Origin of the sequence: Aeromonas sp. 601039, from assembly GCF_049174415.1 — a bacterium.
In the GTDB taxonomy this organism is placed as follows: Bacteria; Pseudomonadota; Gammaproteobacteria; order Enterobacterales; family Aeromonadaceae; genus Aeromonas; species Aeromonas veronii_A.
This window is the reverse complement of sequence record NZ_JAAKTL010000015.1, coordinates 1-55,120: the sequence shown is the minus strand read 5'-3', so window position 1 is coordinate 55,120 and position 55,120 is coordinate 1. Positions and strand designations below refer to the sequence as shown.

Here is a 55,120-nt window from a genome sequence, read left to right as displayed (position 1 = left end):
ATAGCAGTTTCACTTTGTATTTTAATAATACCATTTACATCAAACGGCAACACATTGTAACCAAGTGTAACGGCGTGACTTTTATTTATTACAGTCTACCGATTAAAAAGGCCTCCAACAAGGGAGGCCTCAATAAATATATCTGACCAGTAAATGGTCGTATTATTCTATTTTTGCGAGCGCTTGACCGCATCAATAAACACGCTTTTTGCTTTGGTTGAACCAGCCCGTTCAGCCTCGTTCACCAGCTTCATCGCCTTGTCGATATCCCCCGCCTTGACCGCTTTTTCGATCTGGCTCTGATAGAAGGCTTCTGTTTCACTCAGCATGGCAGGAGCAGGTTTGGCTGCGACCGCAGCTGTTGCAGTTGTGGTAACGGCTGCAGTCGTCGCTATCGCGGCAACCTGCTGACCCTGGCTCATGGCCACCTTATCGGCATATTCGGGTTTGAATACCGCTTCAAGACCACTTCCACGGGCCATATCTTTGACTTTGATCTGCACCAAACCCCAAGGAGAGTGCGGGATCACCGGATCCTTGATATCAGGCTCAACGGTACCATTAGCACGAGCAAACGCTTTTGATGGATGAAGGATTGTTGTGCTGCCAGAGAGTTGGTCCGCAGGCGCATAGACGATCATGTATGTTTCGCTGGCCGGGTTGCCAGGCATGCTGCGGTCAACAAAGAGACGCCCTTCGATACGGTCGTTATCGAGCAGGTGAGCAGGCTGATAACTGAATACAGACTCACCCAGTACGCGAGTCACCTTGAACTCGGCATCCAGCATAATGACTTTGGGCACCATCACGGTTTTGCTCACCTGTGATGCCAGGCTGATCGCCAGATTACCGGTGTTGGCCGGCAGGCGATAAGCCGCAAAGTAACTCATCCCCTCATCAAACTGAAAAGTGGGTTGCTTGCCATCGATGGCCAGCAAGGTCTCACCTTCAGGCAAGGGGGCATAACTGAAATCTTTAAACGCCACACAGCAGCTGGAGGCTTTGGCCAACGCTTGCTTGGCTTGATCTGCATCGCTCAAGATAGAGCCATGTTCTTGCAGAGGAACAACCATGTTGCCGGCACAACCGGTTAATAGCGCAGTGATTACGGCTGCAATAGACATCTTTACCCGTTTCATTTTTCTTATCTCCATAATCCGGTGGCCGTGATCCGGCGAAACAAAACTGCCCCCATAAGGGGGCAGTCACTAACTTAACTTAAACTTTTGCTTACCACCAAGCTTCTGCTTGCACACCAAACTGGTAGGTGTCTTTGGAGGTATTGCCTTCGAAGACTTTCTTGTCTTCGTCGTTAGCCAGGTAGGAGGCGAACACACGGATTTCCGGACGGGCCCAGAAGCTGGAACCAGCAGACCAGGCTTGAGCCAGGGTCAGCTTGTAGCCGGCATCTTTGTCTTCGCTGCCATTGGTGGACTTGTTGTTGTCCTTGAAGTAACCGCCTTCAAAGATGGTCTTGTTGAAGTCATCCCACTTGTACATCGGGCGAACAACAACAGACATGGTTTCCCACTTGTCGTTGCCGTCCCACATTTCGTTGCCTACACCGTAAACCAGCTGGTGACCCATCTCCCAGGAGTTGCCCATCGGAACAACGCCCCAGTTGATGATACGGAAACCGTCAGCACCGTCTTTGGCTTCAGCGCCGTACCAGGAACCATCGCCATAGAAAGCCATGGTCTTGGAGTAACCTTCGGTACCGTATTGCAGCACGGTTTTGTTGAAACCACCGAGGATGCCAGCGGTCAGTTCAGCAGTCAGCATCACGCCATCTTGCGGATTCTTTTTCAGTGCTTTCTGATCGTTGGTCTCATTGACCAGAGCATAGTCAACGCCCAGTTCCAAGGACGCATCGGTCCACAGCGGGATGCCGGCATAACGCAGATCCAAGGTGTTAACGTTCAGATCTTCATTCTTCTGATAGGTCGGGTTACCGTTGCCATCCACTCCGGTTTGGGTGTACTGGCCAAACACATCGGCAGCGCTGCGATCGTTGCGTACCCATGCGAAAGATACTTTACCCGGACCAGCCTGGATGCCTTCGATACCAGCACCGGCACCGGAGATGTTCCAGTAGTAGAAGTCGGAGATGTGGATGTCATGGCGTTGATAGTAACGCTTACCAGCCCACAGGGTTGCTTCAGGAGCAAAGTTCAGCAAGCCTTTGGCTTGTACGTTGAACTGACGCAGAGCGAAGTCGGAATCACCATTGCACTGCTTGGCATCGAAGTTACAAACCGTACCGGTACCTTCCCAGTCGTTTGAACCGTTGGAAGCCATGGCAAACATGGAATCAACATAGAAAGTCTTGCCATCTTTGTTGAATACTTCCTGACCCAGTTGCACTTCACCGTAGGTATCATTTTCGTTACCAAGACGGCCAACTTTATTGACGTTGTATTTAACCATGTCGCCGTCGCCGGAAACACCGACGCCGGAACGGAAATAACCGTGGAAATCTACGGCAAAGGCGGCTTGGGAAGCCAGGGCGGCAGTAACAGCTGCTGCAATCGGGAGCCACTTCATTTTCATTGTCATATTCCTTATTTCCCGCAGTGAGGAGTGTGATCCTGAATATTCAACTTCTTATCACCATGTAATCCTGTTGGTGATAACCGAGGTTGATTATAGGGAGCGTATTTCACGACAAATATGAAGCGACTCACAAAATGGCGACAAATCGCTCGGCAAACGATCCCCACAACAACAACAAGTAAAAAAGCCATCAACCGCGCAATTAAAATCCGAAAAACAAGAAAAACTCACAACAACAACAACCCTGAAAGCGTTATCATTAATTAATTCGCGATAGAACTAAAGTCATTATTTTACGTTCGAATGACAAAAACATGACTGAGATCGCTTTCAAGATGGAACTTTTATTTGGATGACGGGTCTGCGGTACGCGTGAAACCATTACGGCAATGGAATGCTAAAAGGGGAAAATACCCCTCCGCCATCAGGGGAAATATGCGTTGCAGAGTGAAATGGTTCTTGTGCAAATAACAATCCCCTGCTACTTAAGGCTCAGGGGATTGATATGGCTCTATTCAAGAGAATATTCAGGGCTGAATATCCCACTTTTTCAGCCAGCTGAGTGCCACCTGTTCGGGTTCATCGTGCACGGTGGCATCCAGCTCCAGCGGGGAAATCACTCGCGTGGCCCCCAACTCTTGCAGCAATCCGTCCAGCCGACGGCCCGCGCCACAAAAATGGTCATAGCTGCTGTCCCCCATGGCAATCAGGGCATAACGCAATCCCTTGAGCCAAGGTGCCTTGTCGGCCAGCTCGCTGGCAAAAGGCTGCAGATTGGGTGGAATGTCCCCCTGCCCGGTGGTGGCACTGACCAGCAATAAAAAACGGCCGGGGTCTATGTCCGCCAGCCGTGCTTCTTCGTGCAGGGTACAGTGATGCCCCTTGCGTTCCAGCTCATCTGCCAAGGTCTCGGCCACCAGCATGGCTGCGCCGTAGACAGTTCCTACCACGATATCGATCTGCGCCATTCTCCTCTCCCTGCTTGAGTCACTCTTTTGAGCAACTCTATCAGCAAGCTGGCGTCAGATGCCACCGATTCAAGGCTGAGGATCAGGCGCTTAGTAGTCGCTCTCGCTGGCGGGCCAGCCCAGCTCGGCAAACAGGCGCAGCACATCCTGACCGAGTGGCGCCTGGATCCGCATCGGCACCTTGAGCACAGGATGGGTAAAGCTCAGGGTGCGGGCCACCAGCAGCAGTCGCTCGCAACCGAAGTGCTCGCGAAAGAAACGGTTGTGACGACCATCCCCGTGGGTGGTATCCCCGACGATGGGGTGGAACAGGTGATCCATATGGCGGCGCAGCTGATGCTTGCGGCCGGTCTTCGGGAACAATCTGACCAGACTGTAGCGACTGGTAGGGTGCTTCTTGGAGACCGCGTGGGGCAGCTCGACCTGATGCAGGCGCCGGAAGGTGGTGACGGCATCCTGTGCCGGACGATCCGGGTTGCTCATGGCATCGGCAATCTTGTCCAACTGCTCCTTGAGGGGATAGTCGATCACCCCCTGCTCGGGCGCCCAGCCGCGCACCAATGCCAGATACTCCTTGTGTACCTGACGTTGGGTGAAGGCTTCGGTCAGCGCGCGGGCAATCACCGGATCGAGCGCAAACAGCAGCACGCCTGAGGTGGGCCGATCGAGGCGATGCACCGGATAGACATGGCGACCGCCGATGAGATCCCGGGTCATCTGCATGGCAAAACGGGTCTCGCCCTTGTCGAGCCAACTGCGATGCACCAGCAGACCGGACGGCTTGTTGACCGCCACCAGCCACTCATCCTGATAGAGCAGAGTCAGCTTCAGGTCACTCTCTTCTCGAGTTTGCGCAGGCATCATTGTTCGATCACTTTGCCGGAAAGCAGCAGATCGAAGCGGGCGATCAGGCGCAGCAGCGCTTCTGCCTCGGCCAGATCCTCTTTGTAGACTTCGCTGGCCATGGGATAGAGGGAGACGCTGGTGGGCAGCGGCGCCTGCAACATCACCAGCTGCTCCATCCGCGGGATCAGCACGAACTGCAGCCACTGATCAAAGCTCAGGGTATCGACACAAAAAGGCAGGGTGCTTGCCAGGGCTTCGTCACCGGGATGGTCAGCTTGCCAGCGCTCAAGGCGCTGCAACTCGGCGGTGAGTTCCCCCAACAGGCCAGCTACCAGCAAATATTGATTCATCTCGCTCTCTTCCTCATAACCACAGATTGATCCGCTGACCCGACAGGGCCAGCCAGGATGCAAATAAATTCCGGCACGCAGCACCGGCGATTCAGCCGGCTCGTCGACATACACGGCAATCAGCGCGGCCTGCCGCCGTTAAAAAAGGGCGATACTATACACCTCCCCCTGCATGGCTGCCATGTTGATATCTGCCGCAGCGCACGTCTGCTGCCACTGGCTATCCTCGGCAAGGGCCTTATAATCGGCCCGCATCACCATTAGCCGGATCTCACCATGTCTGCGACGCCTACTGCCATCAATACCTTGACCGAATTTCTGACTCAGGCTGGCACCCAGTTCCAGCTGTTTGACATGGGCCGCCAGGTGCGGCCACTGGCAAGCGACACCTTTGTGCGCATCGAACAGCAGCAGGAACCCTACCCCTGGCCGCTGCAACAGCACGCCTGGCTCGGTGTGCACTTCTTCCAGCCGAGCGAGTCTCGCCACTACCTCTGGTTCCTCAAGTTTGCCCTCGATGAGCGCGGCCTGCTGATGTCAAACGGCCCCAAGCTGTTCATGGATCAGGTGGTGGAGACCCTGGGCTACAAGCTCACCGGCGATCTGGACGAGGAAAAAGCCCAGCGCTTGGCCGACAATCCCTACACCTTCCGCCCGGCGGAGGCAAAAATGGCCAGTCTGCATGCCAAGCTGGCGCGACAACTGGAGCAGGCCCCTTCCGCCTATTACGATGCCCTCTGCCACTATCTGGCCGCCCCCAACGACACCGGTTGGCAGACTCTGGGGCTGCAGGGCTTTGCCGATCTGGCCGAGCGGCTGCATGATGAGCGCAATCTGGCGCTGATCTGTAAGGCGCTGCCCAAACTGCCGCAAGAGCCGCTCTATGCCCTCTGCCAGAGCCTTGAAAACGCCCCGCTGCCACCGGCAGTACAAGGGGCCCTGCTCGAGCGGATCGGCAAGGAGCAGGAGTGCGCCGCCCCCAACCCGGAGACCCTGGCCTACCTCTGCCGCGCCATGGCCTCCTGCCCCGGCAGCACGCTGCGCACCAACAAGCTGCTGACCCTGCTGCAAACCCAGCCGAGCCCGGCGCTGCTGCTCGCCATTGCGGGCCGGCTCTGGCCCGACCTGAAAGATGCCAATCTGCTCAGCCACTATCTGGAACAACTGGCACTGCAACCGACCCAGTTCTTCAATCAGGTTTTTGCCGAGTTGGTCACTTTACCGGCCCTGCGCAATGATATGCTGGCCAGACTGCGTGACCCCGAGCGCAGCGATGCGCTGGGCAAGGCCATCGGCCGTCTGTTTGCCTCGGCCTGATCCCTCGCCTCCCCTCACGCCACGAGGCAATACGGCGGGAATATAGAAAAGGAGATCGGGAGTGCCGAGCAGGACTCCCGGTTATCGTCATCACGATAAGGAAGCCCGCCTATGGGAGAGATGCTCGGAATTTTGTTGCTGATTGCGATTGCCGGCCTATTCTGGCTGCAACGCCAACAGGCAGAAGTGGCCTGGCAATACATGCGCCGCTACTGCCAGCACCATGATCTGCAACTGCTGTCGCTGGCCCGCCATCGGCGGGAGCTGGCGCATAATCCCCTGCGGCTACTGACCCACTATCAGTTTGAATTCTCCAGCGATGGCGAGAGCCACTATCAGGGAACCCTCAAGATGCAGGGGCTACACGTCGTGGGCGTTGATCTGCCACCCCATCGCATACCCTCTGCCTGATCCCCAATCTCGTCTCTGCGCCCGATGGCTGTGCCTGTCTATAATCTCAGGGATTAAACAAAGGGAGAGACGAGATGGAACCCCTTGTCCACGATCTGCCAGCCCTGTTTGCCCAGCTAGGGATGGCAAACGACGAGCTGAGCCTGCACCGTTTTGTGCACGACCATCACCTCGACAATGAGACCCTGCTGCCGGAGGCCGGTTTCTGGAACGCCGCCCAGGCCAGCTTTCTGCGCGACGCCCTGTGGAACGACTCCGACTGGTGTGAAGCGATCGACCAGCTCGATGTGATGTTGCGCCAGCCCCGCTAGCCGCCCGCCCCTTTCCTCCCCTGCCGGCTTTGGTTAAGATCCCGCCCCGATATCGATCCCTCCTTCTCACCCAGAGCATGCTTATGTCCGCCCACGAGATCATCCGAATTGCCAACGAGCTGGCCACCAAGGGCCTGACGCCCACCACTGCCATGATCAAGGCCCGCCTAACCCAGCCTGTGCCGATGGCCGAGCTGCTGAAAGTGCTGAGCCAGTGGAAGCAGCAGCCCGTCGCGACCGCCGAGAGCGAGCTCCTGCAAGAGGCAGCCCCTCAGCCAGCACCGGAGCTCACCCTGCAGCAACTCGCCGAACAGCTCGCGCGCATCGAACAGAAGGTGGATCGCCTGACCGACCTGCTCCTCCAGCAGGGGCAGGGCTGAACCATGTATATCGTCGAACTCTGCTTTGAGTGTTACCGCGATACCTCCCTTGGCGACGCCGAGCGGGCCATCGTCAACTACCTCGACATGCTGCGTTATCAGGGCCAGATCCTCGGGCGGGAGTTCCCCACCAGCATGCACGACGGTTATTTCGTCAGTCGGGTAGTCTGCCCGGAGCAGGATAGCCTGCACCCCGACAACCAGAGCGAGCAGGTCAAACTGGCCGAACAGCAGCTCAATCAGGCCGGGTTGCTGGCGCCCAAACTCCAGCTGCAGGGGGCGGATCTGCTCTCCGACAGCACAGATCCTTGCGGCACACAGGGCGAGCGCCCCAGCTGGATGATGCTCTACACCAGCTTCCTGCACACCTGCTCGCCGCTGCGCTGTGGCGACCACTTCGCCCCCATTCCGCTCTACCAACTGCCCGCGGTCGCCAACGGCGATCAGAAACAGATCATCAAGTGGCAGGAGGATTGGGAGGCGTGTGATCAGTTACAGATGAACGGCTCCATCGCCGAACACGCAGCGCTGCACGAAATCGGCGAAGTGGGCAGCCGCCTCTACCGGCGCGGCAGCGATCTGGCCAAGCGGCTGGAAGTGCTGAGCGGCATACCCACCTACTACTACCTCTATCGGGTGGGCGGGCTGAGCGCTGCCGAGGAGAAGGCGCGCCCCTGCCCCAGCTGTGGCGGTGAGTGGGCACTGGCAGAGCCACTGCACGAGATCTTCGACTTCAAGTGCGACAGCTGCCGTCTGGTCTCCAACCTCTCCTGGGATTTCAAGGATTAAGCACGCTCCCTGTACGCGATGCCATAAAAATGAGCCTTGCAGCATGGCAAGGCGCTTTTCGTTCCGATGAATAACCTTGGCTCGAACAGGTGCTATTGCGGCAACGTCTCCAGCCGCTCCAGAAACGCCGGCAAAGAGGGAGCCAGCGTCAGACGGCGACCAGAATCGAGCCACTCCAGCCACACCTGACCACTCTCGTTATCAAGGGAGATGAGCGTCATCTCGTTGCGGGTGGTGGCAATGAAGATGGAGGGGGTTCGTTTTAGCTTGCGCAGCATCAGCAGGTGGCCGATGAGGTTCTCCTTGAGCAGGTCGAGATCCGCGTCGTTCCACGGCAGGATCAATTCAAGGCGCAGCCCCTTGAAAAGGCAGGGGATGGGGCGGCTGAACCAGTGCCCGAACAGGGCGATGGCGCTGGGATGAATCGTCAGCTCAAGGGCGTCGGCCATGGCTGTAAAATCGGCCGGCTCGGAGCGATGGTGAGGACGCCAGGCCACCCGACCATCGGCGGGCTCACCAAGCTGGCAGGGGGAACGCCAGTCCGCCTCCCACTCGCACAGGGGCAAGCCTCGTCTGGCCTCGCCATCCCGTTGCCAGCGGGCAAAAAAGTGCTCCAGGGCAGACAAAACTTGATCCGACATCGAAAATCCCCACAATTGCTGGCAAAGTCCGCTATTGCACCACCAAACCCGGTAACAGACAAGGTTGCCAGCCGACCTTGCGACCCGAGCAACAGAACCCGGGATACAGAGAGGCCGACACCCAAGCCAAACGGCTGCAACCATCCGGCCCAGCAATGGCCCGTTTCATTCCACTCATCATGAGCACATTACGTGAGCAAACAAGATAGATACGCCGGGGCCAGCGCCCTGACCGGCCTGAGCCTGGGCCAGCAATCCGATTACATCAGCCAGTACACCCCCTCCCTGCTACAGCCGGTTCCACGTAGCCTGAACCGGGATGATCTGAAACTCGGTGACGACCTCCCCTTTACCGGTTGCGATGTCTGGACCCTCTATGAGCTCTCCTGGCTCAATGCCAAGGGCAAGCCGATGGTGGCGGTGGGGGAAGTGACCATTCCTGCCACCAGTGCGAACCTGATCGAATCCAAATCCTTCAAGCTCTACCTCAACTCCTTCAACCAGACCCGTTGCGACTCTATCGAGGCAGTCGCCGCCATGCTGACCAAGGATCTGAGCGCCTGTGCCGGGGAGACCGTCAAGGTGACCCTGTTCCCCCTCGACAAGGCGCCGCACCAGATTGCCCAGCTGCCCGGCGAGTGCATCGACGAGCAGGATATCGAGGTAGACAATTACGAGTTTGATGCGTCCCTGCTGCAAGGGGCGGCAGGCAGCGAGCTGGTCGAGGAGACCCTGCACAGCCACCTGCTCAAATCCAACTGTCTGGTCACCAGCCAGCCCGACTGGGGCTCTGTGGTGATCCGCTACAAGGGGCCGAAACTCGATCGGGAGAAGCTGCTGCGCTATCTCATCTCGTTCCGCCAGCACAACGAATTCCACGAGCAGTGCATCGAGCGCATCTTCATCGACCTCAAGCACTATTGCCAGCCTGAGCAGTTGACCGTCTATGCCCGCTATACCCGTCGCGGCGGCCTCGACATCAACCCGTTCCGCTCCGATTTCGAAGCCGTGCCCGCCAACTTGCGTCTGATCCGCCAATAAGAGCAGAGGTTGATAAAGGGCTGCCCGGTATCACACCCGAGCGCCCTGCTATCTCAACCCTGCTGGCGCCTTGATGCATCCGGCTACAAAGGAGCCTGAGCACACCATCAGTAAACGCTGGACTCGCAGGGGTGGGCTTGGATAACATGCCAACACCTCTGCGCCGTCCTTAATCCAATGAATCAACTGTTTTTTCTGGCTATGATGATGTCTTCTCTGTCCGCTCCGAATCTGGATCTGGACAAGGAGCAACTATCCCTGGATCTGCAACAGGCCCAATCACTGGTGCTGACCGACCCTGCCAGATGTGTTCAGATCACCTCCGCCTTTCTGACGCGTGCGGCCAATAATCCCCAGCAAATCATCAGTAATCGTCAGGAGTTCGGCTATCGCGAGCCTCTGCTCAGCTACAGCACCGTTTCGCAAACCATCGGAGCACACCTGCTTGAAGGGGAGTGCCGAATCCAGCTTGGCCAATATCAAGCTACCCAGCAAACCCTCGACAAAGCGATGGAGCTGGCGGAGAGAGAACGCCAACCCGAACTCAAGGCCCACGCCCTCTATCTCAAAATCCGTAGCCAGGGGCTAAGGCAAGATGGCCAGAACAACAGCCGTATCCTGCTGGAACAATTGGACGAACAGCTGGCCCGTCCCGACCTCAAACAGAGCCAGTTACAGATCTATAGCCGCCTGCAACGCACCAGCTACGAGATTGAAAATCAGCATCTTGAAGACGCCAAGACCCATCTGGCGGATGCAAGGATCTGGGCTGCCAAAGCCACCAATCCTCTTGCCAGCGCCTGGGTCAGCGCCATCAGCGGCGACCTTTATCGTGTGCTGCAACAACCCCAGCTGGCACTGGGTGAATATATCGATGCCCAGCAGCAGGCCAAGAATCTCAACGACCCGCTCTTTCTCGGCTTGCTCTCCAACCAGATAGTCAAACTCTATCAGCAAGAGCAGGAGCCCCAGAAAGCACTGCAATATGCTAATGAAGCGGCCAACTATTTTCACTCCATCGGCAATCCGTCACTGCTATGCGACTCACTTATCGTGCTGGCCCGACTCAACCGCGATCAGGGCGACCTCAATATGGCGCTGGTCTACTTCTTCAATGCGCTGGATTTGCTTGATGAGGGAAGCAGTCGGCCGCAGGCCTCTCTGCTCAAGTACGAGATAGGCAAGACCTATCTGCAAAGCGGTAACCTCTCGCTGGCCGGCAACTACCTCAATGCATCCCGGCAGTCCCACGAGTTGGGCGATGCCAAAGAGCCGCTGATCGATACCCTGCTGTTGCTCGGCGAGCTCTATCTGAAGAAGCATGAGGCGGCCATCGCCATCCTGCAGCTGGAAAATGCCCGGGCACTGGCCAATCAGGTAGGCGACACTCGCCGCCAGTACGAAGTATTCCGCCTGTTGTCACTTGCGTATGAACAGAAGGGATACCTGCACCAGGCCCTCGACAGTTACAAGCGCTTCCATCGTTTGGGAGAAGAGGTTCGCCAGCAGGAAATTGATCAGGAGCAGGCTGCGATCCGCGACAACTATGTCCAGGTTGAACGGGTACAACACATCAAGGAGCTGGAGCAGCAGCTTAACAACAGCCAGCACCAGCAGGAGCGCTATCTCTGGTCGAGCATTACCACCAGCCTGCTGCTGGCGCTCTTTATCTACCTCTTCTTCACCCTCTGGCTAAAATTGCGTACCGCCCGTCTGCAACTGAAACGCACTGGCGAGGCCCTGCTGATCGAACCCCGCTCCGGACTTGCCAACTGGCAGCGGCTGATGAATCGCTGGCCGCGGGAGATGGCAAAACGCCAGCTGAAATCGGAGCGCTGGTATCTGAGCGAAGAGCACAGTGAATTCGATGACAAGCTGCACTATCTGCTGTTCCGGGTACCCTTCCTGGTCAATACGCTGGAGCGCCACGGCTATCAGGCCAGCCGTGAAATCGAGCAGGCGTTCGGCATCTATATGGATACCCTGACCCCGCAAGATGGCCGTATCTATGACTTGCGGGAAGGGCACATGCTGTACGTTGTGCCGCAGCGCCACGTGACCAACCTGCATCAACTTGCGGGAGACCTGCTAACCGCCATCGCCGCCTTCCCTTGCCAATACGAGCTTGATCGCCAGATAAGCCTGGGGATTGTCAGCCACCCCTTCCTGCCCAAGGCGGCGACCGCGCTCGATCACAATGGCCTGTTCGACCTCTGCTATCTCGCCCTGTCGGGAGCCATTCAGCTCAGTGAAAAATACCGGCAAAACGCCTGGTTGGAGCTCGCCGCCATCGATTGCCAGCAGGCTGCATTTTTTAATGGGGATGTGTGGCAATGCGGCTTGATGGCAATTGACAAGGGGCTGGTAAAAGTCAATTCTTCTCATGAAAAGCAATGGGTTAACTGGCCCAGCCTCGCAAGGATGCAAGCGGCTGAAGGCCAGCCGGCAAATAATAGATAACAGACGACACTCAACCTCGGGTTCGGCCACTGTTGCTATCCAACACCAAAAACAATAATGACAACAGGGCGACCTGATAATGAATGACATCGCTGCCGTAGCAGGACAATTGGCCAGGCTCAGGGAATCCCTCCAGCAAAAACAGCTGGAGCTCGACGGCGTTCTCTCCTTTTCCGATGCAGAGCGAGCTCGTGGCATCCAGTTTATCAACAAGCTGATGCTCTCTTGCCGCGGCTTCGATCGTGAGCTGGACAATCGCTTCGCCAAGCTCAAGCAGAGACTGGATAGCAATCCCGCATTCACCTCGCTGGATGCAGAGCTACTTGCCATCGAGAAGTTGCTGCAGCAGCACAGCAATGCACTGGAAGAGTCGCTCACCCTGACCCAGGCAGCCATTGATCTTGGCTCAAAACAGCTAAAAACCATCAAGGGCTTCCCGGAAGAGACCCGAAAATCCCTCAAGGAATTTCTGAAAAGCCCCGCCGGCTATGGTATTGCCGATCATCAAAAGAAGGTGATCCGCCTGCTTGAATTCTATCAGCAGGCGATCAAGATCCAGCTGCTGCCAAGCCAGCCACTGTCCGGCTCTTCAGCGCCCCAACAGCAAGAGAGCGAGCCCGGTTGTGAACCCCAACCTGATGTTGAGCCGTTTGACCTCAAAGATCATGCGCGTATCGCAGACGAACTGCAGCGGCTGATCACCGAACTTGATTTCGCCGGTTCAATTGGCGAGAGCCTCGGGGATATCCGCCGTCAACTGCTGATCGGCATCAATCCTGCCATGCTGGCAGAGACCTGTATGCAGGTCATCGAACTTATCATCGAAGGCACCCGCGAGGAGCGCAAAGCCTCCCGCGCCTTTCTCAGCTCCCTCAACGAGAGCCTGTCAGCAGTGCATGTCGGCTTTACCGAATCCCTCGATGAGGGGCGTGCGCTACAAAATGAAACCCGTGAAACCCGCGAAGCTCTGGTCTGCGAACTGCAGGCGATCGACCACTCCCTGGCCAGCCATAACTCCATCGATGCGCTCAAGCGTGCCATCTCCGGCCATATGGGCGCCATCAATCTGCTGCTGCAAGAACGGGAAAGTACCGCAGCACGGGAACGTCACCTGCTCACCCGCCTCTCCACCATGGAGTCCAAGCTGCGCTTGATGAAGGATGAGACCGCCGAATACAAGAAGCGGCTGACCATTCAGAAGCACAAGCTGTTCCTCGACAGCCTGACTCAGGTACACAACCGGGCCGCCCTCGACGAGCGGCTGGAGCAGGAGTTCAAGCGCTGGCTTCGCTACCGCACTCCGCTCTGCATGGCGATCATCGACATCGATCACTTCAAGAACATCAATGACAATTATGGCCACATGGCCGGCGACAAGGCGTTGAAGGTTGTTGCCAAAGCGCTGCAGAGCGCCCTGCGTGACACTGACTTCATCGCCCGTTTCGGCGGCGAAGAGTTCGTGGTGCTGCTGCCCAATATCAACCCGGACAAGTTCCAGAAGCCGCTGGAAACCCTGCGCCAGACCATCAAGAGCATCCCGTTCCGTTTTCGCGATGCCAAGGTGGAGATCACCATCTCCATCGGCGCAACCCTGTTCAAGGATGGTGACAACCCCTCCGATGTGTTCGAACGGGCGGACAGAGCGCTCTACCACTCCAAGAACGCAGGTCGGGATCAAGTGACACTGGCCTGAGTTGTGACTAAAAAAACAGCGAACAGTCGTCGCCCTATTTCCCTCCCCCCTCCGTTGCCACTACTATCAAACTCAGGGGATGCAACATGGCATCCCTTTTCTCCCCAGGGAAAAAACACAACGATAACAAGTGAGTAAAGGGGAACCTATGATTACGCACATCAATCCCGTTGGCAGCATGGATTTGCTGTCACAGCTCGAGGTGGATCGCCTCAAGCAGACTGCCTCCAGCGATATCTATCAACTGTTTCGCAACTGCTCGCTGGCGGTGCTCAATTCCGGCAGCCATACCGACAGCTCCAAGGAGATCCTGGAGCGCTTCAAATCATTCGACATTCATGTGATCCGGCGCGAGCGCGGGGTCAAGCTGGAACTGTTCAACGCCCCCGAGCACGCGTTCGTCGATGGAGAGATCATTCGTGGTATTCAGGAGCACCTCTTCTCGGTGCTGCGCGACATTCTCTATGTCTCCAACCAGCTTGAATCGAACCGGCTGGTCAACCTCACCAATTCGACTCATATCTCCAACGTGGTGTTCGCCATCCTGCGCAACGCCAAGGTGATCCTGCCTGGCGCCGATCCCAACCTGATCGTCTGCTGGGGTGGCCACTCCATCAACGAGATCGAGTACCAGTACACCCGCGCCGTGGGCAGCGAGCTGGGCTTGCGTGAGCTGAACATCTGTACCGGTTGCGGCCCGGGAGCCATGGAGGGCCCGATGAAGGGGGCCGCCGTCGGCCATGCCAAACAGCGGGTGCGCAACGGGCGCTACATCGGCCTCACAGAGCCCTCCATTATCGCGGCCGAGCCGCCCAACCCCATCGTCAACGAGCTGGTGATCCTGCCGGATATCGAGAAACGGCTGGAAGCATTCGTGCGTCTGGGCCATGGCATCATCATCTTCCCGGGCGGGGTCGGCACCGCCGAAGAGCTGCTCTATCTGCTCGGCATCATGATGCATCCGGCCAACGAACGACAACCCATGCCCATCATCCTGACCGGCCCGAAAGAGAGTGCCGACTACTTCCGAGCCATCGATGACTTCATCAAGGCGACCCTCGGTGAACCGGCGACCAAGCTCTACCGGATCATTGTTGGCGATGCACCGGAAGTGGCCCGAGTGATGAAGGAGGCGATGCCGAAAATCCGCGAATACCGCAAATCGGTCGGTGATGCCTACTCCTTCAACTGGTCCCTCAAGATTGAGCCGGAGTTCCAGCTCCCCTTCGAACCGGATCACGCCAGCATGGCCAGTCTGGATCTGCACCGCAACCAGCCGCCCCAGTTGCTGGCCGCCAACCTGCGTCGTGCCTTCTCCGGCATCGTCGCCGGCAACGTCAAGGAAGGGGGCATTCGCGCCATCGAGAAGAAGGGCCCCTTCAAGCTGCACGGCGACAAGGAGCTGATGCACCTGATGGACAAGCTGCTGGAGAGCTTCGTCAAGCAGCAGCGGATGAAGCTGCCGGGCAGTCAGTATGTGCCTTGCTACGAAATCGTCCGCTAGGGTACAGATACATCATCGACAGAGGGGCGCATCGGCGCCCCTCTTTATTGGCGCTATGCCTTCCCGACCGCCATCAATCCCCCATAAGGCGAGTGGTTTGTTACAATGGGGCGTCCCGACCGCCAAGAGTGCCCCATGTCAACTATCCGGCCACACCTGCTCATCATCGATGCCCTCAACCTCATTCGCCGTCTGCACGCGGTACAGGCCCAGCAGGCACTGACCCCTGCCCAGGCGCTGGTTGCAACCCGCGCCAACCTTATCAATACCTGCCGCAAGCTGCTGGCCAATAGCGAGCCGACCCATGTCATTGCCGTGTTTGATGGCGAGGTGCATAGCTGGCGCAAGGAGGTCTATCCGGCCTACAAGGAGGGGCGAACTCCCATGCCCCCCGAACTGCGTGAGGGGTTGGCGACCCTGCAGGATGCCTTCTGGGAGTGCGGTGTCGATGCCCTGCTCTCCGAGACCGATGAAGCGGATGACCTTATCGCCACCCTCGCCAGCGGCATCGCCAGCCATGGCCATCAGGCGACCATCATCTCCACCGACAAGGGCTTCTGCCAACTGATCTGCCCGCAGATCCGGGTGCGCGACTACTTCAACAAGCGCTGGCTGGATGCGGCCTTCGTCCAGCAGCAATATGGGGTAGCCCCTGCTCAGCTGGTCGACTTCTGGGCCCTGACCGGTATCAGCGGTTCCAATATCAAGGGGGTTCCGGGGATCGGCCCCAAGACCGCCACCCAGCTGTTGCAACAATATGGCAATCTGGCAGCCATGCTCGAAGCCTGCCAGCAAGAGGACGCTGCCAAGCCACTGATCAAACTGCGCCAACATCAGGATGAGGCCCTGCTGGCCCAGCGACTGGTGCGCTTGCAGCGGGATATTCCGCTGGGATTCAACCTGCGGGACATCCGCTACCCGCCCCAGCCAGACTAAAGTGCCGAACAAAAATGCAGGCAAGGGCGTGAACCATGACGAGACTCACCCTCGCTGTTGATAAAAGTGAGTAGAATGTAAAGGAATGTGGTTGGTTTGCTGAGTAAATGCTATAAAGCAGCCCCATCCTCCCCTATACCCTGGAAGTGGAACCCTCTCATGTCCAAAAGAAAAATTACCGTGATCCCCGGCGACGGCATCGGCCCCAGCATTATTGAATCAGCCATCCAGATCCTGACCCATGCGGGCTGTGATTTTGAGTACGAATACGCTGATGCAGGTCTGGTTGCCCTCGAGAAGCATGGCGAGCTGCTGCCCCAGGCTACCCTGGATCTGATTGAGAAGAACAAGGTGAGCCTGAAAGGGCCATTGACCACACCGGTCGGCGGCGGTTTTACCTCCATCAACGTCTCCCTGCGCAAGAAGTTCAACCTCTACGCCAACGTGCGCCCGGTCATCTCCTTCAAGGGCACCAGAAGCCGTTACGACAACATCGACATCATCACGGTGCGTGAAAACACCGAAGGGATGTACTCGGGTGCAGGTCAGAAGCGCAGTGATGACAACAAGAGTGCCGAGGCGATGAGCATCATCACCCGCGAAGGGGCCGAGCGCATCGTCAAGTTTGCCTTCGAGCTGGCTCGTCAGGAAGGGCGCAAGAAGGTCACCATCATCCACAAGGCGAACATCCTCAAGTCGACCTCCGGCCTGTTCCTCGAAGTAGCCCGTGAAATCGCCAGCCACTACCCGGATATCCAGAGCGAAGAGATGATCGTCGATGCCGCCTGCATGAATCTGGTGATGTACCCGGAGCGTTTCGATGTCATGGTCACCACCAACCTGTTCGGCGACATCCTCTCGGATCTCTGCGCCGGTCTGGTTGGCGGTCTCGGCATGGCGCCCGGCGCCAACATCGGCGATGGCGCTGCCATCTTCGAAGCGGTCCACGGTTCTGCGCCGGACATAGCTGGCAAGAATATCGCCAACCCGACCTCGGTGATCCTCGCCTCCATTCAGATGCTGGAGTACCTCGGCATGCAGGATAAGGCAGAGCGGATCCGCGAGGCGGTACGAGCCACCATCGAATCCGGTGATCGGGTCACCCGCGATCTGGGTGGCACGGCTTCCACCAGCGAATTCACCCAAGCCATCATCGATCGCCTGTAAGCTAACCAATTGATTTTAAAAGGGAGCCTAGGCTCCCTTTTTTATATTTCCGAATCCTTTGCCACTCCCCAAACAGCAACTATGTTCAATAGAGAAGAAGAACAGGGAGTGTTTTTCATGAAGGGATACGGGTGCTATCTGGTTTCGGGTTTGATGCTGGTGTGTGGTGCAGCAAGTGCTTTCGAGCAGGATCAACAGACCCAAACCGCCAAACTGCCACAGCAGGAAAAACGGACTGCCACAGAGGTATGGCGCTCGAGCCTGAATACCAACGACCTACTCAAGGCACCCAAACCCCTGTCGTTTGGTATTGAAGTCTCCACCGACAACTTTGGTAATCAAAAGATCACCTCCTACCCGCAGCTCAATCTGACCCCGGAAAAGAGCGTCAGTCTGTCAGTTGAACGCTTTAGACCCAAGGTCAAGTTCAAGGCTGGCGGAATGAACACCGCCCTCAGGCTGAGAGGAGACGGGATAAAGATGCAATTCAATCCGGTCGACAAAACCATCCCGCTGCAGATAGAGATCAAGGTGACCGACGACGAATCCTCCCTGCGCCTCGATTACCGTTTCTGATATTTTCCGGCAGCCGAATAGCAAAAGGCCGACAGGTTTCCCTGTCGGCCTTGGTATTTATCGTACGGGCAGAACCGCTACATCACGCCTTGGGCTCGAGTTTGGAGACCCAGTACTTGTTGTAAACATGCACGGTGATCTCTTCCCGATCGTGATAGAGCTGCTTGGCCTGGATCACGAACGCGTTGTCGATCTCCTTGAGCATCTCGCGCAGCACTTCGATATTGTGTACCGATTCAGCATAACGCTTCTTCATCGGCAGCTTGAGGTTGAACATCGCCTCCTGGCAGTCGCCCTCACGGAACCAGTCCGCAATCATGTGAACGACCCGCGCCGGTTTATCGACCATGTCGCACACCAGCCAGTAGGTGTTCTTCTTGCTCGGACGCCAGACGAAACCGTCATCCCGGATATGCTTGACCTGGCCGGTATCCATCAAGGATTGGGCCATCATGCCATTGTCGACCGCCGTCACCATCATGCCACGGCGTACCAGCTGATAGGTCCAGCCACCCGGGCAAGCCCCCAGATCCACCGCCTTCATGCCTGAACAGAGACGCACATCCCACTCTTCCCGCGGCACGAAAACGTAAAACGCCTCCTCCAGCTTGAGGCTGGAGCGGCTCGGTGCATCGGCCGGGAAGCGCAAGCGCGGGATCCCCATGTGGAATCCGGAGTTGTTGAACGAATAGGAGTAGCCCAGCAACACATGATCATTGGCCATGAAGAAGGCGTGGAACACCGGACGGTTCGGCGTCTCCTTCTTGGTCAGGATCTCGTTGCTGCGCAGCGCCTGACGCAGCGGCACGGTGAACTTGCGGCAGAAGGCCGACAGTTCTTTCGCTTCGTTGGTATCCGCGGTTTCGACCCGCAGATCACCGCAAATGGTGTAGTCACTCACCGCCTCAAGGATCGGGGAGATCCTGTCCGCGACATCCAGATCCTTCAACTCATGGGTGACCACTAGCATCTGGCGGATGAAGATGAGCTCCCGGAACGGCAGCTTGCGAGCCAGCAGGTCCGCCTGCTCCTCGTCATACAGTTCGAAGATCACATAACCGCTGTCGTCCTTGACCCGGGCGAAACCGTAGCACTGCATGTTACCGGCACGCTCGGTGATCTCTGCAGCCGCCTCTTTCTCAAAACCGGGGCGGCAATAAAGCAGCAGATTATTCATTTTTTCCTCCAAGACGACAGCCAGCCCAGATCAGGGCCGTCCATCCCAACATAAAACAGAGGCCACCGGCCGGGGTAATCAACCCCAGCCCCTTGCTGCCAAGCAGCACCATGGCGTAAATACTGCCGGAGAATCCGATGATCCCCAGCACAAAGGCGGTGCCAGCCAGCTGGATCACCCTGCTGCGCACACCACACCAGCCCAGAACCAGCAGGGCCAATGCGTGAAAAAACTGATATTGCACGGCGGTATTGAACGCCGCCAGACGCTCGGGCGTAATGCCGGTCGCAGCCAATCCATGGGCGCCATAAGCCCCCAGCATGGTGGCCGTCAACCCGAAGAGACCAGCCAGTATCAGCCAATGTCGATGGATCTGCATCCTCACTCTCCCTCTCTCATCGAGGCTGGCAATAAAGCCAACCCTCTCGTGCTATCCATGCCGGGCCACAAAATGGCTGATGGCCGCCGCTGCATGCTGCATATTCTCCTGCTCACTCACGCCACTGGCTTTACGCGGTTTGAAACCATGATCACCATCGGTCAACCAATGGACCGATACGGCGGGTGAGAAGGGGAAATCGGCCAGTTCGGCGCGACTACCGAAGGTATCGCGCTCCCCCTGCAACAGCAGGGTTGGTACTGCAATATGCTTGAGTACCTCGCCTCGCCAGCTGTCGGGCTTGGCCGGAGGGTGGAAAGGATACCCGAGAATGAGCAATCCTGCAGCATTCATCTCACCCTCGCCTTCGCTATACAGTTCCGCCGCCATCCGCCCGCCCATCGACTTGCCCGCCAGAAACAGCCGTGGATGGGCAAACTCACGGATCATGTCGCGCCAATGAGCGAGCAGCACTGGCGCCCTGTCAGGCGGGCGGCGCTTGCCATCCTGTGCACGCTTTGTCATGTAGGGAAAGTTGAAGCGCACCACTTCGATATCCGGCCCGGCCAGCAGGCGTGACAACTCGGCAAGAAAGGGGTGATCCATCCCTGCACCTGCCCCGTGGGCCAGCAAAATGCGAACGGGGGCATCAACTGCCCCCTCGCGGATCACCTCATGCATCGGCGAGCCTTGCCCTGCGACGCGCCTCTTCCTGCTCCACCAGCTCCAGCATCCAGTCGCGGAAGGCAACGATCTTGCCCTGATCCGACTGCTGCTCCTGGCACACCAGATAGAAAGCATTCTTACTCACCAACACCTGCTCGAACGGACAGATGAGGCGACCAGCCTCAATCTCGGGCTGAGCCAGCACGCTGTGACCAAGTGCCACTCCCTGACCGTGGATCGCCGCCTGGATCACCATGGTGGAGTGGCTGAAGATGGGGCCCTGATTGACGTTGGGCGCATCGATGTCGAGCTGGCGGAACCACGCCTTCCAGTCGCGGCGGGAGGTATCGTGCAGCAGGGTATGAAGAGTCAAATCTTGCGGCGTACGCAGCGGTTTGGGCCCGGTCAGCAGCAAGGGGGAACAGACCGGGATCAGGTATTCGGTATGCAGCTTGTCCGAGCGCAGACCCGGCCAGTTTCCGCGCCCGTAGTAGATGGCCACATCCACATCGTCGGTGAGCGACCCTTCGTCGAGATCGACCGCCTTGATCCGCACGTCGATATCGGGGTGGCGCTCGCTGAACTTGACCAACCGCGGCACCAGCCACTGGATGGCGAAACTCGGCTGCAAACTGACAGTCAAGGCCCCCTTGGCACTGCGGGCCAGCAGCTTGTCGGTCGCTTCCGAGATGGAGGCAAAGATGTCCTTGATATCCAGAAAATAGCCCTGCCCCTCTTCGGTCAGCAACAAGGAGCGGTTTTTGCGGCGGAACAACTTGATGCCAAGATACTCCTCCAGCGCCTTGATCTGGTGACTGATGGCAGCCTGAGTCACAAACAACTCTTCTGCTGCGCGGGTAAAGCTTAAGTGACGAGCCGCAGCTTCAAAGGCCTTGAGGGCATTGAGCGGGGGTAAACGACGAGACATGACACCAGCCGACGATGAGTTTTTCTAATGGGGCGCATTATAATTTGTCGGTTGCGGGTCGACCAGTGAATAAACATAATTCGCCCAGCAATCAGTCGCCATATGGCTCACATTTTCTACTACGTGTTGGTTTACATGTGTTTTTAGTGAGCCTTTCGACTGTGATTGTGGTGTTGTGTTTCTTCCTCTGCGGGAAGAGGGGCTCAAATCTCACCGGTTTGACCCAGTCTGTCATCTGAATGTGTTTGGCGCCTCCAGCTGGATGGCGCCTTTTTTCATCCCTTCTATACCTTGAACTGCCCCACCAGCTGCAGCTGTTTATCCGCCAGCGCAGAGAGCTCGCGACCATTTTCGGCGGAGGTCGCCGCCTCGACCCGAATGGTGTGGCTCACATCGCGAATGTTGCTGACGTTGCGGTTTATCTCGTCCGCCACCCGGCTCTGCTCCTGCGCCGCCCGGGCAATCTGCTCGTTCATCTGATGGATGGTGGAGACCGACTGGATAATCTGCTCCAGCACCTGCACCGAGAGATCCACCTTGGCGAGCGTCTGGTCAGCCTGACCATGACCATCGCGGATAGCCTTGACCACTGCGCCGGTACCGGATTGCAGTTGGCTGATCAGGGTCTGGATCTCGACGATGGCATTCTGGGTACGACCCGCCAGATTGCGCACCTCATCGGCCACCACGGCAAAGCCACGGCCCTGCTCACCGGCCCGCGCCGCTTCAATAGCCGCATTCAGCGCCAGCAAGTTGGTCTGCTCGGCAATTCCCTGGATCACGATAAGAATGTCATTGATGTTGTCGCTGTTGGCGGAGAGCCGCTCCACCACCGGCTGGGCATCGTTGATAATGGTCATCAGCTTGCGCATCGCCTCCTGGGTGTCGGCAACGACATATTTGCCCTCTTGCGCCGCGGCATCAGTGGTGTTGGCAGCCGCCACCGCCGAGCCGGCATTACCGGAGACCTGCAACGCGGTGGCGCTCAGCTCCTCAAATGCCGTCGCCACCAGATCGATCTCCTGATACTGGGCCTGCATGCCACTGCTGGTGCGCTCGGCCACTTGCGCGGCTCGCTCGGCACTGTTGCGCGTACCGGAGACGGTATCAATCACCTGACTGATGGTGGATTGCAACTTGTTGAGGAAGCTGTTGAACCACTTGGCCAGCTCGCCGATCTCGTCTTGCCGCTGGATCTCGATACGCTGGGTCAAATCCCCCTCACCACTGGCGATATCCTTAAGGCGGGCAACTACAGCGCGGATGGGTGCCACAATCTGGCGCGCCATCAACCAGATAAAACTCAGGGCAACCAGCGAGATCAGCACTCCGATCGACAGCTGCGAGACCACGCTGCGATTGGCTTCACTGGCCAGCTCATCTTGCAATTGCTGGGCCGAGGCCAGCACTACGGCCCGTGGCAATTCAATGTAGATGCCCCATTTACGGTCGGTGCCACGCATGGATACCGGGACAAAGGTCTGCAACAGGGTGCCATCGCTGCTCCAGCGAGTCAGCTCCTGACCCTGACTGAGCCAGCCTTTCAGCTCACTGGCCAGCCCCTGATACTTCTGATCCAGCCCACGCCCCATGGTCACATCGAACTCATCGGCTCCCGCCACGCGCCCCTCGTGACTGACCAGCAATATTCTGCCCTTGCCGTCATAGAGCTCCTTGTCCATGGTGCTGACCAAACTCTGCAAAGTGGCCAGCGAGATATCGACCCCGACCATCCCCAGCAAGGTCTCCTGCTCCAGCAGCGGGACCGTCACCGAGGTCATCAATATCTGTTTATCGCCCACATCGTCCAGATAGGGCTCCAGCAGGCAGAGGGCACGGGTGCGAATACTGCAGCGATACCACTCGTTTTCGATTCCACCTGCCTCGGTCGGGCTCTCATCGGCCAGTACATCCTCATTCTGCACTTCCGGCTCTATCTTGCCGTTGTCATAGGCCCAGTAACTGGAAAAACGCCCCTTGTCGTTGGAACCCAGCGCCGTGGAGCCCTGATAGTTGCTGTCTTCCCCATCCAGTTGGTCAGGCTCGAACACCGCATAGACACCAAGCAGATTGGTCGATGAGGCAACGGCATCGTGCAGTTGCTGATTGACGGCGCTGCGCAGCGCCTCCGAATGAACGAAGTTGTCGGCCGCATTCTTGCGCTGGAACAACACGCTCTCGGCCAGCAGACTGGCGCGGAAATAGGCTTCATCGAGATAGCTGGTCACCTTGGCCGCCTGCTCCGAGCCCATCGCCTTCATCCAGTTCTCGGCAGACTGCTGCGCCTCGTGCATGGTGGCTTGCCGCACCTGCTGTTGCATCTTGTTCGCGTTGTAAATCGAAGAGGCAACCAGAGCGGCGGCTGTCACCAACAGACAGCAACCGGCGATCAGGGTAATCCGACCCTGGACAGAAAGAGCGCTCATGCCAATATTCCTACGTCATACAGATATGGATAGATTATCGACTTTATAAACAAAAACTTAACTCTCTCACAGCAAATCCAGCGAGAGTTGATTAACTTCACCCTCTTTTGGCAAACCCACCACCAAGCCCAGCAGACGAACCGAACGCCCTTGCGCCCGCTGTAGCCCCTCTTTGAGCAGGGGGACGAACAAGGCTGGCTGATAGCCACCCTGACTGCGATAGACGGTGGTCTGGTGGAAGTCGGCAAACTTGAGCTTAATCCCCTGCCCCATCACCTGCTCGGCAGGGCACGCCAGCTGAAATCGCCGCTCAAGCTCCGGCAGCAGTTGCTGCAATACCGTCAGGCAGGCGGCTTCGTCACAGAGATCGCTCGCCAAGGTGGTCTCCACCCCGATGGTTTTGCGGATCCGGTGCGCCTGCACCGGCTGTTCATCCAGCCCCCAGATCCGGGTCGTCAGCATCTCCCCCAGCTTGCCAAAACGGCTGCACAGCTCTTGTGCCGACAAGGCCCGCGCATCCTCACAGGTGTAGAGCCCCTGAGCCTCCAGCCGCTCGGCAGTCTTGCGCCCCACCCCGGGCAGTTTGCCGAGGGGCAACTGGCAGACAAACTCGGCCACTTCGTCGGGACGAATGACAAACAGACCATCAGGCTTGCGCTGCTCCGAGGCGAGCTTGGCGAGAAACTTGTTGGGGGCGACCCCGGCCGAAGCGGTCAATCCCAGTTCGGTGACGATGGCTTGCCGGATCTCTTGCGCCATCAGGGTGGCGCTGCCGCCACAGCAACGACTGTGGGTCACGTCGAGGTAAGCCTCGTCCAGCGACAGTGGTTCAACCTGATCGGTATAGCGCAGGAAAATTGCCCTGAGCTGACGGGAGATATCCTTGTACACCGCCATTCGCCCAGGGATCAGTACCAGCGGCGGGCAGAGTTTTTTCGCCAGTGCGCTCGGCATGGCGGAGCGCACACCGAACCGGCGCGCCACATAGTTGCAGGTCGAGATGACGCCGCGCCGCTCGGAGGCCCCCCCTATCGCAAGCGGAACTTCCCGCAATGCGGGGTTATCCCGCATCTCCACCGCGGCAAAAAAGCAGTCCATGTCGATATGGATGATCTTGCGCATACCACTGTATAAATAAACAGACATGGCATCATCTTACCCCAAGGATAACCACAGCTCTATCTCTCTCGTTACGGCTAAAATGGTAGACTCTAAAGAGACCTTTACCACCACAATGACAAGGAGCGTTCGGAATGAAATATCTCTGGCTGGGACTCTGTGTGCTGCCGCTGACCGGCATCGGCAAGAACAACCCGACGGCGGAGTGCCGCTGGCTGTTCGACCGGATTGAGATACTGGAACAGGCCATCAAGAAAGGAGACACGCTGGGCACTCAGGAAGAGCTGGCACGCTGGCGTGAGGAATACAGCAAGAAACAGTGTTCACAATACGACTACTGAGCCGGACAAGATGGCGTGACCGACAACGGCAGATAACAAACGGGCCCCGATCAAGATGACCGGGGCCCGGTTTTCAAAGCATGGCTAGTTTGATTCAGCAACAGAGTGCGCTCAAGGCAGCACCATAGGGCCAGCCACGGCGGTAGCCACATCATCCCCACGCAGCACCCGAACCAGTTCAAGCGCAAACTCGATGGCACTGCCCGGACCCTGGCTGGTGATAAGGCGATGAGCCTCATCCCTGACGACCCGCTCATGTGACAGTTGCGATGTCGGTAGTCGGGACTGAAAGCCGGGATGACAGGTGACGATGGCATCATCCAGCAGAGCGTGATGTTGCAACACCACCACAGGGGCGGCGCAGATGGCTGCGCGCCAGCGACCAAGAGCGGCCTGCTCTTTGAGCCGTTCGATGGCCAGCGGGGTATCGCGGATCACTTCGCTGCCGGGCAAACCACCGGGTACCACGATGGCTTCAAAGTCCCGACGGGTCAGCTCGTCGATATGACAATCAGCCACCAGCTGTACCCCGCGCGATGCCTTCACCTGCCGCGATCCGGCTGGGCAACAAGAGGCCAGCACCACCTCGATGCTGGCGCGCACCAGGATATCGACAATCGCGACCGTCTCTATCTCTTCCGACCCGGGGGCCACCAGCACCAGTACACTCACGTTCGCCTCCTTGCAGCTTGCTCTGCCATGTAAAAGATCAGACGGCCTGACTCTTCTCTTTAATCGCCTGATAGAGACCCTGATTGACCGGTACGGCAATGCCATGCCGGGCAGCCTTGGCCAGCAGGAAGCCGGTGATGGCCTCAATCTCGGTCTCGCGTCCCAGCTCCATATCCTGATGCATGGAGGAGTAATTGTCAGCGGTCAGTTCCACCACTGTCATCACCCGACGCTGCAACTCCTCTGCCGTTGTTGCAACTCCTTCGGCGCACATCACATCCGCCACCTCCACACAGATCTGCTGCAGGGCATCGGCAAAACGGGGGCCAGCCAGCTCGCCGTTTTTCAGCTTGTAGAGGGCCGTCAGGGGATTGATGGCACAGTTGATGGCCAGCTTTTGCCACTGGCGTGCCACTATCTGCTCATCCCAACCCGCCTGACCCAATGCCTGCGCCAACTCATCTGCCAGTGATGCATGAGCCTTGGCTGCCTCGTTAAATGGCCCCAACCAGGTTTCCCCCTTGCCGGTATGACGGAACACAAAATGGCCCGCTTTCATGGCACCATGGCTGGTCACCCCTGCAATCACCGGGTTATGCGGAAACATCTGGACCACCTTCTCGGCAATCCCCATCCCGTTGTGCAGCAGTACGATCGGCACGCCAGCATCCAGATTGCCAGCCAGTGGAGCTAGGGCGCCAACCACCTGACTGGCCTTGGTCATCACCAACAGACGCTGGATTTTTCCCGGCTGGCCGGCAAATGCACGTTCGATATTGAGCAGCTGTACCTGCCCCTCCAGCGAAGTAAAGTCAAATCCGGGGTGCAGGGTAGATTGATGATGCTCACGCAACAAGACTCGAGTGGATTGACCACTGATTGTCAACAGGGAGGCAAAAACGCCGCCGAGAGCTCCGCACCCGAGCAGTGTCCACTTGGGCGCTACAGGTGGCATAACGGGTTGTCGGGAATTTTTTAATCCGCTTGGCATGATGTGACTCTGTCAGGGTAAGGGTTGCAATCCTCTCAACCTGTTACCGGGAATAAATGAAAAATAGCGCGAACGGACACTAACGGGTCCAATCTTCCTGTGCGCAGGGGATTCTAGCAGAGCACTCCCATCAAAATCAGCAAATTTGCCCGTTTTCTGGTAGATTTGCCCCCCGATAACGCAACATGAGGAGCTTCGGCTATGCCGTCATTCGATATTGTCTCTGAAGTCAAAATGAACGAGGTGTTGAACGCTGTCGACAACGCTAATCGTGAACTGGCCACCCGTTTCGATTTTCGTGGGGTAGAAGCCAGCTTCGAGTTGAACAAGGAAGAGGTAAAACTGGAAGCCGATGCCGATTTCCAGCTCAAGCAGATGGTTGAAATTCTGCGCGGCGCCCTGCTCAAGCGCAACATCGAAAACAGCTCCATGGAAGTGGGTGACTCCGTTCACTCCGGCAAACGCTTCCACCTGACCGTCAAGTTCAAACAGGGGATCGAGAAAGAGATCGCCAAGAAGCTGGTCAAGCTGATCAAGGACTCCAAGATCAAGGTACAGGTCGCCATCCAGGGTGATGAAGTACGTGTCACCGGCAAGAAGCGTGACGATCTGCAAGAGACCATGGCACTGGTCCGTGGCGCCGACCTGGGCCAACCGATGCAGTTTCAGAATTTCCGCGACTGATGATGGGAGAGAAGGGCTCTCCCTTCTCCTCTTCTTTAATCGTCCGAGCATAAAAAAACCGGAGCAAATGCTCCGGTTTTTTGTTCCCCAAGTTTTATTAGAACTTGTAGGTAACAGAGAAGTAGTGGCTGAAGCCGGTGCTCTTCCACGGGGTACCGTCGTAGGCTTTGGAGCCATCTTTGGTACCGTAGGCATCCATGAAATACTTCAGGCCATAACCAACCGCGTAGCGATCGGAGTGCCAGTAGATACCGTGGAAGGTGGCCAGGTTGTCGCTGGTACGGTCAGCACGGTCATGGGTATCCAGGCCGAATTGATAATCCAGATAACCTTGGTAGGAGACAAAGCTGCCATTGCCGAAGGTATAGAAAGGCTTGAACCAGTTCATGGAGAACTGATAACCGTTCCACTCACCTTCTTCTTCGGTGAAGAACTGGTTCTCGGTGGCGTGACGTGCATACAGGTTCATGCCAACCTTGCCAAACCAGGGAACCATCACATCGGCACCCAGACCCAGCTGGTTTTCCATCTGCTTGTCACCAACGTTGTTCAGGTTGGCAATGTAAAGCTCTTGCACAGGACCAAAGGAGAGATCTTTACCTGTCAGCGCATCCAGAGACATACGCGGTGCAAACTTCATGAACAGGTTCTGACCATGGTGTTTATTGCTGTGACGGGAGTCGAAAATATCGAATACGTCGACGTAACCGTACAGGTCAAACAGGCCGGAGCGACCACCGAACTCCATCTCAAAATAGGTATCGTTGTAGTCCTCTTCACCGGTAGTGAAAGGGCGCTGGTCAATGGTGTGCATGACGTTGAACTGCATCCACTTGTAGTCATTCTTGTGGATATCACCGCTGTAGTCAGCAGCAAAGGCTGGAGTTGCGGCAGCAGCCAGCAGACCGGTAGCGATCAGAGTCTTGGTAAATTTGGCCATTTTATTGGTCTCTTGTGCGTTAGTTGAGGTTTTCCGTAGCCTGCCCACAAGGAGCGAGAGGAATTCTAATCAAATAAAATTGGGGGTGAAACAACTTCTCGGGAACTTTATCCGGAAGTGTGAATCTAATCACCCCCGATTCTACGCAAACGCTTGCTATTTGTCAGCAACTGAGAACAACTCACCCCCTTTACGGGCGACCAGCACAATCAACAACAACACGGGCAAGCCCAACAAACTGGTGCCGACAAAGAAGGCGCTGTAGCCAATCTGCTCCACCACCTGCCCCGAAAAACCGGCCAACAACTTGGGCAGCAGCAACATCACCGAGCTGAACAGGGCGTATTGCGTCGCTGAAAACGCCACATTGGTCAGGCTGGAGAGATAGGTCACAAAAGCTGCGGTGGCGATGCCGGCGCTGAGGTTATCGAGCGAAATGATCAGGGTCAGCAGCTCCAGGTTGTGACCAACCTGATGGAGCAGGGCAAACAGCAGATTGGTGCTGGCGGTGAGCAGCGCCCCGAGAAACAGGATCCGCAGCGTGCCAAAGCGCATCACCAGCACGCCCCCCAGTGCCGCCCCCACCAGCGTCATGATAACGCCAAACACCTTGGTGATAGTGGCGACTTCGGTCTTGCTGAACTGCATATCCACATAGAAGCTGTTGGACATCACCCCCATCACCACATCCGCAATCCGGTAACAGGCGATAAGCAACAGGATCAGCAGCGCCGAGCGACCATAACGGCGAAAGAAGTCGGCAAACGGACTCCAGACCGCCTCATAACCCCAGGCTCCGGCACTTGCCAAGGGGGCGGGCCACCCCTTTTCCTGCAGCAGTGCCTTGCGCTCTGCCTGTTGTCTGCCCTGACCGGCCAGATCGATATCAGGTTCATGGCAGAACAGCGTGGTAATCACCCCGAGTGACATCAGACCGGCCATCACCAGATAGGTGATCTGCCAGCCACGATAGTCATAGCCGCTGTTGCTGCCAAACCAGGCTGCCAGCGCCAATGCGCCGGCACCGGCGATGATCATCGCCAACCGGTAGCCAGTCATGTAGGAGGCCGCCATCGCAGCCTGCAGTCGCTCGGGCGCGGATTCGATGCGATAGGCGTCGATCACGATATCCTGAGTCGCCGAGGCAAAGGCCACCAGCAGGGCGAACAAGGCCAAATGAGTCAACCCGCTCTTGGGATCACAAAACGCCATCCCTACCAACGCAGCCGCGATCAATAGCTGGGAGAAGAACATCCAGCTACGACGACGCCCCAACAGGGTAGAGAGCAGTGGCAATGGCATACGATCCACCAGCGGCGACCACAACCATTTAAAGCCGTAGGCGAGCGCCACCCAGCTCATGTAACCGATATCGGTCAGGCTGACATCGGCCTCGCGCAACCAGAATGAGAGGGTGCCAAATACCAGCAACAGCGGCAGACCCGATGAAAAGCCCATGGCAAAGAGAATGAGTACTCGGGCTTCGAGATAAACAGCGAGCGATTCCCGCCAACTCGGTGTGCGGATCATATTCAACTACCTGACGACTTTGGAAAAGTGCGTCATTTTGGCAGGTTGATGGCAGATAGCCAAGGCGGGTAAGGAGATAGACACAAGAAGCCCGGCCAGAGAAAAGGCCCATCCCGAACGGGATGAGCCTTGCATGGTGGCGCGACGGGATCACGGTGACATACCGCATCCGGCGATGGGTTACTTGCCGGCTTTCTTGTCCGCCGGGGTTTCCGCCAGCAACACTACCTTCTTCAGGATGACAGGGCTGGTCGGCACATCGTTGGCACGCAAAATGGGGCTGTAACCGGTCTGTACCTGAGCCAGTTTGTCCAGCACCTCCATCCCCTGAACCACCTGACCGAACACGGTATAACCCGCAGAGCCACCGGCGTTGAGGTTATTGTTGTCGACCAGATTGAAGTAGAACTGGCGAGTAGCGCTGTCGACCGCCTGGGTGCGAGCCATAGCGATGGAGCCACGCTTGTTGGGCAGACCGCCGCGCGACTCGTTGACCACCGGCTCATAAGTTGGCAGTTGCTGGAACTGCTGGTTATACCCCCCCCCCTGCACCACAAAATCCTGGATCACCCGGTGGAAGATGCTGCCGTCATAGCTGCCATCAGCCACGTAGCGCAAAAAGTTTTTCACCGTCTGGGGCGCCTGCTTGGACGCCAGCTCCACCACGATATTGCCGTGGTTGGTCTCCATTCTCACTTTCGGGCCCGCGAACGCCAGCGGGGCGATCAACATGGCCAGCAACCAGAGTTTTTTCATCATCAGACCCCTGCACCGTTCGGTTGACCTTTCAGGTAACCGCGCAGCGCATCATCCGCCATGATCTGCTGCAGCACGCTACCCAGTTGCAGGTTCAGTGTAGACTCGAGATCGGCCATGCTTGGCTCGCTCGGGCTCTCCTTGCTGGAGGACATGTTGAACTGCTTGGTCAGACGGTTGCCCTGGAAATCGGCGATCACCTGCAGGCTGACGCGGGATTTGGTGACATAGGTAAAGGTCTTCTCTTCCACATTGACTGCGGCGTTGGAGATCACCAGCGTCAGGTTGGTGGTGCCACTGTTACCCACTTCCAGACCCTGGCTGCGCAGCCCTTCGGCCAGCCGCTCGGCCATCAGCAGATTGAGCGGACGCTCACTGTTGACCAGGACGGGGGCTTTCTCTTTATGTTTGATGGAGAAGACGTAGGCAGCCTCACGCTTGTCCACCCCTTCCATGGTGATGCGATTGCCAGAGTAGTATTGCTGGTTGGCGGGGATCACCTGCGGATTGAGCAGCGCCGTCTCCGGCCAATGAGTGGCACACCCGCCCAGCATCAGGGCGGCCAGCAGCAAGAGTGACTTTTTCATCATGGTTTCCTTTGGCTTTAGCGTTTGATGGCTTTCAAAATAACGAATTTGCTGTTCGACGCAACGACTTGTGCGTTGGCAAACAAGCGCTTGAGTTTGTTGTGATAGTCCAGATGACGGTTGCCTACTATCCAGAGTTCACCCCCTTGAGGCAACACCCGGTGCGCATCGCTGAACATCTGCCAGGCGATATGATCGGTGATCGCCTGCAGCTGATGGAAAGGAGGGTTGCAGAGGATCCGATCTGCCGAGCCGACCGCCACCCCGTCGAGACAGTTATTGACCATAAAGCGGGCGCGCGGCAGTGCATCGGGCAGATTGTGCTCGACGTTGAGCTGTGCCGAGGCGACCGCCATATAGGATTCATCGATAAAGGTCACCTCCACCTCGCTGTCTTTGGCGAGCAGCGACAGACCCAAAACCCCGTTGCCACAGCCCAGATCGATCACCTTGCGGGCACTGTGGATGGGCAGGTTGTCCAGCATAAAGCGGGCACCGATATCGAGACTGGTGCGCGAGAAGACGTTGGCATGGTTGTGGATGAGCATGCCACTCCCCTCCAACGGCCAGACAGTCGGGAAGGGGTTGGCCAGCGCGGGGCGTTCTGCCTGCGGCTCGCAGTGAATGAGACGCGCCTTCTTCCAGGCCAACGAGGTACGGGTAGGCCCCAGATACTTCTCGAACAACTTGAGGGTGGAGGTATGAATATCCTTCGCCTTGCCGGCAGCGATAACGCGGGTTGCCGGTGTCACCACCTCCCGCAGCGCCAGCAGTTGCTGCTCCAGCAGTGCCTGATATTTGGAGACCTTGATCACCACCAGCGCAGGAGCATCGGGCAGCGGTGCCAGCGCATCCTGCAAGGTAATCCCGCTCGTATCCAGCCCATTTTCGGCCAAATTGGCCATGGTAGCCCGCTCACTGATGTAGGAGTCGGTGACACAGCAGGGGGAGTGCGGATGCAGATAGGCGGCAAGCGCGCCAAAACCGTCATTCATGATGATGACGTGGCCCGCCTGCTCGAGGGGGGACTCCGCCAGAGTGTTGATCAGATATTCGTCAGCCGCATCCCAGGCTTGCAGTGTCTCCTGACTCTGGCGCGGATAGCGGTAGAGCGTGAGCTGGCAATGGGGAGTGTCGAGAAGGGTTTGCATAGGAAGAGTCCAACCTCGGCTTGATTCATGGATACAGGCGCCAGGGGCGACGCAAAGTGGCGCTATTCTAGCGAGGAGCAGGAATTTCACCAGTTCGGAGCGTGCTAATGAACGGATAGCAGGCGATTTTCCTTTTGCGGGGGCTTATTCCACACCTAGACAGCCGATAGAATGGCCCGACATTCACTCTGGAAGCTGATCCTATGACCATCCAACAACTGATTGAAGCCAAGCTGACGGCAGCCCTCTCCCCCACTCTGCTGGAAGTGATCAACGAGAGCCACATGCACCGAGTGGAGCCGGGCTCTGAGAGCCACTTCAAGGTGGTGATCGTCAGCGAACAGTTTGCGGGTCAGCGCCTTCTCTCTCGCCATCGTCAGGTCAACGCCATCCTGGCCGATGAACTGGCCGGCGCTGTCCATGCACTTGCACTGCATACCTACACGGCAAGCGAGTGGCAGGAGAAGGGTAAGGCACCACGCACACCAGCTTGTGTTGGCAACCCCTCGCACTCCTGAACGGCTAGCTGTCACCCATTGCTCTGACCCACCACCCTATGGGTGACAAACAAACAAAAATTAAACAAAAAGCCGCCAGCCTGCTGATCCTGACAACCATAAATAGGTATTTAATTCAGTTTTCCCTGGCGGCTTAGTCACAGCCTTACACAAGCATACCCCCATGGGGGTATTAAAATAAAAAAACCTTTAAAACCACAGCTTACAAGGAATTCAGGGGTTATTCATTGCAGGTTAATTTTGTGATGACGCAGGGATTTTGCCTATTTGGCATGGCAGAAAATGGGCCTTAAGTGGTAGACTCAAGCGCTTTTGAGTGACCTCGCATGTTGAATAATTGCTGAGCCTGACCACCCGGCGCAGCCACAACAGCGACTCATTCAACCACCCGTCGTGATGTATTTCTCGGCGCTAACCAACCTCTCTTCCCGTAACGGTAGTGCAATTAAGTATGATTACAATCAAAAGAGGACTGGACATCCCCGTGCTGGGTGCGCCAGAGCAAGTAATCTACGATGGCCCCGCCATCACCCGTGTTGCTACACTGGGCGAGGAGTTCGTGGGGATGCGACCTACTATGTTCGTCAAAGTAGGTGATCGCGTCATCAAAGGTCAGGAGCTCTTCGAAGACAAGAAGAATCCCGGCGTTAAATTCACGGCCCCCGCCACCGGCGTAGTTTCAGAGATCAACCGTGGAGCCAAACGTGTGCTCCAGTCAGTGGTCATCGACCTCGACGGCTCCGATGAGCAGGTGACCTTCGAGCATTTTGCCTCTTCCGAGCTGGCCAAGCTCGAGCGCAGCAAGGTGCAAGAGATCCTGGTTGCATCAGGTCAGTGGATAGCACTGCGCACTCGCCCGTTCAGCAAAGTCCCTGCGGTTGGCTCAGCCCCGCGCGCCATCTTCGTGACCGCGATGGACACCAACCCGCTGGCTGCCGATGCCGAGCTGATTATCAAGGAACAGCCGCAGGCCTTCCTCGATGGTCTGGCCGTATTGACCCGCCTGACCGACGGCACCGTCTATGTCTGTAAAGGCGAAGGCAGTCTGCCTCACTCCTCTTTGGCTCAGGTCAAGGAAGAGATCTTCGTCGGTCCGCACCCTGCCGGTCTGCCGGGTACCCATATCCACTTCCTGGATCCGGTCAGCAGCACCAAGGTGCAGTGGCACATCAACTATCAGGATGTGATCGCATTCGGCAAGCTGTTCACCACCGGTCAGATCTGCACCGACAAGGTGATCGCCCTGGCCGGCCCGAATGTGCTCAAGCCGCGTCTGCTGCGTACCCGTCTGGGGGCCTGCATCAGCCAACTCACCAACAATGAGCTGCGTGCCGATGAAAACCGCGTCATCTCCGGTTCCCTGCTGAGCGGCGCCAAGGCTGAGGGTGTTCACGACTATCTGGGTCGTTACCACAATCAGGTCTGTGCACTGGGCGAGGGTCGCGAGAAAGAGTTCCTGGGCTGGATCAACCCCAGTGCCAACAAGTTCTCCATCACCCGCACCACCCTCTCTCACCTGATGAAGGGTCGCCTTATCAACTTCACCACCACTACCAACGGTAGTGACCGTTCCATGGTGCCTATCGGCAACTATGAACGGGTGATGCCACTCGACATCCTGCCCACCCTGCTGCTGCGGGACATGGTCTCCGGCGATACCGACGGTGCGCAAGCACTGGGTTGCCTGGAGCTGGATGAGGAAGATTTGGCCCTCTGTACTTTCGTTTGCCCCGGCAAGACCGAGTACGGCCCGATCTTGCGTGAGTGCCTGACCAAGATTGAACTGGAAGGTTAAGCGATGAGTTTCAAGCAACTTCTTGAAAATATGGAACATCACTTCGAACCGGGTGGAAAGTACGCCAAGTACTACGCCCTGTTCGAAGCGGCGTATACCCTGTTCTATACCCCGGGTAGCGTTACCCGCAATGCCGCCCACGTCCGTGATGCGCTCGATCTGAAGCGCATGATGATCATGGTGTGGCTGGCCGTGTTCCCGGCCATGTTCTGGGGCATGTACAACGTTGGTAACCAGGCCATTGCCGCTATCGCCCACATGGGCTCGGCAGCCGGTGCCAGCAGCTGGCAATATGCGCTGGCGACCATGCTGGGTGCCTCCCTCGATCCCGCTGTTGCCGGTATTGGCAGCAAGATGATGATCGGCGCCGCCCACTTCTTCCCGATCTACATCACCGTCTTCTTTGTCGGTGGTTTCTGGGAAGTGCTGTTCGCCATGGTACGCAAGCACGAGATCAACGAAGGCTTCTTCGTGACCTCCATCCTGTTTGCCCTGATCGTGCCGCCCGAGCTGCCCTTGTGGCAAGCTGCGCTGGGCATCACCTTCGGTGTGGTAATGGCCAAGGAAGTGTTCGGTGGTACCGGCAAAAACTTCCTGAACCCGGCGCTGGCTGGTCGTGCCTTCCTGTTCTTCGCCTACCCGGGCCAGATCTCCGGTGACGCCGTATGGGTTGCCGTCGATGGCTACTCCGGCGCAACCGCGCTGAGCCAGTGGGCACAAGGCGGCCAGATGGCGCTGATCAACGGTGCAACCGGTCAGGCTATCAGCTGGATGGACGCTTTCCTGGGGAACCTGCCGGGTTCCATCGGTGAAGTCTCTACCCTGATGATCCTGTTGGGCGCCGCCATGATCGTCTACATGCGCATCGCCTCCTGGCGCATCATCGCCGGCGTGATGGTCGGTATGATCGCCACCTCGCTGCTGTTCAACGTCATCGGTTCCGATACCAACCCCATGTTCAACATGCCATGGCACTGGCATCTGGTGCTGGGTGGCTTTGCCTTCGGTATGGCCTTCATGGCAACCGACCCCGTCTCCGCCGCCTTTACCAACAAGGGCAAGTGGTGGTACGGCGCCCTGATCGGCGTGATGGTCGTGCTGGTTCGCGTAGTCAACCCGGCGTTCCCGGAAGGCATGATGCTGGCCATTCTGTTTGCAAACCTGTTTGCTCCCCTGTTTGACCACTTCGTCGCTCAGGCAAACATCAAGCGGAGGATTGCTCGTGGCGTTTAATAAAGACTCAACCTTCGGCACCATCAGCGTGGTAACCGGCCTCTGCCTGGCCTGTTCCATCGTGGTATCCGTTGCTGCCGTTGGCCTGCGTTCTACCCAAGAGGAGAACAAGGCGCTGGACAAGCAGAGCAACATTCTCTCCGTAGCCGGCGTAGACATCAGCGATGTGGCCAAGCGCGATCTGGCCAAGCTGTATGGCGACAAGATCGAAGCCCGTCTGGTGGATCTGGCCACCGGTAACTTTGTTGACGGCGATGCCGACAACTTCGATACCAAGCAGGCAGCCAAAGATCCGGCGCAAAACATCCGTCTGGCTGCTGCCGACGACAAGGCTGGTCTGCGTCAGATCTCCAAGCTGGTTCCGGTGTTCTTCGCCAAGGATGCCGAAGGCAAGATCGACAACATCATCCTGCCCATCTACGGTCAGGGTCTGTGGTCGACCATGTATGCCTTCGTCGCGGTTGCCGCTGATGGCCAGACCATCAAGGGCATCACCTACTACGACCACGGTGAAACCCCGGGTCTGGGCGGTGAAATCGAGAATCCGGCCTGGCGCGAGCTGTTTGTCGGCAAGAAGCTGTTCGATCAGGATGGCATGCCGGCGCTGCGCGTCATCAAGGGTCACGCTCCGGCAGGCTCCGAGCACGAGATCGACGGTCTCTCCGGTGCCACTCTGACCGGTAACGGCGTACAGCATACCTTCGACTTCTGGATGGGTCCCAAGGGCTTCGGTCCTTTCCTGGCCAAGGTTCGTGCAGGAGAAATCAACAATGGCTGACAAGAGCGAAATGAAAAAGTTGCTGTTGACCCCTGTGCTGGGCAACAACCCCATCGCCTTGCAGGTGCTGGGTGTCTGTTCTGCACTCGCGGTTACCAGCCAGATGAAGACAGCGTTTGTAATGACCCTCGCGGTCATGGCGGTCACCGCCTTCTCAAACCTGTTTATCTCTCTGATCCGCAACCAGATCCCGAACAGCGTGCGGATCATTGCCCAGATGGCCATCATCGCTTCGCTGGTTATCGTGGTTGACCAGGTGCTCAAGGCGTATGCCTATGACATCTCCAAGCAGCTGTCGGTCTTCGTCGGCCTCATCATCACCAACTGTATCGTGATGGGTCGTGCCGAAGCCTACGCCATGAAGAGCGCGCCGCTCCCCTCCTTCCTGGATGGTATCGGCAACGGTCTGGGCTATGGCGCCATTCTGCTGAGCGTCGCTACCGTGCGTGAACTGCTGGGCTCCGGCACCTGGTTCGGCATCGAGCTGCTGCCGCTGGTGAACAACGGTGGCTGGTATGTACCCAACGGTCTGCTGCTGCTGCCGCCGAGTGCATTCTTCATCATTGGTCTGATCATCTGGGGCGTTCGCACCAAGGATCCCAAGCAGGTGGAGGCGAAGGATTAAGGTATGGAACACTATCTGAGTCTGTTGATTAAATCGATCTTCATCGAAAACCTGGCACTCTCCTTCTTCCTGGGGATGTGTACCTTCCTGGCTGTGTCCAAGAAGGTCAAGACCTCCATGGGTCTTGGTATTGCCGTTATCGTGGTGCAAACCATCGCCGTACCGGTCAACAACCTGATCTACAACTACGTGCTGAAGGCAGGTGCCCTCTCCCCTGACCTGGATCTGAGCTTCCTGAGCTTCATCACCTTCATCGGGGTGATCGCGGCGCTGGTGCAGATTCTGGAGATGGCGCTGGACAAGTACTTCCCGGCTCTCTACAACGCCCTGGGTATCTTCCTGCCGCTCATCACCGTGAACTGCGCCATCTTCGGTGGCGTCTCCTTCATGGTGCAGCGTGACTACAACTTCATGGAGTCTGTGGTCTACGGCGTGGGTTCAGGTGCAGGCTGGATGCTGGCGATCGTTGCGCTGGCAGGTATCCGCGAGAAGATGAAGTACTCCGATGTTCCGGAAGGCCTGCGTGGTCTGGGCATCACCTTCATCACTGCCGGTCTGATGGCGCTGGGCTTCATGTCCTTCTCTGGTATCTCCCTGTAATCGGCTTTCCTGCAATCAGAAAGGAACGATAGATGGAAATTATTTTGGGTGTGGTCATGTTTACCGTGATCCTGCTGGCACTGGTGGCAGTCATTCTGTTCGCCAAGTCCAAGCTGGTGACCGCGGGCGACGTGACAATCAGCATCAACGGTGACCCGGCCAAGGCTGTGACCAGCCCGGCCGGTGGCAAGCTGCTCGGCGTTCTGGCCGGCAACGGTATCTTCGTCTCCTCCGCCTGTGGCGGCGGTGGCTCCTGCGGTCAGTGCAAGGTGCGGGTGAAGTCTGGCGGCGGCGATATCCTGCCGACCGAACTGGATCACATCAGCAAGGGCGAAGCCCGTCACGGCGAGCGTCTGGCCTGTCAGGTCACCGTTCGTGGCGACATGGACATCGAACTGCCGGAAGAGATCTTCGGGGTGAAGAAGTGGGAATGTACTGTTATCTCCAACGATAACAAAGCCACCTTCATCAAGGAGCTCAAGCTGCAGATCCCCGATGGCGAGAGCGTACCGTTCCGCGCCGGTGGTTATATCCAGATCGAAGCGCCGGCTCACCACGTCTACTACAAGAACTTCGATATTCCCGAGGAGTATCGCGGTGACTGGGATCGCTTCAAGATTTTTGAGCTGGAGTCCAAGGTCGATGAGCCGATCATCCGTGCCTACTCCATGGCCAACTATCCGGAAGAGTTCGGCATCATCATGCTGAACGTGCGTATCGCGACCCCGCCGCCCAGCAACTGGACTGCCCCTCCGGGACAGATGTCCTCCTACATCTTCAGCCTGAAGGCTGGCGACAAGGTGACTATCTCCGGTCCGTTCGGTGAGTTCTTCGCCAAGGACACCGATGCCGAAATGGTATTCATCGGTGGTGGTGCAGGTATGGCGCCGATGCGTTCCCATATCTTCGACCAGCTGCGTCGCCTGAAGTCCAAGCGCAAGATGAGCTTCTGGTACGGTGCCCGTTCCAAGCGCGAAATGTTCTATGTCGAAGACTTTGACATGCTCGCCGCCGAGAACGAGAACTTCACCTGGAACGTCGCCCTGTCTGATCCGCAACCGGAAGACAACTGGGACGGCTACACCGGCTTCATCCACAACGTGCTCTACGAGAACTATCTCAAGAACCACGAAGCACCGGAAGATTGCGAGTTCTACATGTGTGGACCTCCGGTGATGAACGCTGCCGTCATCAACATGCTCAAAGATTTGGGCGTTGAAGACGAAAACATCCTGTTGGATGACTTTGGTGGTTAATCCATGCACAGTGTTGTAAAGACCTGGCTAGCCTTCGGGCTAGCCTTTTTCTTGACTGGGTGCGGTCAGGAGACGGTCCAATCCAAACCGGAGATCCACATCACCGGCAGCACCATGGGCACTTATTACTCCATCAAGGTGGCGGACAGCGCCATCAGCGATGCAGCCAAGTTTCAGGCCGAGGTCGATGTACTGCTGGAGCGAGTCAACGATCAGATGTCCACCTATCGCCCCGATTCCGAACTGTCGCGCTTCAATCAGCACCACAGTTCGACACCGGTAGTGGTATCGCGGGACACCGCGCGGGTCATTACAGAAGCCATTCATATTGGCCGTGAGAGCCAGGGGGCGCTGGACGTCACCGTCGGCCCCTTGGTCAATCTGTGGGGCTTCGGTCCGGACAAACGGCCGACCAAGATGCCATCAGAGGAGCTGATCACCCAGACCCGTCAGAAGACCGGCCTGGGCAACCTGCACGTCATCACTTCGGTCGATGCCGACACCCTGCAAAAGGACATCCCGGATCTTTACGTTGATCTCTCCGCCATTGCCAAGGGCTTTGGTGTGGACAAGGTGGCCGAGTATCTGGAGTCTCTGGGTGCGCGCAACTATCTGGTGGAGATCGGCGGCGAGCTGCGGATCAATGGCGTCAACGGCAAGGGACACCCCTGGCGCGTTGCCATCGAAAAGCCGACAGCCAATGCCGGTTCGGTGCAGGAGGTGATCGTTCCGGGTGACAACGGAGTGGCCACTTCGGGCGAATATCGCAACTACTATGAGATGGATGGCCAGCGCTTCTCCCACACCATAGATCCACGCACCGGCAAGCCAATCCAGCACCGCATGGTGTCGGTCACCGTGATCCACCCCTCCTGCATGACCGCAGACGGGCTGGCGACCGTATTCATGGTAATGGGACCGGAGAAGAGCCTGGCCTATGCCAAAGAGCGCGGCCTGGCGATCTTCGTGATCACCAAGACGGACAACGGCTTTGAAGAAGCCTACTCCGATGCGTTCAAACAGTATCTGGTCAGGAAATAGGGAGGATAGATGCAGGTTTTTCTGATCACCTTCGGGGTATTCATGCTGGTGATAGCCGCCATGGCTATCGGCTATATCTTCCAGAAAAAATCCATCTCCGGCTCCTGTGGCGGTCTGGGGAGCGTTGGCATCGAGAAAGAGTGCGACTGCCCCGAGCCCTGCGACAATCGCAAGAAGAAGATGGCCAAGGAAGAGGCCCGTCGCAAGATGCTGGAAGAGAACCGCATCATCTGATGACTCTGATTGTTCGATAAACAAAAGCGCGCCATCGGCGCGCTTTTTACTGGGCGTTATCTTGCGTTAACGGTCAGGCTGACGTTCGATATAGAGGATCACCTCGCCAAGATGGATACCGAACTTGCTGATCTCGGCACGATTGATCAGACGATCTTCGTCCAGCAGATACATCCAGTCATCGAAGCTCACCCGCACTACCTCGCCATCCGGCAGCGCCAGATCAAGCTGATAACGCCAGTTGAGGGCAAACCCTTGGCTTTTACCCATCGCCTCCCCCACCACATCGGAAGCAGTACCTCGCCAGTGACCGTCAACCCCCTTGCTCAGATACCAGGTACGGGTCTGCTGGCGGCCATCATCAAAGTAGAACTGCTCGAACAGCTCTCCCTTGCCATCCTTCCAACGACCCACCATCTCGACCCGAAAGCGACTGGTCACTTCGCCGCTGCGGTCGGTTACCAGGCCGTGAGCCACTAATTTACCGTTGAAGAAACGGGCGAAATCCCAGTTTGGCCCCTGCCCCCGATAGTCATCGAGACTGGCACCACAGCCGCTCAGCAGCAAAAAAGGGAGCAACAGCAACCAGCGGTATGCACGATAGAAAAACATTGGAAACTCCAAGTTCAGGGTTGGCCACGCAGGCGGCGGGTCAGGGCAGGATCGCGGCTGTTGTCAGCCAGCCAGATGGCGAGAAAAGCGGCCGAGAATTGCGGATCGGCCAGAGTGCCGAGGGGTTTTTCTTGCCACCAGAAGTGGCCTGCCCCCTCCTTGTCGACATAGAAGGTGAGCTTGTCGCCTGCCTGCACATCGGGCCAGAGTGCAGCGAGCTGGCCTAGCCAGCGCTGACGGTCGGCGTCAGAGCCAAGACCGAGTCGCTGCCACTCGGCGGCGGTGGCGCTCAGCAGATCTTGCCGCTCGATGGATCTGGCATAGGTGAGGGTCAGTGCCTGTGGATAGTGACCGGGCTGATAGCGCCCGCTCGCACTGTAGAGGTTGGCATCGTAGAGCTTGAACCAGAGCCAGTTCATCTCCCCCTGCCCGACCGGGCGCAGCTGCTGCCAGGGTGCGGCAGAAGCCTGCACCGCGGTTGCAGCAAAGAGCGTAAACGCCAGCAGCAGCGGGTTAATTCCACCCCATATGCCAGTGGTTGGGGTCTTCCAGTTCATGCCAATCCATCTCCTGTTCCTGCAGGGTGTTGATATCCTGCATCACCACCTGCACCAGCTGCCCCTGCGCATCCCGCTGGCAGGCAACCACCAGATAGAAGCGATCAGTCAGCTCATGCTGGCTCTCTTTGGTCCACTTGGAAAAAAGCAACGAGTCGGTCGAAAAGGTGTTTGTCATGACTCACCCTCCAGCTTGACCATTACCCACAGGAGTACGGGTAACCACCACATCCAGATCACTGCCAGCAGCGCCGTGCTGATCCAGATGCCCCAGGGTAAGTTTACTGCCCCCATGGCGGCCCCCGCCACATAGGAGGAGGTGCCGCCAAATACGCCAAACAGCGCCTGCTGCCAGCGAGGCAAGCTCAGCAGCCAGCGCATACCGTGGGCCAGCGTCAGGGCAAAACCGAGCCAGAGCAGCACCAGCCAGAGGGGAAAACCGGACGGGAACCGGAACAGGCCGAGCTGCCAGAGCAGGGCATCCAGCAGACAGCCGACGACCGCGATGGGAAGCAGCCGCCAGTCACGCTGGCGGCTGGGTGAGAAGAGAAAGTGCAGCAGCAACATTGCCAGCAGCGGGCCCGGCTGCTGCCACTTCACCGCCAGCAACCAGTAGAGGTTGAACCCCAGCAGGTGAGCCCACTGCCACATGGTCAGTGACCGCTTACTGGCACATCACCCGACCAGCCAGCGGGCCCCGGCTTGGCGGCCTCCAGCTGCACCAGACTGATGGTGCGCTCCCAGAATCCCCCCTCGCAATAGGCAAAGTAGAAGTGCCACAGCCGGATGAAATCCTGGCTGTAACCGAGCTTGGGCAGCTCGGGTGCCAACGCCAGAAACCGCTCGCACCAGTGAGCCAGTGTACGGGCATAGTGATGACCGTGATCGTGCAACCGCACCAGCTGCATGTCGGTCTCACGCGCCAGCAACCCCGCCATCTGGGAGACGCTCGGCAGGCAGCCACCGGGGAAGATGTAACGCTGGATAAAATCGACCCCGCGCAAGTACTGGGCATGGCGCTGATCGGCGATGGTGATGGCCTGAATGAGCAGACGGCCACCGGGCTTGAGCAGCCGCGACAGCTGGCGGAAATAGTCGGGCAGGAAGGCGTGCCCCACCGCCTCGATCATCTCGATAGAGACCAGCTTGTCATAGGTCCCCTCCAGCTTGCGGTAATCCTCCAGCAGCAAGGTGATGCGATCCCCCAGCCCCTCCCGCGCAATCCACTCCTTGGCATAGTCATGTTGGGCCCGGGAGATAGTCGTGGTGGTCACCCGGCAGCCATAGTGGCGGGCGGCATAGACGGCGAGGCCGCCCCAGCCGGTGCCGATCTCCAGCAGATGATCGTCAGGGCCCAGCTCCAACCGCTCGCAGATGGTACGCAGCTTGGCCTGCTGCCCCTCTTCCAGAGTGGCGTCGGCGCTCGGGTAGATGGCGCTCGAGTACTGCATATGGCTGTCGAGAAACCCCTGATAGAGGGTATTGCCGAGATCGTAGTGGGCGGCAATGTTGGAGCGCGAGCCGGTCAGGGTATTGCGATTAAGCCAGTGGCGCACCTTATTGAACGGGAAACTGAGCCAGCCGAGGCGCCGCTCAAGGGAGTCGAGCAGGGTCAGGTTGCGGGCCAGCAGCCGCACCAGCGCCACCGGTTCCGGGCTGGTCCAGAGCCCCTCCACCCAGGTTTCCCCAGCGGCGATGCTGCCCCCCAGCAACAAGCGACGATAGAAGGCCGGATCCTGCACCACCAGTTCGGCATGCAGATCGGTGCCCGCCACGCCAAAGCTGTGGCGCTCACCGCCATCCCGCAGCAGCAGCTGGCCATGTTCGAGGCGACCCAGCAGATTGAGCAGCAGTTGCCTTGCCCCCTTGTCGATGAAAGAGGCAGAGAGGGTTGATTGAGCAAGTTCCATTAGCGGCTCTCCGGATGGGTAAAAATCGGGGTTCGTTTGATAAAAAGACGCAGGGCCTGCCAGTAGATCCCGAGCAGTACCTTCATGGTCATCCAGGGCCAGCGGGCCAGCAGGGCCACCAGCCCCTTGCGCGACAAGGGTTCGCGAGTGAGCGCCAGGGTTGCGTCAAACAGCTTGGCTTCACCGTATACGGGATGACTCTCGATATGGATCAGTGTCTCCTGCGCGGGCGGCCTGATCCGCCAGTGATAACGCATCGCCAGCCCCATAAAGGGGGAGACGTGAAAATCCTTATCATGGGGCGCCAGCGCCGCCAGATCCAGCAGGTAGTAGTGACGCTCGTTCCAGGGGGTGTTCGACACCTCCGCCAGCAGATAGCGCGCCTCGCCCTGCCGGTAGCAGAAGTAGAAGTTGACCGGACTGAAGTAGAAGCCCAGACAACGCACATTGCCGAGCAGCAGCACCCGCCCCTCGGGGTCGGCATCGCCCCCCAGTTCGCTCACCTTCTGCCACACCGCCTGCTTGAGGCTTCCCTCACTCCCCTTGAGATAATCATGGCGGTGAAACGAGAGCAGCCCCGAGCGCTCCACACCGAACCAGCGCCCCTGATCGAGCTGCGGCAGTTCGTCGAGATCCAGTCCCAGCATGAAGAGGCTGTAGGAGAAGGCGTGGGCCCGTGGTGCGAAACGGCGGTGGCGCACCGAACCCTGCCAGATGGCGCTAGTGACACCGGCCAGTTCGCCAGCACCCTCATGTTCGGTGGCCACGGTGGCGCCGTTCATAGCTCGGCACCGAAGCGCCTGGCGACATCCAGCGCGCTGCGCACCCCATCCTCGTGGAAGCCGTTGTACCAGTAGGCGCCACAGAAATGGGTGTGCTGCTGGCCGCAGATCTCCGCGCGCCGCTGCTGAGCGGCGATGGAGGCCTGATTGAACACCGGATGGTGGTAGACGAAGCGGCGCAGTACCTTGCTCTCATCCACCTTGCCCTTGGGGTTGAGGCTGACGCAGAAGGGCTCCGGCGAGTTCACCCCCTGCAGGATGTTCATGTTGTAGCTCACCAGCGGCCGCGCCTCGTCATTGCCATCGAGCTGATAGTTCCAGCTGGCCCATGCCTTGCGGCGGGTGGGCAGGCAGCGAGCATCGGTATGGAGCCAGACATCGTTGGCCTGATAGGGCATGTCGCCGAGGATGGCCTGCTCCCGCTCGCCGGGATCCGCCAGCAGCGCCAGCGCCTGATCGCTGTGGCAGGCGAAGATCACCTCGTCAAACCGCTCCTCGCCGTAACTGCTCTGGATCACCACGCCATCCGCGTCCCGCCGTACGCTCTGCACCGGACAGGCGAGGCGGATCTGCGACTGCCAACCCGCGGTAAGGGGGCCGATATATTCCCGCGAGCCACCCGGGATCACGTACCACTGGGGGCGATTGGCCACATCCAGCAGGCCGTGGTTGGCAAAAAAGCGCAGGAAGAAGCCAAGGGGGAAGGCGCGCATATCGGCCAGGGTCGATGACCAGATCGCCGCGCCCATCGGCAAGATGTAGTGGCGTGCGAAGTAGTCGCTAAACTCCCCCGCCAGCAGAAAGTCCCCAAGGGTCAGCTCGGGGCCAGCGCCCTGATGTTGACCATCCGCCAGCCAGGCCCGCGCCTCCCGGTTGAAACGCAAGATCTCGGCGACAAAGCCATAGAAGCGCGGACTCAGCAGATTGCTGCGCTGGGCAAACAGGGTGTCGAGGTTGTGGCCGTTATACTCCAGCCCCTCCGGGCTCTTCACCGAGAAGCTCATCTCGGCCAGTTGCCGCGCCATGCCGATCCTTGCCAGCAACCTCAAGAAGTTGGGGTAGGTGCGATCGTTGAAGACGATAAAACCGGTGTCGATGGCATAGCTGCGGCCAGCCTGATTCACATCGACGGTGGCTGTGTGCCCCCCCAGAGTCGGCGCCGCCTCGAACAGGGTTATGTCATGGAGTTTGTGGAGCAGAAAACCGGCGGTGAGCCCCGAGATCCCTGAACCGACGATGGCGATCTTTTTCTTCATGAATGGCTTCCTTTCGATACGAGTGCGCGGCCAAGGCGCAGCCAGAGCCCCACCGGCAGCGCACCGAGCAGGCGCAGCAACCAGATGAAACGGCGGGGAAAGTGGATCTGGTGACGACCAGCGGTCAGCCCGTCCATGATGGTGCGGGAGGCCTGTTCCACCGTCACCAGACAGGGCATGGGAAAATCATTTTTAGCGGTGAGCGGCGTCTGGACAAAGCCGGGGCGGATCAGGGTCACTCCGATCCCTTTGCTGGCCAAATCGAGGCGCAAGGTATCCGCCAGATAGTCGAGGGCCGCCTTGGAGGCACCATACGCCTCGGCTCGCGGCAGCGGCAGCCAGCTCACCGACGAGCTGACGATGGCCAGCCGAGATCCCGCCCCTAACAGCGGCAAGAAGGCGGCCAGCGCATGGCCGGTGGCGGTCAGATTGGTCTCAATCACCCGGGCAAACAGCTCGCTGTCAAACCCCTCCGCCACATCCATGTACTCGCAGTTGCCAGCGTTAAGGATCAGCAGATCGAGGGATGGCAGCGTAGCAGCCACCCCGCTCATTGCGGCCAGATCCCGGGCATCGAACTGCAGCGGCGTGACGCCATCCAGCCCCAGCGCCTGCAGCCGTTCGCCATCGCGGCCACAACCCCACACCTGCCAGCCTGCCCGCCGGTAATCCAGCGCCAGTTGACGACCGATGCCGGAGGTCGCGCCTGTAATAAGCACTCGGCCAGTCATGCGCCAAGCCTCATCTTGATAGTGCGCACCACGGGCCCGAGCAGCGGCAACTGCTCGTAGAGCATGGCGCCCAGGTCGAAATAGTCCCTGTGCTGGCACACCTTGCCCACCTCGTCGAATTCGAGGCGGGTGGCCCCCTCCACCGTCACCGGCTCACCACCACGCAATCTGGGGTGAGAGAAGGTCATGGTCCAGCCGAGCCAGGCCTGCTGCCCTTGTTGCTGCTGACTGGTGATGACGAAACGGCAGTAGGCGAGGCGCTGATAGAGGGCGGCAAAATAGTCGCCAAGGGCCGCCAGCCCCTCGATACGGTGGGCCGGATCGGTAAAGACCACCTGTTCGGCATAGACCTCGGGCAAGCGGTGCAACTGCTGTTTGTCCAGTTGCTGATAGAGGCCAATAAAGCGGGCCAGCGGCTCGTTCATCCTATTTCTCCAGAGAGCGAAACATCTCGATGGCTCTCACCCGGGCAACGGCGTGATCCACCATGGGTGCCGGATAATCCTGTCGCCCCTTGAGCCGCAGCCAGTCGTGGGGCTGATGCACATAAGCGACGGGAATATCGGCAAGTTCAGTTACCCAAGTACGGATAAACTCCCCTTGTGGATCAAATCGTTGCCCCTGAGTGGTGGGGTTGAAGACCCGAAAATAGGGCGCCGCGTCGGCGCCGGTCCCCGCCGCCCACTGCCAGCCGCCGTTGTTGGCCGCCAGATCCCCGTCGATGAGCCGACTCATGAAGTAATCCTCCCCGAGCCGCCAGTGGATATGGAGATCCTTGGTGAGAAAACTCGCCACTATCATTCGCAGCCGGTTGTGCATCCAACCGGTGGCGTTGAGGCAGCGCATCGCCGCATCGACGATGGGGTAGCCGGTTCGTCCCTCGCACCAGGCGGCGAAGGCGTCCGGATCCCAGCTCCACGGCAAGGCCGCCGTCTCGGGCTTGAAGGGACGATTCATGGAGAGGGTCGGGATCAGCACCAGCAGGTGGCGATAGAACTCACGCCAGATGAGCTCATTGAGCCAGACAAAGCCGGGCTGGGCCTTGGACTGGGGCCGGTAGCCAAGGCGCTGCTGGAGCGCCGCCACACACTGGCGGGGACTGATGATGCCCGCCGCCAGATAGGGGGAGAGCACGGAGGTACCCGCGATGGCAGGAAAATCCCGGGTCTCGCCATAGTCGAGCACCGCCTGCTCCAGAAAAATGTTCAAACGACGCAGAGCTTCCACCTCGCCCACAGGCCAGCGGGGGTCTGCCGTCAGTTCGCCAAGGGCGGCATCGACGAAGTCCCGCTCGGCCAGCGGTAGCCAAGGCAAGGGCTCGCCACGGCGCGCTGGGGCTCGGTGAATAACAAAGCCATCCTCGTCGAGGGCCTTGAGCCAGGCTCGGCTGAAGGGGGTGAAGACCTTGAACATCTCACCCGAGCCGGTCAGCACCCGCTCCGGCGGCAATACGCAACAGCCGTTGAGCCAGTGACAGCTCACCGCCTGCTCTGCCAGTACGGCGCTGACGGCGTGATCGCGGCGCTGCTCATCGATCTCGATAGCCTGATTGGCATAGAGCTGGGTCACCCCCAGCTCGCGGCAGAGGTCTGACAACGCAGCGGGCGCCTCGGCAAAAGTCTCCACTCGCAGCAGATGGAGCGGGATGCCGAGGGCCGCCAGCTCGCGCCCCAACTCATCCACCTGCGTCAACATAAAGCGCTGACGGATGGGGGCCATTTTGTGCTGCCGCCACTGGGTGGGGGAGATGATAAAGAGCGCGGCAACCGGTTCGTCACCGGCGCAGGCATGCCGCAGCGCCGGGTTGTCGGCAAGGCGCAGATCATTGCGCAACCAGACCAGCTTCATGATTTTTTCCTCCCGCGTCCGCTGGTGCCAGCAGCATCTGGGGCATCCGCCATCAGCTCGGCAAGGCTCGCCTGCCAGCCATGGGCTTTAAGCCACTCATCGTCGTAGAGGCGCCCCAGCTCGCCAAACAGGCGTGTGCCTGCGGGCCACCCGGCGGCCAGCTCCGGTTTGCCAAGACCAGCTCCCAGCAGTACCAGCCAGGGGGTAACGGCACGCCCCTCCAGCAAGCTGGCATGGCGAGGCTCTACCGCTCCCAGCAGTTGCACCTCATAGCCTTGACCGATCAGCTCGTAAGCGGCCCACACCAGATCGAGGGGGCCGACCTGTCCCCAGCTCACCAAGGTGATCGGCACGCCCTTCTCCTGCTCGATCAGGTGGCGGGCGAAGCGGGTATGGAACCAGCCCAGCCACACCTGTTGCAGCAGCTCGCCATCGGGCCGCTCGCGCCACAACCCCAGCAGCCGCTCCACCAGCGGTTGCAGTACCCGGCTGCGCACCAGCTCGAACGGGTAGCTAGCCAGCAAATCGTTGAGCTCAGCCTCCGCCTTGCGCTGGTTGAAGGCGAGTAACGCCTGACTGAACTGCTCCAGAGTCTGCTGCCAGTGATCGCTCACCGGCTCGGAATGGGGTTCGCTCAGGAGCCCCTTTACCTGCCCGATACTCACTCCCCGCTCCAGCCAGCTCAGGATCTCGCCGATTTGGCGGATATCCTGCTCGCTGTAGAGGCGGTGGCCCTTTTCGGTGCGGGCCGGTTGCACCAGACCATAGCGGCGCTGCCAGGCGCGCAGGGTCACGGCGTTGACGCCAGTAAGACGGGAGACCTCGCGAATGGGGTAGATCCCCTCATCAGCGAGATGAGCAACTTCTTGCGATAAATCAGACATACAACGTCCATCAAACAGAGGTGTAAAGCGCCCGGTGCAAATCATGCACCGAGGCAACAGAACGGATTCAGAGCCCGTAACGCAATTTCAGCGTATCGGGGTGTGGATTGAGATAAACCTGCTCGGCGAGATAGGGATTGGGGTACTCGCGCAGGTAGTGACGGATCAGGGTGAGCGGCACCAGCAAGGGGAAGATGCCGGTGCGGTACTTGTCGATGGTATCGGCAAGCTCCTGCTTCTGGGCCGGGGTCAGCACCCGCTTGAAGTAGCCCTGCAGGTGCATCAGCACATTGGTGTGGCTGCGGCGGTTGGCTCGCAGGGTCAGCGCTGTCATCAATCCCTTGATGTAGTTGTCAGCCACCTCCTGCAAATTGGTGGACTTGCCCAGATTGCCGAGCAGCTTGCCAAGCGCCCGGTAGTGGGTGGTGGCGTGGGAGAGCACCAGATACTTGTAACGGGAGTGGAAGCGGATCAGCGCAGAGGCGGTGATGCCGCGGGCGCAGAGTTGCTGCCAGTCGTGGTAGGCGAAGACCCGCAGCACAAAGTTCTCCCGCAGGATGGGATCACAGAGCCGACCATCCTCTTCCACCGGCAGCAGGGGGTTGGCCTCCATCAACGCCTTGGCAAAGAGGCCGATCCCCTCCTTGGCGCTCCCCTCGTTGTTGGCGCCATAGACCTTGACCCGCTCCATACCGCAGCTGGGTGATTTGGCACAGAGGATATAACCGGAGATGAAGTCGAGCTGGCGTGCCTTCTGCTCGCTGAAGGCAATCAGCTTTTGGGTGACATCGAAACTACCGTTGCTCGCCTCGGCACGGATCTCGCCGTTGCGCTTGACCAGCCGGATGGCGGCACGGGGCGCCCCCAGACCGATAGCCATCTCGGGGCAGACGGGGTGATAGTCAAAGTGAGCGCCAAGATCCCGTTCGCAGAAGCTGGAGCGCTTGTGGCCCCCGTCGAAACGCACCTCTTGTCCCAGCAGGCAAGCACTGATACCGACTTTAATCTTGTACATGATGGCACTCCTTGTATAAGTCTTGATTCAGTTATAGCAGTTATACAAAAAAATGGAAGTTGTATAACTATTGCCGACTGATACGACACAAGGAGAAAAAAGAGATCACCGGAAAACGAAAAAACCCATGGCGAACGCCATGGGTAAAAATCAAGACACTACGGACTACTGGAAGGAGGATCAGAAGCTGTACTTCACACCCAGGCTGGAGATGGAGCCTTTCTGCAGATCCCAGCTGCGATAGGTGTAGTCGGCAGTCAGCGCCCAGTTCTGGTTGAGCTTGTAAGCACCGCCTACCTTGAAGTCATGTATATCATCGGTCATGTTGGCGTAACGGTAAGCCGTGGAAAGCTCGATGTCGCCGATGTCGTAGCGCAGACCCACTTCACCGTACATGCTGCCACTATCCTTGCGAGCCACTTCGTCCCATCCCTTGTTGTTCTTGGCCAGCTCACGCTCAAGTTGATAGCCCATCAAACCGGTTTCGCCATAGAGATTGAGTCCTGTGCTCAGCGGGGTAAAGACACCGATACCCAGGCTGGAGATGGACATGCTGTCATTGCCGTCGTTGCGGGAGGTGAATTCGGTTCCGGCACGACCGTAGAAGTTGGAGCCAAAGCTCTTTGAGAGGTCTAGGCTCAGACCACCAAAATCACGGGTACCTTTGCTGGCAGCATCACGGGGAAATGCAGCGCTGTCTTGGCTAAGGTAATCAGACTTGGTGTGCGCCCAGGTCAAACCGCCCTTTGCGTAGCTGAACGCATCCTGTGCCAGAGCGGAAGTAGAGGCGAAACCGGCCAGAACCAGAAGAGATACAGTTGCTTTTTTCATGATGATAACTCCATGTGATTGGGCCCGTTGCTAGCGAGCTGGTATGGAGTCATTGTGCGGTCAGCATCCCGGCTTGCCGAGCGGCAAGCTGTTGCAAAACCATGTCAGATGTAAGCAGATATTTCCCGAGATGTCAGGGGTAACAAATTGCCGGCCCAATCGGTTTGCATGGGCCGGACAACACCAAATCAGCGGAAGACCACCTCATCAATTTCGACCCTGACCAAGGGCTGCCCGGTCAATCCGGCAGGACGGGGGATCTCGAGGGCCAACGACGGACGGACTTGCCCCTTGCGCAGATAGGTTTCCGGCAGGCGGTTCTCGGCAACCCAGAAACGGGCCTCCTGACGGCTCAGCTGCACTCCGTCAGCACTGAACAGGGTCACCATGCCACGCACCCCGACCACATTGCGGGTGCCGGTATTGCTCACCATAAAGGTCAGCACCAGCGGGTCAGATCCCTCGATCTTGTCCAGCTTGACCACCACACCGTCGCGTGCCGCTTGTGACAGCAATTCGGGGTTGGCCTTGGCCTGATCGGTCAGCACCGGAGCAGCAACGGCCACCACGGCCCCAGCCTTCCCATCAGCAGCCACGCCCTGTACGGACTCGGCCGGTTTGACCACCAGATACTCCCAGGTAAAGTCATCGTTGAGCTGAACCTGCCGACCATCGGGCAGCGTCACCTGAGAAAGAGGGGCAGCCTGCGCCAACACGGGGGAGAGGCACAGGGCAATCAGCAGACGGGAGAAGGGTTTCATAGGGCGAAGCTCGGCAACAGGTGAAAGGGCGACAGTATAAACAGTCCCGCCACCCCTTGCCTATGACAGCACTCACGTTCTGGCTCCGGCGTCGCTTGCCCACGGGCTAGATGGCAAGATCGTGCCGCTCTTTGTGCGCCATATCCAGAGTCACCAGATCGAACTCGGTCCTCTTGAGGGCAGAGAGAATATCCGATTGCATATCAAAGGCCTGAGCACGCTGATGCTCGGGCAGACGCACCCGGGCCAGGGTGGTAGAGCAGTCGCACAGGGTATGGAAAAAGACCTGCGCCTCATCCAGCCCCATGTCGGCCAGCATCTGTTCGGCCTGATCCACCATTCGTAGATAACGTTGCTTCAACTGCCGTGGATTGGTGAAGCGATTGCTGAGACAACCGTTGCTCCCTTTGCCCCAACGACCGAGCTGACGCTTGTTGAAGCCATAGCGAAAATCACGGCTCATCACCCCGTTATCGGCAAAAAACCAGATGGTGTTGACAGGCAGTGAGCCGAACTGGGCAAGATAGTCATCACGCTCCTCCACCGCGGCCGGAACCAGCAACGGCAGATGAGCCCATTCCGGACGAGCCTGCACATACTCACCAATGCGGCGAACCGGATCGATCAACCCCTCCATATTCGGCAGGCGATCGCAAAAGATGATTTCGTCACTCTTGATGACCCAGTGATCGATGCCATAACGCTGGCAATAACGGCGGGCCCGAGCCACCTCACTGCGGCTGCGGGTCGGATTATCGAGGGTGATGGCGCGGATCTTGATCCCGCTGGCACGGCACAAATCGATGCTGTAACAGGATTCCAACCGCCCCGAAAAAGAGACTATCAGCTCGTCAAAATTTGCCAGTCGCTCAATCAGCTGCAGCTCCCTGGCTTGAAAAGAGTGATCATATCCCTGATTCAAGACAACAACATTGGCATCCATTAAACAGCTCCGGATGATAAACAGGTGGCTTATTGTGCGGGAAACAAGCTGAATAGGCCCTTACAGAGTCAGGTTAAAATTAAAACTTGATGATTATTTCCCGTGATTCATCCATAAAATCAATACCTTGAGCGTCGTACACTCGCAATCTGGCCTGATGTACCCGATGGGCTCGCAAAAAGCCCTGCGCCTGATCCAGCGAGGTGAAGGTCAGGTGCTCCCCCTCGCTGTCGGTCAGACAGAGGTACTCCCCTTCCGCCTCGATACAGAGCTGATAACCACTGCCATCCTTGCAGGCGATGATCAGGGTTGCCTCGGGATAGTGACTGAGCCAATTGCGAAACCGGCCATGCTCCATAGTACTCCTGGAGGGGCATCACCCCTTGTCGGTGACAGGCAAACTGCCCAGCTCACCCAGTTGCTGACGGCAACTCGCCACGTCGGTAAAGACGATCCCCCTGATGCCGAGGGCCTCGGCGGCCGCAATATTGGCGGGACTGTCATCAATAAAGATGCACTCTGCCGGTTTCAGATCAAACGACACCAGCAGATAACGGTAGATATCCGGCTCCGGCTTCATCATCCGCACCCGCGCCGAGACCACCTTGCCGCTGAAAAAGCGCCAGAAATCCTGATGCTGCTCCAGCCAGTCGATGCTGGCGTGCCCCATGTTGGAGAGGGCATAGAGCGAATGGCCCGCTCCGTGCAGCTCGGCTATCAGGGTTAGCATAGCGGGATCTGGCAGCAGGGAAGCGGGAACTGCCTGTAAAATGGCCAGATTCTCCGCCGTCGAGAGGCCAGTGCGCGCTTGCGCTTCCCGGGCCATGTTGTGGAGCGACATGGTGCCTCTGTCTACCTCCAGCCAATCCGGGTGGTTAAAGAGCTGCTCGGCCAACTGTTCGGCCCCTTGCGGACCACGCACCGAACGCACTATACCTACCGGATCCCAGCTCACCACCACCCGTCCCAGATCGAAAATAATCGCCATCGTCTTTACCTCCCCCACTGGGTGTCAGTCATCAAAACAGAGTCAATAGAAGATCGCTCATACGCCATTTTCTTAACCGGATACCCTGCCCCCATCCCCGCCCGCGGGCAAGTTTTACTTGCATCAGACCGGCAAATCCCTTAATGGTTATGACGTTACTTCAAGGACACACCTATGCACGCACCATTCTTCTTTGCTTTCTCGTTTATCCGGCCCGCTTGAGGGAAGGCCTGTCGTCGTGTGAACAGAAAGCAAAGACGAATCGAGCCTCCCCTAGCGGAGGCTTTTTTTTGCATTAATATCAATCGATTACTTGGATAGGGAACAATCATGGCAACGCTCGACGAGATCAGACAAGACATCACCCGGTTGGATCAGGAGCTGCTTGCCCTGCTGGCGAAACGCAAGACCCTCAGCATCGAGGTCGCCCGTGCCAAGCAAGCCAACCCGCGCCCCATTCGTGACCACCAGCGGGAGCAGGAGCTGCTGGTCGCCCTGATCCAGAAAGGGCGCGTGCTTGGGTTGGATGCCCAGTACATCACTCGCATCTATCACACCATCATCGAAGACTCGGTGCTCTCCCAGCAGGCCTATCTGCAGAGCCTGCTCAACCCGGAGCAGCAGGAGCCGATGACCAGCGTCGCCTATCTGGGGCCGCGCGGTTCCTATTCCAGCCTGGCCGCACGCAAATATCTGGCGCGCTACAAGGATCAGGTGATCGAAGTAAACTGCCAGAACTTCCGTGAAGTACTGGATGCGGTGGAGTCGGGTCGCGCCGCCTTCGGCGTGCTGCCCATCGAAAACACCAGCTCGGGCTCCATCAACGAAGTCTATGACGTGATGCAGCATACCAGCCTATCCATCGTCGGCGAGCTCACCTACCCCATCGAGCACTGCATCCTCACCGCCGTACCGACCGAGCTGAGTCGCATCAAAACCTTCTATGCCCACCCGCAGGTGTTCCAGCAGTGCTCCCACTATCTGAGCAAATTGGAAGGGGCGCGCCACGAGATCTGCGACTCCTCCTCCAGCGCCATGATGAAGGTGAAAGAACTGGCCAGCCCGGAGGCCGCCGCCATCGGCAGCGCCGCCGGTGGCGAACTGTATGGTCTGGACGTGCTGGCCGAGCAGCTCGCCAACCAGAAAGAGAACTACAGCCGCTTCATCGTGGTGGCGCGCAAACCCATCGACGTGGCGCCGCAGATCCCGGCCAAGACCACCCTCATCATGTCCACCTCCCAGAAGCCGGGCTCGCTGGTGGAGGCGCTGCTGGTACTGCGCAGCCACGAGATCAACATGACCAAGCTCGAATCCCGTCCGGTGCAGGGCAACCCGTGGGAAGAGATGTTCTATCTCGATGTCTCCGCCAACCTGCAGACCCCGGCGATGCAGGCTGCACTGGTGGAGCTGACCAAGATCACCCGCTATATCAAGGTGCTTGGCTGCTACCCGAGCGAGGATGTGAAACCCACCGCAGTGCCGCCGGTGCTGATGGGAAGCTAACCAGCCCACAACGACAAAAGGCGAGCACCCTGCTCGCCTTTTGTTTTGATGCTGTCCCGTCCTGAATATGGTTTACACATTTCCCCCCAATAAATGGAGAACCCGATGGGACAAGGTGTGAAACGGACA

General features: G+C 58.1%; 60 protein-coding genes and 1 other annotated feature. Of the genes, 24 read left to right on the top strand and 36 right to left on the bottom strand.

Annotation, left to right across the window (positions count from 1 at the left end; all coding sequences use genetic code 11):
• Window positions 1–167: 167 nt before the first annotated feature.
• The 5 genes from G5195_RS13535 to G5195_RS13515 all read right to left on the bottom strand — a co-directional run bounded on the left by G5195_RS13535 (window position 168) and on the right by G5195_RS13515 (window position 4,717).
• Complete coding sequence (locus G5195_RS13535) at window positions 168–1,139, bottom strand: MalM family protein (RefSeq protein ID WP_266134125.1); 972 nt, start codon at window positions 1,137–1,139, stop codon at window positions 168–170.
• A gap of 91 nt (window positions 1,140–1,230) precedes the next feature.
• The gene (locus G5195_RS13530; RefSeq protein WP_302054505.1) at window positions 1,231–2,550 is read right to left on the bottom strand and encodes a maltoporin; all 1,320 of its coding nucleotides are present in this window, start codon (window positions 2,548–2,550) and stop codon (window positions 1,231–1,233) included.
• 530 nt (window positions 2,551–3,080) lie between these two features.
• Window positions 3,081–3,521, bottom strand: a complete 441-nt coding sequence (locus G5195_RS13525) for a flavodoxin (protein ID WP_216951888.1) — start codon at window positions 3,519–3,521, stop codon at window positions 3,081–3,083.
• 90 nt (window positions 3,522–3,611) lie between these two features.
• Window positions 3,612–4,385: a tRNA pseudouridine(65) synthase TruC gene (gene truC / locus G5195_RS13520; protein ID WP_019445213.1), complete on the bottom strand. Its 774-nt coding sequence runs from the start codon at window positions 4,383–4,385 to the stop codon at window positions 3,612–3,614.
• On the bottom strand, window positions 4,382–4,717 hold the full coding sequence (locus tag G5195_RS13515) for a YqcC family protein (protein ID WP_005338596.1): 336 nt from the start codon (window positions 4,715–4,717) through the stop codon (window positions 4,382–4,384). Before G5195_RS13515 ends, truC begins: the two co-directional genes overlap by 4 nt.
• 276 nt (window positions 4,718–4,993) lie before the next feature.
• On the opposite strand from G5195_RS13515, the gene G5195_RS13510 reads away from it, so the two are divergent.
• The 5 genes from G5195_RS13510 to G5195_RS13490 all read left to right on the top strand — a co-directional run bounded on the left by G5195_RS13510 (window position 4,994) and on the right by G5195_RS13490 (window position 7,925).
• Window positions 4,994–6,034, top strand: coding sequence for a DUF3549 family protein (locus G5195_RS13510; protein ID WP_040067970.1), 1,041 nt, complete (start codon window positions 4,994–4,996; stop codon window positions 6,032–6,034).
• Between the two features lie 111 nt (window positions 6,035–6,145).
• The gene (locus G5195_RS13505; protein WP_005349738.1) at window positions 6,146–6,445 is read left to right on the top strand and encodes a DUF3301 domain-containing protein; all 300 of its coding nucleotides are present in this window, start codon (window positions 6,146–6,148) and stop codon (window positions 6,443–6,445) included.
• A 74-nt stretch (window positions 6,446–6,519) separates the two neighbouring features.
• Entirely contained in the window at window positions 6,520–6,756 is a 237-nt protein-coding gene (locus G5195_RS13500; protein ID WP_005338602.1) for a DUF2789 family protein, read from the top strand.
• An 83-nt stretch (window positions 6,757–6,839) separates the two neighbouring features.
• A complete protein-coding gene (locus tag G5195_RS13495; RefSeq protein WP_421236223.1) occupies window positions 6,840–7,136 on the top strand; it encodes a hypothetical protein in 297 nt (98 codons plus the stop codon).
• A gap of 3 nt (window positions 7,137–7,139) precedes the next feature.
• Entirely contained in the window at window positions 7,140–7,925 is a 786-nt protein-coding gene (locus G5195_RS13490) for a Zn-ribbon-containing protein (protein WP_421222320.1), read from the top strand.
• A gap of 92 nt (window positions 7,926–8,017) precedes the next feature.
• On the opposite strand, the gene syd is transcribed toward G5195_RS13490, so the two are convergent.
• A complete protein-coding gene (gene syd / locus G5195_RS13485; RefSeq protein ID WP_236562558.1) occupies window positions 8,018–8,566 on the bottom strand; it encodes a SecY-interacting protein in 549 nt (182 codons plus the stop codon).
• Between the two features lie 192 nt (window positions 8,567–8,758).
• Here syd and queF point away from each other — a divergent pair, with 192 nt between their 5' ends.
• The 7 genes from queF to G5195_RS13450 all read left to right on the top strand — a co-directional run bounded on the left by queF (window position 8,759) and on the right by G5195_RS13450 (window position 17,943).
• Window positions 8,759–9,607 (top strand): NADPH-dependent 7-cyano-7-deazaguanine reductase QueF, encoded by an 849-nt coding sequence (gene queF, locus G5195_RS13480; RefSeq protein WP_421222321.1) that lies wholly within the window; start codon window positions 8,759–8,761, stop codon window positions 9,605–9,607.
• Between the two features lie 177 nt (window positions 9,608–9,784).
• The gene (locus G5195_RS13475) at window positions 9,785–12,067 is read left to right on the top strand and encodes a hypothetical protein (protein WP_421222323.1); all 2,283 of its coding nucleotides are present in this window, start codon (window positions 9,785–9,787) and stop codon (window positions 12,065–12,067) included.
• A gap of 79 nt (window positions 12,068–12,146) precedes the next feature.
• On the top strand, window positions 12,147–13,760 hold the full coding sequence (locus G5195_RS13470; RefSeq protein WP_216951894.1) for a GGDEF domain-containing protein: 1,614 nt from the start codon (window positions 12,147–12,149) through the stop codon (window positions 13,758–13,760).
• Between the two features lie 148 nt (window positions 13,761–13,908).
• Entirely contained in the window at window positions 13,909–15,264 is a 1,356-nt protein-coding gene (gene ppnN / locus G5195_RS13465) for a nucleotide 5'-monophosphate nucleosidase PpnN (protein WP_019445906.1), read from the top strand.
• A gap of 135 nt (window positions 15,265–15,399) precedes the next feature.
• Window positions 15,400–16,200, top strand: a complete 801-nt coding sequence (xni, locus tag G5195_RS13460; RefSeq protein WP_110303307.1) for a flap endonuclease Xni — start codon at window positions 15,400–15,402, stop codon at window positions 16,198–16,200.
• 159 nt (window positions 16,201–16,359) lie between these two features.
• The gene (locus tag G5195_RS13455; protein WP_005349723.1) at window positions 16,360–17,367 is read left to right on the top strand and encodes an isocitrate dehydrogenase; all 1,008 of its coding nucleotides are present in this window, start codon (window positions 16,360–16,362) and stop codon (window positions 17,365–17,367) included.
• Between the two features lie 117 nt (window positions 17,368–17,484).
• Entirely contained in the window at window positions 17,485–17,943 is a 459-nt protein-coding gene (locus G5195_RS13450) for a hypothetical protein (RefSeq protein ID WP_136501476.1), read from the top strand.
• A gap of 82 nt (window positions 17,944–18,025) precedes the next feature.
• On the opposite strand, the gene rlmM is transcribed toward G5195_RS13450, so the two are convergent.
• The 6 genes from rlmM to dinB form a co-directional block, all read right to left on the bottom strand.
• On the bottom strand, window positions 18,026–19,120 hold the full coding sequence (gene rlmM, locus G5195_RS13445; protein ID WP_005338617.1) for a 23S rRNA (cytidine(2498)-2'-O)-methyltransferase RlmM: 1,095 nt from the start codon (window positions 19,118–19,120) through the stop codon (window positions 18,026–18,028).
• Window positions 19,113–19,499, bottom strand: coding sequence for a DUF423 domain-containing protein (locus tag G5195_RS13440; RefSeq protein ID WP_227341194.1), 387 nt, complete (start codon window positions 19,497–19,499; stop codon window positions 19,113–19,115). Before G5195_RS13440 ends, rlmM begins: the two co-directional genes overlap by 8 nt.
• A gap of 51 nt (window positions 19,500–19,550) precedes the next feature.
• A complete protein-coding gene (locus G5195_RS13435; protein ID WP_227341196.1) occupies window positions 19,551–20,180 on the bottom strand; it encodes an alpha/beta family hydrolase in 630 nt (209 codons plus the stop codon).
• Complete coding sequence (locus tag G5195_RS13430; RefSeq protein WP_005338622.1) at window positions 20,173–21,093, bottom strand: transcriptional regulator GcvA; 921 nt, start codon at window positions 21,091–21,093, stop codon at window positions 20,173–20,175. The genes G5195_RS13435 and G5195_RS13430 overlap by 8 nt, the downstream gene beginning before the upstream one ends.
• A 284-nt stretch (window positions 21,094–21,377) precedes the next feature.
• Entirely contained in the window at window positions 21,378–23,519 is a 2,142-nt protein-coding gene (locus tag G5195_RS13425; protein WP_421222324.1) for a methyl-accepting chemotaxis protein, read from the bottom strand.
• Window positions 23,520–23,585: 66 nt separating this feature from the next.
• Window positions 23,586–24,641, bottom strand: a complete 1,056-nt coding sequence (gene dinB / locus G5195_RS13420) for a DNA polymerase IV (RefSeq protein ID WP_139742978.1) — start codon at window positions 24,639–24,641, stop codon at window positions 23,586–23,588.
• Between the two features lie 131 nt (window positions 24,642–24,772).
• Between dinB and G5195_RS13415 the strand changes: the two genes are divergently transcribed.
• Window positions 24,773–24,979, top strand: a complete 207-nt coding sequence (locus G5195_RS13415; protein WP_245131523.1) for a hypothetical protein — start codon at window positions 24,773–24,775, stop codon at window positions 24,977–24,979.
• 111 nt (window positions 24,980–25,090) lie between these two features.
• Here the strand turns inward: G5195_RS13415 and G5195_RS13410 are convergent, their stop codons facing one another.
• Together G5195_RS13410 and G5195_RS13405 are read right to left on the bottom strand one after the other, a co-directional pair.
• Window positions 25,091–25,651: a DJ-1 family glyoxalase III gene (locus G5195_RS13410; RefSeq protein ID WP_042053247.1), complete on the bottom strand. Its 561-nt coding sequence runs from the start codon at window positions 25,649–25,651 to the stop codon at window positions 25,091–25,093.
• A gap of 37 nt (window positions 25,652–25,688) precedes the next feature.
• A complete protein-coding gene (locus G5195_RS13405) occupies window positions 25,689–26,642 on the bottom strand; it encodes a ketopantoate reductase family protein (RefSeq protein WP_421222326.1) in 954 nt (317 codons plus the stop codon).
• 201 nt (window positions 26,643–26,843) lie between these two features.
• Here G5195_RS13405 and G5195_RS13400 point away from each other — a divergent pair, with 201 nt between their 5' ends.
• Window positions 26,844–27,326, top strand: a complete 483-nt coding sequence (locus G5195_RS13400; protein ID WP_216951900.1) for a YajQ family cyclic di-GMP-binding protein — start codon at window positions 26,844–26,846, stop codon at window positions 27,324–27,326.
• 97 nt (window positions 27,327–27,423) lie between these two features.
• Here the strand turns inward: G5195_RS13400 and G5195_RS13395 are convergent, their stop codons facing one another.
• The 5 genes from G5195_RS13395 to G5195_RS13375 all read right to left on the bottom strand — a co-directional run bounded on the left by G5195_RS13395 (window position 27,424) and on the right by G5195_RS13375 (window position 32,290).
• Window positions 27,424–28,266, bottom strand: coding sequence for an outer membrane protein OmpK (locus G5195_RS13395; protein ID WP_216951901.1), 843 nt, complete (start codon window positions 28,264–28,266; stop codon window positions 27,424–27,426).
• Between the two features lie 156 nt (window positions 28,267–28,422).
• Window positions 28,423–29,802: an AmpG family muropeptide MFS transporter gene (locus tag G5195_RS13390; protein WP_216951902.1), complete on the bottom strand. Its 1,380-nt coding sequence runs from the start codon at window positions 29,800–29,802 to the stop codon at window positions 28,423–28,425.
• Between the two features lie 174 nt (window positions 29,803–29,976).
• Window positions 29,977–30,552 carry a peptidylprolyl isomerase gene (locus G5195_RS13385; RefSeq protein ID WP_216954445.1) on the bottom strand — a complete coding sequence of 192 codons (576 nt, stop codon included), beginning with the start codon at window positions 30,550–30,552 and terminating at the stop codon, window positions 29,977–29,979.
• Between the two features lie 2 nt (window positions 30,553–30,554).
• Complete coding sequence (locus tag G5195_RS13380) at window positions 30,555–31,139, bottom strand: YajG family lipoprotein (RefSeq protein WP_005349692.1); 585 nt, start codon at window positions 31,137–31,139, stop codon at window positions 30,555–30,557.
• A gap of 17 nt (window positions 31,140–31,156) precedes the next feature.
• The gene (locus tag G5195_RS13375) at window positions 31,157–32,290 is read right to left on the bottom strand and encodes a methyltransferase (RefSeq protein WP_227341205.1); all 1,134 of its coding nucleotides are present in this window, start codon (window positions 32,288–32,290) and stop codon (window positions 31,157–31,159) included.
• A gap of 203 nt (window positions 32,291–32,493) precedes the next feature.
• Between G5195_RS13375 and G5195_RS13370 the strand changes: the two genes are divergently transcribed.
• The 9 genes from G5195_RS13370 to nqrM all read left to right on the top strand — a co-directional run bounded on the left by G5195_RS13370 (window position 32,494) and on the right by nqrM (window position 40,370).
• On the top strand, window positions 32,494–32,808 hold the full coding sequence (locus G5195_RS13370; protein WP_227341207.1) for a BolA family protein: 315 nt from the start codon (window positions 32,494–32,496) through the stop codon (window positions 32,806–32,808).
• Window positions 32,809–33,259: 451 nt separating this feature from the next.
• Window positions 33,260–34,603, top strand: coding sequence for a Na(+)-translocating NADH-quinone reductase subunit A (locus tag G5195_RS13365; RefSeq protein WP_216951904.1), 1,344 nt, complete (start codon window positions 33,260–33,262; stop codon window positions 34,601–34,603).
• Between the two features lie 3 nt (window positions 34,604–34,606).
• Complete coding sequence (locus tag G5195_RS13360) at window positions 34,607–35,836, top strand: NADH:ubiquinone reductase (Na(+)-transporting) subunit B (RefSeq protein ID WP_421205912.1); 1,230 nt, start codon at window positions 34,607–34,609, stop codon at window positions 35,834–35,836.
• On the top strand, window positions 35,826–36,614 hold the full coding sequence (locus G5195_RS13355) for a Na(+)-translocating NADH-quinone reductase subunit C (protein WP_041208044.1): 789 nt from the start codon (window positions 35,826–35,828) through the stop codon (window positions 36,612–36,614). Before G5195_RS13360 ends, G5195_RS13355 begins: the two co-directional genes overlap by 11 nt.
• Window positions 36,607–37,239 (top strand): NADH:ubiquinone reductase (Na(+)-transporting) subunit D, encoded by a 633-nt coding sequence (locus G5195_RS13350; RefSeq protein WP_033114212.1) that lies wholly within the window; start codon window positions 36,607–36,609, stop codon window positions 37,237–37,239. Before G5195_RS13355 ends, G5195_RS13350 begins: the two co-directional genes overlap by 8 nt.
• Before the next feature lie 3 nt (window positions 37,240–37,242).
• On the top strand, window positions 37,243–37,839 hold the full coding sequence (gene nqrE, locus G5195_RS13345) for an NADH:ubiquinone reductase (Na(+)-transporting) subunit E (RefSeq protein ID WP_041208043.1): 597 nt from the start codon (window positions 37,243–37,245) through the stop codon (window positions 37,837–37,839).
• 32 nt (window positions 37,840–37,871) lie between these two features.
• Window positions 37,872–39,095, top strand: coding sequence for an NADH:ubiquinone reductase (Na(+)-transporting) subunit F (gene nqrF / locus G5195_RS13340; RefSeq protein ID WP_216951907.1), 1,224 nt, complete (start codon window positions 37,872–37,874; stop codon window positions 39,093–39,095).
• 3 nt (window positions 39,096–39,098) lie between these two features.
• The gene (locus G5195_RS13335) at window positions 39,099–40,136 is read left to right on the top strand and encodes an FAD:protein FMN transferase (RefSeq protein WP_421236222.1); all 1,038 of its coding nucleotides are present in this window, start codon (window positions 39,099–39,101) and stop codon (window positions 40,134–40,136) included.
• Window positions 40,137–40,145: 9 nt separating this feature from the next.
• A complete protein-coding gene (gene nqrM / locus G5195_RS13330) occupies window positions 40,146–40,370 on the top strand; it encodes a (Na+)-NQR maturation NqrM (RefSeq protein ID WP_216951909.1) in 225 nt (74 codons plus the stop codon).
• Window positions 40,371–40,436: 66 nt separating this feature from the next.
• On the opposite strand, the gene G5195_RS13325 is transcribed toward nqrM, so the two are convergent.
• The 17 genes from G5195_RS13325 to G5195_RS13245 form a co-directional block, all read right to left on the bottom strand.
• Window positions 40,437–40,982 carry a DUF3833 domain-containing protein gene (locus G5195_RS13325; RefSeq protein WP_421236221.1) on the bottom strand — a complete coding sequence of 182 codons (546 nt, stop codon included), beginning with the start codon at window positions 40,980–40,982 and terminating at the stop codon, window positions 40,437–40,439.
• Window positions 40,983–40,996: 14 nt separating this feature from the next.
• Complete coding sequence (locus G5195_RS13320) at window positions 40,997–41,539, bottom strand: chalcone isomerase family protein (RefSeq protein WP_421236220.1); 543 nt, start codon at window positions 41,537–41,539, stop codon at window positions 40,997–40,999.
• A complete protein-coding gene (locus G5195_RS13315) occupies window positions 41,496–41,717 on the bottom strand; it encodes a TIGR02450 family Trp-rich protein (protein ID WP_005338671.1) in 222 nt (73 codons plus the stop codon). The genes G5195_RS13320 and G5195_RS13315 overlap by 44 nt, the downstream gene beginning before the upstream one ends.
• Entirely contained in the window at window positions 41,714–42,190 is a 477-nt protein-coding gene (locus G5195_RS13310; protein ID WP_421236219.1) for a DUF2878 domain-containing protein, read from the bottom strand. Before G5195_RS13310 ends, G5195_RS13315 begins: the two co-directional genes overlap by 4 nt.
• A gap of 2 nt (window positions 42,191–42,192) precedes the next feature.
• Window positions 42,193–43,449 (bottom strand): class I SAM-dependent methyltransferase, encoded by a 1,257-nt coding sequence (locus tag G5195_RS13305; protein ID WP_421236218.1) that lies wholly within the window; start codon window positions 43,447–43,449, stop codon window positions 42,193–42,195.
• Window positions 43,449–44,231 (bottom strand): DUF1365 domain-containing protein, encoded by a 783-nt coding sequence (locus G5195_RS13300; protein ID WP_421236217.1) that lies wholly within the window; start codon window positions 44,229–44,231, stop codon window positions 43,449–43,451. The genes G5195_RS13305 and G5195_RS13300 overlap by 1 nt, the downstream gene beginning before the upstream one ends.
• Entirely contained in the window at window positions 44,228–45,487 is a 1,260-nt protein-coding gene (locus G5195_RS13295) for an NAD(P)/FAD-dependent oxidoreductase (protein WP_421222341.1), read from the bottom strand. Before G5195_RS13295 ends, G5195_RS13300 begins: the two co-directional genes overlap by 4 nt.
• A complete protein-coding gene (locus G5195_RS13290; RefSeq protein ID WP_421222343.1) occupies window positions 45,484–46,218 on the bottom strand; it encodes an SDR family NAD(P)-dependent oxidoreductase in 735 nt (244 codons plus the stop codon). Before G5195_RS13290 ends, G5195_RS13295 begins: the two co-directional genes overlap by 4 nt.
• Window positions 46,215–46,643 (bottom strand): nuclear transport factor 2 family protein, encoded by a 429-nt coding sequence (locus G5195_RS13285; RefSeq protein ID WP_421222345.1) that lies wholly within the window; start codon window positions 46,641–46,643, stop codon window positions 46,215–46,217. Before G5195_RS13285 ends, G5195_RS13290 begins: the two co-directional genes overlap by 4 nt.
• Window position 46,644: 1 nt before the next feature.
• Complete coding sequence (phrB, locus tag G5195_RS13280) at window positions 46,645–48,066, bottom strand: deoxyribodipyrimidine photo-lyase (RefSeq protein ID WP_421236216.1); 1,422 nt, start codon at window positions 48,064–48,066, stop codon at window positions 46,645–46,647.
• On the bottom strand, window positions 48,063–48,950 hold the full coding sequence (locus G5195_RS13275) for a MerR family transcriptional regulator (RefSeq protein WP_335841657.1): 888 nt from the start codon (window positions 48,948–48,950) through the stop codon (window positions 48,063–48,065). The genes phrB and G5195_RS13275 overlap by 4 nt, the downstream gene beginning before the upstream one ends.
• A gap of 67 nt (window positions 48,951–49,017) precedes the next feature.
• Window positions 49,018–49,965 carry a YbgA family protein gene (locus tag G5195_RS13270; RefSeq protein ID WP_266134143.1) on the bottom strand — a complete coding sequence of 316 codons (948 nt, stop codon included), beginning with the start codon at window positions 49,963–49,965 and terminating at the stop codon, window positions 49,018–49,020.
• A 180-nt stretch (window positions 49,966–50,145) separates the two neighbouring features.
• A complete protein-coding gene (locus G5195_RS13265) occupies window positions 50,146–50,796 on the bottom strand; it encodes an outer membrane beta-barrel protein (protein WP_335841656.1) in 651 nt (216 codons plus the stop codon).
• Window positions 50,797–50,984: 188 nt separating this feature from the next.
• A complete protein-coding gene (locus G5195_RS13260; RefSeq protein WP_266134144.1) occupies window positions 50,985–51,557 on the bottom strand; it encodes a DUF3157 family protein in 573 nt (190 codons plus the stop codon).
• A 106-nt stretch (window positions 51,558–51,663) separates the two neighbouring features.
• Window positions 51,664–52,500 carry a hypothetical protein gene (locus G5195_RS13255; protein ID WP_266134145.1) on the bottom strand — a complete coding sequence of 279 codons (837 nt, stop codon included), beginning with the start codon at window positions 52,498–52,500 and terminating at the stop codon, window positions 51,664–51,666.
• 79 nt (window positions 52,501–52,579) lie between these two features.
• Window positions 52,580–52,858, bottom strand: coding sequence for a DUF6482 family protein (locus tag G5195_RS13250; RefSeq protein ID WP_216979354.1), 279 nt, complete (start codon window positions 52,856–52,858; stop codon window positions 52,580–52,582).
• Between the two features lie 18 nt (window positions 52,859–52,876).
• Complete coding sequence (locus G5195_RS13245; RefSeq protein WP_216951922.1) at window positions 52,877–53,488, bottom strand: HAD family hydrolase; 612 nt, start codon at window positions 53,486–53,488, stop codon at window positions 52,877–52,879.
• A 170-nt stretch (window positions 53,489–53,658) separates the two neighbouring features.
• Window positions 53,659–53,780: a sequence feature (Phe leader region), on the top strand.
• A 38-nt stretch (window positions 53,781–53,818) separates the two neighbouring features.
• Between G5195_RS13245 and pheA the strand changes: the two genes are divergently transcribed.
• Window positions 53,819–54,991: a prephenate dehydratase gene (pheA, locus tag G5195_RS13240; RefSeq protein WP_005343631.1), complete on the top strand. Its 1,173-nt coding sequence runs from the start codon at window positions 53,819–53,821 to the stop codon at window positions 54,989–54,991.
• The last annotated feature ends 129 nt before the right edge of the window (window positions 54,992–55,120 follow it).

Excerpts from the sequence above, each read along its gene's own strand:
- G5195_RS13535 (WP_266134125.1), bottom strand. The coding sequence starts at position 1,139 with ATGAAACGGGTAAAGATGTCTATTGCAGCCGTAATCACTGCGCTATTA.
- G5195_RS13530 (WP_302054505.1), bottom strand. The coding sequence starts at position 2,550 with ATGAAAATGAAGTGGCTCCCGATTGCAGCAGCTGTTACTGCCGCCCTG.
- G5195_RS13525 (WP_216951888.1), bottom strand. The coding sequence starts at position 3,521 with ATGGCGCAGATCGATATCGTGGTAGGAACTGTCTACGGCGCAGCCATG.
- truC (WP_019445213.1), bottom strand. The coding sequence starts at position 4,385 with ATGATGCCTGCGCAAACTCGAGAAGAGAGTGACCTGAAGCTGACTCTG.
- G5195_RS13515 (WP_005338596.1), bottom strand. The coding sequence starts at position 4,717 with ATGAATCAATATTTGCTGGTAGCTGGCCTGTTGGGGGAACTCACCGCC.
- G5195_RS13510 (WP_040067970.1), top strand. The coding sequence starts at position 4,994 with ATGTCTGCGACGCCTACTGCCATCAATACCTTGACCGAATTTCTGACT.
- G5195_RS13505 (WP_005349738.1), top strand. The coding sequence starts at position 6,146 with ATGGGAGAGATGCTCGGAATTTTGTTGCTGATTGCGATTGCCGGCCTA.
- G5195_RS13500 (WP_005338602.1), top strand. The coding sequence starts at position 6,520 with ATGGAACCCCTTGTCCACGATCTGCCAGCCCTGTTTGCCCAGCTAGGG.
- G5195_RS13495 (WP_421236223.1), top strand. The coding sequence starts at position 6,840 with ATGTCCGCCCACGAGATCATCCGAATTGCCAACGAGCTGGCCACCAAG.
- G5195_RS13490 (WP_421222320.1), top strand. The coding sequence starts at position 7,140 with ATGTATATCGTCGAACTCTGCTTTGAGTGTTACCGCGATACCTCCCTT.
- syd (WP_236562558.1), bottom strand. The coding sequence starts at position 8,566 with ATGTCGGATCAAGTTTTGTCTGCCCTGGAGCACTTTTTTGCCCGCTGG.
- G5195_RS13475 (WP_421222323.1), top strand. The coding sequence starts at position 9,785 with ATGAATCAACTGTTTTTTCTGGCTATGATGATGTCTTCTCTGTCCGCT.
- G5195_RS13470 (WP_216951894.1), top strand. The coding sequence starts at position 12,147 with ATGAATGACATCGCTGCCGTAGCAGGACAATTGGCCAGGCTCAGGGAA.
- ppnN (WP_019445906.1), top strand. The coding sequence starts at position 13,909 with ATGATTACGCACATCAATCCCGTTGGCAGCATGGATTTGCTGTCACAG.
- xni (WP_110303307.1), top strand. The coding sequence starts at position 15,400 with ATGTCAACTATCCGGCCACACCTGCTCATCATCGATGCCCTCAACCTC.
- G5195_RS13455 (WP_005349723.1), top strand. The coding sequence starts at position 16,360 with ATGTCCAAAAGAAAAATTACCGTGATCCCCGGCGACGGCATCGGCCCC.
- G5195_RS13450 (WP_136501476.1), top strand. The coding sequence starts at position 17,485 with ATGAAGGGATACGGGTGCTATCTGGTTTCGGGTTTGATGCTGGTGTGT.
- rlmM (WP_005338617.1), bottom strand. The coding sequence starts at position 19,120 with ATGAATAATCTGCTGCTTTATTGCCGCCCCGGTTTTGAGAAAGAGGCG.
- G5195_RS13440 (WP_227341194.1), bottom strand. The coding sequence starts at position 19,499 with ATGCAGATCCATCGACATTGGCTGATACTGGCTGGTCTCTTCGGGTTG.
- G5195_RS13435 (WP_227341196.1), bottom strand. The coding sequence starts at position 20,180 with ATGCATGAGGTGATCCGCGAGGGGGCAGTTGATGCCCCCGTTCGCATT.
- G5195_RS13430 (WP_005338622.1), bottom strand. The coding sequence starts at position 21,093 with ATGTCTCGTCGTTTACCCCCGCTCAATGCCCTCAAGGCCTTTGAAGCT.
- G5195_RS13425 (WP_421222324.1), bottom strand. The coding sequence starts at position 23,519 with ATGAGCGCTCTTTCTGTCCAGGGTCGGATTACCCTGATCGCCGGTTGC.
- dinB (WP_139742978.1), bottom strand. The coding sequence starts at position 24,641 with ATGCGCAAGATCATCCATATCGACATGGACTGCTTTTTTGCCGCGGTG.
- G5195_RS13415 (WP_245131523.1), top strand. The coding sequence starts at position 24,773 with ATGAAATATCTCTGGCTGGGACTCTGTGTGCTGCCGCTGACCGGCATC.
- G5195_RS13405 (WP_421222326.1), bottom strand. The coding sequence starts at position 26,642 with ATGCCAAGCGGATTAAAAAATTCCCGACAACCCGTTATGCCACCTGTA.
- G5195_RS13400 (WP_216951900.1), top strand. The coding sequence starts at position 26,844 with ATGCCGTCATTCGATATTGTCTCTGAAGTCAAAATGAACGAGGTGTTG.
- G5195_RS13395 (WP_216951901.1), bottom strand. The coding sequence starts at position 28,266 with ATGGCCAAATTTACCAAGACTCTGATCGCTACCGGTCTGCTGGCTGCT.
- G5195_RS13385 (WP_216954445.1), bottom strand. The coding sequence starts at position 30,552 with ATGAAAAAACTCTGGTTGCTGGCCATGTTGATCGCCCCGCTGGCGTTC.
- G5195_RS13380 (WP_005349692.1), bottom strand. The coding sequence starts at position 31,139 with ATGAAAAAGTCACTCTTGCTGCTGGCCGCCCTGATGCTGGGCGGGTGT.
- G5195_RS13375 (WP_227341205.1), bottom strand. The coding sequence starts at position 32,290 with ATGCAAACCCTTCTCGACACTCCCCATTGCCAGCTCACGCTCTACCGC.
- G5195_RS13370 (WP_227341207.1), top strand. The coding sequence starts at position 32,494 with ATGACCATCCAACAACTGATTGAAGCCAAGCTGACGGCAGCCCTCTCC.
- G5195_RS13365 (WP_216951904.1), top strand. The coding sequence starts at position 33,260 with ATGATTACAATCAAAAGAGGACTGGACATCCCCGTGCTGGGTGCGCCA.
- G5195_RS13360 (WP_421205912.1), top strand. The coding sequence starts at position 34,607 with ATGAGTTTCAAGCAACTTCTTGAAAATATGGAACATCACTTCGAACCG.
- G5195_RS13350 (WP_033114212.1), top strand. The coding sequence starts at position 36,607 with ATGGCTGACAAGAGCGAAATGAAAAAGTTGCTGTTGACCCCTGTGCTG.
- nqrE (WP_041208043.1), top strand. The coding sequence starts at position 37,243 with ATGGAACACTATCTGAGTCTGTTGATTAAATCGATCTTCATCGAAAAC.
- nqrF (WP_216951907.1), top strand. The coding sequence starts at position 37,872 with ATGGAAATTATTTTGGGTGTGGTCATGTTTACCGTGATCCTGCTGGCA.
- G5195_RS13335 (WP_421236222.1), top strand. The coding sequence starts at position 39,099 with ATGCACAGTGTTGTAAAGACCTGGCTAGCCTTCGGGCTAGCCTTTTTC.
- nqrM (WP_216951909.1), top strand. The coding sequence starts at position 40,146 with ATGCAGGTTTTTCTGATCACCTTCGGGGTATTCATGCTGGTGATAGCC.
- G5195_RS13325 (WP_421236221.1), bottom strand. The coding sequence starts at position 40,982 with ATGTTTTTCTATCGTGCATACCGCTGGTTGCTGTTGCTCCCTTTTTTG.
- G5195_RS13320 (WP_421236220.1), bottom strand. The coding sequence starts at position 41,539 with ATGAACTGGAAGACCCCAACCACTGGCATATGGGGTGGAATTAACCCG.
- G5195_RS13315 (WP_005338671.1), bottom strand. The coding sequence starts at position 41,717 with ATGACAAACACCTTTTCGACCGACTCGTTGCTTTTTTCCAAGTGGACC.
- G5195_RS13310 (WP_421236219.1), bottom strand. The coding sequence starts at position 42,190 with ATGTGGCAGTGGGCTCACCTGCTGGGGTTCAACCTCTACTGGTTGCTG.
- G5195_RS13305 (WP_421236218.1), bottom strand. The coding sequence starts at position 43,449 with ATGGAACTTGCTCAATCAACCCTCTCTGCCTCTTTCATCGACAAGGGG.
- G5195_RS13300 (WP_421236217.1), bottom strand. The coding sequence starts at position 44,231 with ATGAACGGCGCCACCGTGGCCACCGAACATGAGGGTGCTGGCGAACTG.
- G5195_RS13295 (WP_421222341.1), bottom strand. The coding sequence starts at position 45,487 with ATGAAGAAAAAGATCGCCATCGTCGGTTCAGGGATCTCGGGGCTCACC.
- G5195_RS13290 (WP_421222343.1), bottom strand. The coding sequence starts at position 46,218 with ATGACTGGCCGAGTGCTTATTACAGGCGCGACCTCCGGCATCGGTCGT.
- G5195_RS13285 (WP_421222345.1), bottom strand. The coding sequence starts at position 46,643 with ATGAACGAGCCGCTGGCCCGCTTTATTGGCCTCTATCAGCAACTGGAC.
- phrB (WP_421236216.1), bottom strand. The coding sequence starts at position 48,066 with ATGAAGCTGGTCTGGTTGCGCAATGATCTGCGCCTTGCCGACAACCCG.
- G5195_RS13275 (WP_335841657.1), bottom strand. The coding sequence starts at position 48,950 with ATGTCTGATTTATCGCAAGAAGTTGCTCATCTCGCTGATGAGGGGATC.
- G5195_RS13270 (WP_266134143.1), bottom strand. The coding sequence starts at position 49,965 with ATGTACAAGATTAAAGTCGGTATCAGTGCTTGCCTGCTGGGACAAGAG.
- G5195_RS13265 (WP_335841656.1), bottom strand. The coding sequence starts at position 50,796 with ATGAAAAAAGCAACTGTATCTCTTCTGGTTCTGGCCGGTTTCGCCTCT.
- G5195_RS13260 (WP_266134144.1), bottom strand. The coding sequence starts at position 51,557 with ATGAAACCCTTCTCCCGTCTGCTGATTGCCCTGTGCCTCTCCCCCGTG.
- G5195_RS13255 (WP_266134145.1), bottom strand. The coding sequence starts at position 52,500 with ATGGATGCCAATGTTGTTGTCTTGAATCAGGGATATGATCACTCTTTT.
- G5195_RS13250 (WP_216979354.1), bottom strand. The coding sequence starts at position 52,858 with ATGGAGCATGGCCGGTTTCGCAATTGGCTCAGTCACTATCCCGAGGCA.
- G5195_RS13245 (WP_216951922.1), bottom strand. The coding sequence starts at position 53,488 with ATGGCGATTATTTTCGATCTGGGACGGGTGGTGGTGAGCTGGGATCCG.
- pheA (WP_005343631.1), top strand. The coding sequence starts at position 53,819 with ATGGCAACGCTCGACGAGATCAGACAAGACATCACCCGGTTGGATCAG.